Origin of the sequence: Desulfobotulus mexicanus, from assembly GCF_006175995.1 — a bacterium.
In the GTDB taxonomy this organism is placed as follows: Bacteria; Desulfobacterota; Desulfobacteria; order Desulfobacterales; family ASO4-4; genus Desulfobotulus; species Desulfobotulus mexicanus.
Window position 1 is genome coordinate 1 of sequence record NZ_VDMB01000004.1, and the last position, 57671, is coordinate 57671.

The following is a 57671-nucleotide window of genomic DNA, read 5'->3' on the forward strand; positions in this document are numbered from 1 at the left end:
TGTTCTTACAATTCCTTGCGCTGATCTATGTCAGTTCTATACGTTCCACAATAAAAAAAGACGAAAAAATTAAATATTTTACAGTCGAAAAGGTGATGGAAGAGATGGAAACTCTGGTCAAAATCAAATATTCCAATCGATATGGGCAGGTTTTCACTGAAACAACACCGACTCATCGACGGTTAATGGAGCTCTTCAATATAAAGTTGTCACCATAGTTACAATTTTCGGGAATTCAGGTTGTATAGCCCTTGCCTACGCCCACTTTTTTTCCTTCCAGCTCATGGGTGTAGGCGATGAATTCCCTGTCAGGCCGTGTAACAATAACCAGCGGAAAGGATATGTAGGGATCTGTGAAAAGCACTTCGGTTTTTACATCATCATCCAGAGCCAAAGCGGGTATGAGATCAATTTCCTTTTTTTCAAATTTGTCCAGCACCTCCTGCCATGTTTCACTGAGAATAAATTCCATCCCGATGCCGGTGCTGCTGATGATGATGTCAAGGTAATCGGCAATGAGACCTTTATAGACAGGATAGTCGGAGGTGTAAGAAAGGGGTTGCCAGTCCACCTCGCTGAAACGCAGGGGGGGAATTTCCTGTAGCCAGATTTTTTCTTCAGGGGATAGATCCAGAGCAATGCTGTTTTCTGAAAAAAAGGAGAGGGCGGTAAGGCATAGGACAAAAATCAGTACAATCATAAACCTTTTCATACACCCTCATTTGATACCAAAATTTATGTTTTTTATCCCGTGTAGAAAATAAGTAAAGTTAGCCCAACTCTCTATATTGAATGAAAGTTAAAAAATAATGCATCATATAACTTTAACCATAGTAGCCAGTTTTTTAGCTAAAGAATTAAGCTTTTCTGCATTTGAGGATAACTCAGAACTGCTTTTTGATATTTTATTTGCTGACTCATTTACTACTGAAATATCTTTTGCAATTTCTGAAGAAACTGAAGAACTCTGAATTATATTATCATTTATGTCTGCTACCCGAGAAGAGGCTTCCATTATATTTTTTGACATTTCATGACTTGTAACTGACTGCTCTTCAACGGCAGATGCAATAGAAGTAACAACATCATTAATTTGAATTATAACAGCTGATATTTTTTCTATTTCTGAGACTGTCCCATCGGTTGATGTCTGAATTCCTTCGACGGTTTGTTTTATTTCCTTGGTTGCATTAGAGGTTTGTTTGGCAAGTTCTTTTATCTCTGCTGCAACAACAGAAAATCCTTTCCCCGCCTCTCCTGCTCTAGCCGATTCAATTGTAGCATTTAAAGCTAACAGGTTTGTTTGCTCAGATATTTCTGATATGACCTCTGTAACCATAGCAATTTTCTTAGCTGACTCTCCAAGGGATTTTACTTGAATGGATGCATTTTGACCTTGTTCTACAGCACGACTTGTAATTGTGCGGGCATTTTCAGAATTTTTTGCTATTTCATTAATAGTTACATTCATTTCCTCCACCGCCGAAGCTATATGGTTCATATTCATCGTTGTTTCTTCCATAGCGCTGGACATAGATTGCATACTGGAGCTCATTTCTTCAGAAGCAACAGCTACGGAATCGGATCTTTGTGAAGTTGCAACAGAATTTTGTTCGAGTTGTTTTGCTACATCAAGAAGAGATTCTGAAGATGGAGTTAATATCTTAGCTGTTTCTGACAATTGTTTTAATGAGTCTACGTTAGTTACCAGCTCTACGTGTCCAATTTTCTTTCCGCTATCATCTTTTATATAGTGTGTATCAACTTGCATGTAGGTACTGGGGGCATCAGCATATTCTTGAATGTAATTAGTTGTTTGTTTTCCTTTTCGAAGGCAGTGCACCCCACAGTTTTCTGTTTCACAAATATCTGCTTTCCAATTTGAGCAATGTTTACCAATAACACTTTTTTTATCTAAATTTTGACGGACCAGTAAAGTTTCGGTTGTCTTGTTAATAAATACCCATTTCATTTTCATATCAGTTGTTGTTACTGGAAATGGTAACGCATCCAGGGAGCCTTCTAAGTAAAAAATCAAGCGTTGCTTACTATGGTTATACTTCAAAAGTATAATATTCATTCCAAACAATACAAGTATAACATAAGTTAAACTTTTAATCTTTTCAGGGCCTTGTATGTCTCCTGTGACTGTTTTATAAGCAAAGAAACCTATAACAATTAAAATACAGGTCCATAGGACAAATTTAATTTTATACTGAATATTTATCATGGTCATAATCTCCTTGTCATAATCTCATATTTCCTTGAATTCAATCTGTATTCTAGCACTTTGTCCGTTATGATGCAGGCTTTATCATTCCCCTTTCCTGAAGATAATCAGCAACAATTAATACTTTACTCCATGCGAGTGTACCTCCCATGCTGACACTGATTGCACAAACTTCAAAAATTTCTGCTATGGTTGCACCGGAATCCAATGCCTTGGATGTTTGTGAAATCATACAGTCCTTACAACCATCCTGAATGCCAATAGCCAAAGAAATTAGTCTCTTGTTCTTTATGCCCAATGCACCTTCACCATATACGGCATTTTTTACAGAGCCATAGTAGGCTTCGGTAAGGTCGGGCATTTGTGTCTTTGTTAATTCAAATAATTCCAGCATTTTTTCTTCATATTTAAGAATCTGTTCACTCATAATCAGTTTTTCTCCGGTAATATGCTTAGGGTGTATTTAGAGCATCAATTTTAATGAACTCGAACGAATATTTTGAAATAGAAAAAAGACAGGTCTTTGATACGTATTCGGAATTTTCATTTTGTGCCATACCTGTCGGGTTCATTGAAAAAGCTTATGTCTGCGTAACCGGCGTATATTTTGCCGGAATGCCTGACGCCTTCCGGAATATGATAGCGGTCTTCTTTCGTGAAAGTCTGCTGGATGCCATCCATCACAAGTTCTATTTTTCCTTCCAGAACAATGCCCACCTGAGCTCCGTGGCTATGCTCGGGCAGATCCGTATCCTTATCAAACTGCATGAAAAGAATCTGATGGGTGTCGGACTGAGACAGATATGCGGTGATGCCGTTCAGCGGGATATCCGCTTTGGGAAGCTTTCTGATGGGTTCGGGGAAAATTTCCGCTGTCATATTTTTTCCTGTTGCTGAATATAAAGCCATGGGGGCTGTGTACGATGGCTTGAAGTTTCAATTGAAATGATTGACTGTTTTTAAGGAATTTCAGAAAATATATCCTTTTTTTCCAAAGATTCCAATATAAAATTTTTTCCCGCTTTTCAGTTCCCTGATTTTTCCCGTCATTTCCTTTAATCCGTTTTCTTCCGCCATTATTCTGAATTTTTCTTCGGAAATCAGATGCATGTGGGGAGCGAGTTGTTTCAGGCTGTCATAGGGCGTTTCTGAGACTTTTTTGATGTATTCGTCATGCAGTTGAAGTACGGCAACCATCTGACCTTCGTCTTCAAGCCATTTGCTGATTTTTTTCAGCAGGGGGTCAGGGGACAGGTATTCAAAGATCAGCCCTGCAAAAATGAGTGAATATTTCTGCCCATGATTTTCAAAGGTATTGAGGTCCGCTTCTATGGTCCGCAGACATGGAAGCGTATCGGTGTAGCGTTGCTGGAGAATTTTTAAATATTCCGGGTTGATGTCAATGGCATCCAGGACCTCTGTACTTTCCCTTCGGATATGGCGGAAGCCGTTTCCCGTGGAGCAGCCAAGACATGCCACAGAACGGCTGTTGCAGGCACCAAGGGATTGCTTGAAAACTTCTTCCAGAAAGGATAGCTGATTGACTTCCGGAAGAGCCATGTGGCCCTCATAATCCGACGCCGGAATATGCAGCCATGGATTCTCCATGCTGCTTTGTGATGGTATGGGTGGGGGAAATCTGTACTCCATAAATACAACATCGGGATAAGGATTAAAACAGTAGGGTTCAATTTCTTTAAACCCGCAGTCTTTGTAAAGCCGCAGCGCAGACCCAAGTCTGGCAACACTGTCCAGACGTACGGCCTGATAAGCAAGGCTTGCTGCTCTGGTAAGGAAGGCCTCCGTCAGGGCTTTACCAATTCCTTTGCCCTGATAGGGTTTAAGGACATACATGCGCTTCATTTCTCCCATACCCGGAGCGATTGGCCTTAGTGCAACGCATCCCACATAAGTTTCTTCCATCTTCGCCAGCAGCAGAAAGCCATTGGGCGGTCCATACATGGATGGAAGATTCTCCAGTTCATCGGTAAAACCTTGAAACTCCAGGTCAAAGCCGAGAAATACCGCATATTCTTTAAAAAGTCCTGCGCCAGCATCATACTGTTCCGGTCGTTCTGCTTCTTCAATTACAAGGGGCATGATTCCATTCCATTGCCGAATCATCTAATAAAATCCTGAAATCTGAGTTTCAAAAGTTTCCATCTGTGATAAATAACCTTTTTAAAGGAAGCTAAGATCCTCCATTGCCTCCATGGCATTACGGATGATCAGTTTTTGTTCGATACCGCATACAAGCTGACACAAAACCTCTGCGCCCACATTGAAGGAAGCCGCCTTGATCCTTTGTGCCTCTTTTCTGGCAGTGGGCAGATTTTTTTGCACCATGATTTTCAGTATGCTATGTACTCAGGAACTTGAATACCTTGTAGTTGAAATTTGTTTTTGTCGGCTTATCATAAGGTTCTGGTAAGCATCCAAACGTAGAAAGTCTTGTCCAATTGAAAAAATATCCTGCATTTTTAAAATTATTTTTTCAGCATTAAAATTTTCCATAGTGTCTGTCTCTGCATGGATATCAAGCATCATGTGGTGAGCATCAGGTGAAAAATCAAAATCTGCGGTTTTCAATGTTCGTTGTTTGTCGTTCTGGCTTGTCTTGAAGGTCATGCATCCAGACTGGGGGTGAAAAACTACGCTAAGTAGGGTGTCGTCAATGACAGAGTCTAAAAGAGACATTGCTGAATCGGGAATGTTGATAGGGATAGCGGTAGTTTTATTATATATGGCACATGCCAGACGAGCAAAGCGGTCGAGGGATTCCGTTGATGTCCGAGACGGCGTGGATTCTCCCCCAAAACCTGCAAAAGAAGACATATATCGGAGAGATTCATCATACCAGCTATTGGTTACAACTGATGTCTGAAAAAAAGAACCCGTATAAAAAAGTGGTTTCCCATTGCGGAACTCAAGTAATGCGTAATTTCCTGAGCTATCGGCCAACAAAAAATGCATTTCCACACGATCCGATGGAATTGTCAATTGTTCGGCCTGAATACGGACATCCTCCACGCTGGTACAGGTGTCTAGCATGAATTGTATCCATTCAAATTCCAACAGAGCTTTGCATCCGCGGTGGTCGGGATATTCGGTACCGGGCATCCAGAGATGTTCGATGACGAGTCCACATTCATTGATGCCTCCCATTGGAAAATCAGCACCAAGAAGGTTTATAGTCAGGCTACCCCAACGACTTATCCAGTGTGCCGGGAATAGATGGTTCTGAATAATGCTCTGTTTCGATATTCCACGCAAGTTGGTAAGGATGTGGCCGTTCGTAAAAGGGACATCAAGGTTACGGGCAATCCATGTATCAGAGCCATTCCGAAGGCAAAAAGCTGAACAACCAAGTTTCAATGAAACTCCATTCATATACCCCTCCCAAAATAAGAAAAATTAGTTTCGGATTTATATTTCATTATGAATTTTTCAAACATTGTGCGTACCATCTTCAAATATTCTTTATCTTTGTTGTGTAAAGCTGGAACAGGCTTTAAAAGCTTAATAAAATCCTGAAATCTGAGTCTCAAAAATTTTCATCAGTGATGAATAACCATTTTCAAGGAAGCTGAGATCTTCCATGGCCTCATTGGCATCATTGGTGAGCAGTTTTTTTTCTATACCGCAGACGGTCTGCCAAAGGGCCTCTGCACCCACATTGAAGGAAGCGGCTTTGATCCTTTGTGCCTCTTTTTGGGCAGATGCCAGATCCCTTTTTTCCATTGCCGTTTTCAGCGTATGGATGCGTTCTGGAATCTGTTTCAGAAAACTCTGCAGAATACGCTGCGCCATTTCCGTATCTCCCATGCTTCCAAGAATGTTGGGGTTCCAGATCAGTGGCTTAATTTCATAAGATGGCAGGCTTCTGGTATGGAGGCCGAATCTGTTATGCAAAGGCATTTCAAGGGGAGTAATAACTGTCAGAATATGGGGGAGAGCCTGAATGGTAAACTGCTCTGCTGAAAGTGCAGCCTTAATGAGTTTGCCATTTTTATGATTAAGCAGCACTTCTATATCATATATACAGCTTTGTTTTACAACTGTCTCATAGATTGTATGGTGCAGATCCCTGTTCTGAAATAGCCCAAGGACACTGGCGCTTCTTCCCAGAACTTCATCTCTTTCATAACCGAGAACCTTCAGGAAGGCTTCATTTACATCCGTATATTTTCTTTCCCAAAGTCCGGATAAGGTCATCATGGAAGGATTGTTGCGGAAAAAAACTTCAAACTCTTTCTGGGAGGACATGAATTCTTATTCTTTCGTAGACAGGAAATCCTGATGAATCAGTTCATTAAAACAATTTACTATGTCCAGTAGTTCGTAGGCACACATCGTTATGAATTCTACACATTCAAGCTGGTCTTCATCAAGATCCGTACTTAAAAGCAGTGCAGACATACCTATAATGCCATTCATGGGATTGCGGATTTCATATCCTGCCCTTGCAATGAAACGGCTTTGGGCCAGGCTTATCATTTCGCTTTTCATAAGGCCGGATGCCAGCCTTTCTTTCAGTGCCTGTCTCGACATATAATCTTCCCTTTGAACAGTTTTCCCCCTCCGGTCAGAGACAAAAGCTGGGGTCCGGAGGGGGATAATTTTTAAAATTTAAACTGGGCTACCAGCTTCTGAAGGGTTACTGAAAGCTTTGAAAGTTCTCCGGCACTCTCACTGACCTGAAGTCCTTTGTTTTTCATTTCTCCCATGGCGTGGGTGATGCCAGCGATGTCCTTTGCCGTTTCCTGAATCACAGTTGCGTTCTGGCTGGCCCCTTCATGGGCCGATTCAATTCCTCGTGAAACCTGGGCCACGTTAGCTGCCACCTCGCTGGCAGCAGTGGACTGCTGCTCCACGGCTGCGGCTATGTTGCCCACCACATCACTGACCTCATTGATGACCTTTGTAATATCACCAACTTCCTTAACCGTGGTGACGGTGGTGTTCTGTATATCCTCAATTTTTTCCCTGATATCCTGAGTGGCACTGGCCGTCTGCCGGGCAAGTTCTTTTATTTCATTGGCGACTACTGCAAAACCCTTGCCAGCATCTCCTGCTCTTGCAGCTTCTATTGTTGCGTTGAGGGCCAGCAGATTCACCTGTTCAGAAATATCCGTAATTGTTTCAATTACCTTGCCTATCGCATTGGCTGCGGTTTTAAGACTTCCCATATGATCGGACATGTTGGCGGCACGGTCTGCGGCATCACTGGAAATACTCCTTGCTTTGCCCGCATTCTGGGCAATCTCTGATATGGTGGCGGACATTTCTTCGGATGCCGTTGCCAGAAGGTTGGTGTTGCTGGATGATTCTTCCAAAGAAGCTGCTGCCATATCAATGGTGCTGCTGATCTCTTCGGAAGCTGCAGCTACATTAGTGCTTCTTTCCGACACATCCTGAACCCCCTTGCTGGTTTCTTCGGCAATGGCAGAAAGCTGGGTGGCTGAAGAAGACAGGGTATGTACACCACTGCCTATGTCCCGGATAATTCCCTGCAGTTTTTCCACAAAGGTATTAAACCAGCGTGCCAGCTCCCCGACTTCATCTCTGGTATTGATTTTAAGACGCATGGTGAGGTCTCCCTCGCCCTCGGCAATATCCTTCAGACCAGCCACAGCCGCATTGATGGGAGAAACAATGGAGCGGACCACAAAGGTGACAACAAGGCCCACAAGGGCAAGGGAGACAAGAATAACTATAATAAGAATGTTACGTACACCCACGGCACTTGAAAGGAATTCCACATGATCCTGGGTTGCGGAAACCACCCAGCCTGTATTTTTTACAGGAGCAAAACCCGCCATTTTGCGAACACCCTGAAAAACATAACTGTTGGCTCCTGGCTGTCCCTTGAACATTTCTCTGGCGATGTGCTGCATTTCAGGAATATTGTTGATATCCGTTTCAAGGACAAGTTTCTGGTTGGGATGGGCCAGAACAACGCCTTTTTCATTGAGCATGTAGCCGTATCCCGTTCTTCCCAGTGTGCGGCTGGCTACAATCTCCGTGAGGTAGCCAGCCTTGATCACCGTTGCAAATACACCCAGAAAATCACCATTTCTTGAATAGATCGGGGTGTTGATGGGCATTACCAGATTGCCTGTGGCCGCAGAGATAAATACATGGCCTATGGTGGTTTCACGGGAGGACATCGCTCTTTTGAATTCGTTATTATTGGCAATATTGAAGCCAATGTATTCTTTGCCGTTTTCAAGGATACCCGTCAGCAGTTCACCCTTGGCATCGGCCACAAAAACGCCCTGATGGTTGGCTGACATCCGGCTTTCCTTCAGGTTTTCAAAAAGTGCCAGTGCCTCTGGCCTAGAAGCTTCCACACCCTTTTCCCTTGCTGCGTAAAGCAGTTCCTGAACAAGACTCTGGTCTGACATGGATTCACAAAGACGCATTTCTGCAAAAAGAAGGTTGTCCATGAGATTGGCAAGGTCCTGGGCAACACCCATGGTATTTTCGGCGGCGTTTTCTGTAAGTGCTGCGGTGGATCTTGTGATGGCAAGGGTACCCACCACCAGAAGGGGCAGAAGAACGGAGAGGATGGCCATTGCAAAAATACGGAAACCAATGGATCGGATATTTACGGACTTCATGATCATAAGCTCCTTTTTCCAGATGTTTTCTGTCCGATTAAAAAAACAGGGTTTATGGGGCAGGCCTGTTTTTTATAAAAACTGATCAAAGAAAATATTCATGTTTCCAGTATGGTTTTCAGATCCAGCAGACCAATGAGCTTTTTATCCGTTTTAAATACACCTTTAAAAAAACGGCCCTGTACCCCACTCAGATTGGAGGGTGGAGGCTCAATTTTCAAGGAGTCCGCAATGACCACATCTTCAATTTTTCCCACCAGCAGGCCCAGATGTTCATCCTCATACCCCACCACAAGGGTTCGGCTGTCTTTTACGGGCAGAAGACCCAGCCTGAGGCCCATGTCCATCACAGTAAGAATGCGGCCCCGGAGATTCATGACTCCTACGAGCCAGTCCTCAGAACCGGGTACTGGTGTAATCTCCGTATGGTTGTTCATCTCCTTAATGTTTAAAATATCAATGCCGCAGAGGGTTTCTCCCACATAGAATGTGGCAAGTTCCAGAATGGATGGGGCTGCCATGGGTTTTTCCTTTCCTGAAGAAATTTTTTATAAATCAACAGTACTGCCCAGAAGGGTCCGGACCAGAGTGAAAATATCCACCATAAGGGTGGTGCGTCCGCCCACAATAATGGAACCCATGATGCCCGGCTGTTTCAGGGTACGCTGATCCATCTCAATGGTAACTTCCACCGCATCCACAGGTCCATTGACCATCAGGCCCATTTCCCTGCCATCTATCCGGAAAACAATGACTTCCACTTGTTCATTTACACAGATGGGATCAAGGCTGGTGCATTCTGTGAGCTCATGCAGGGGCAGCGAGCCTCCCCTGTACTGCAGCACCCTTCTGCCTCCCGCATACTCGATATCTGCTGCCCTGATGCGTTCAATGCGTTCCACAAGATCCAGAGGTACGGCGCATTGCCCATGTTCTCCATTACGGAAAAGAAGCAGGGCTGTTTTGTCTTCCTTCATGCTTTTAATTTTATCGGTATGCATCTGATGATTATGGCTGGCAGAGCTGTCAGCTGAAGAAAGGGCTGCCATCACCGCAAGAGAGGCCACATCCAGAATCAAGGCAACACGCCCGTCTCCCATGATGGTGGCACCAGAATATCCTTTGCAGTCTTTAAGGTGTCGGCCTAAGGGTTTTACCACAATTTCTTCAGAATCCATTAATCCATCCACAAGAAGTCCGTAACTGAAAGCACCTGTGGAGACCACGGCTATATGTATGGCGCTTTCTGCTCTGTACCGACGGTCTTTATTTTTTCTTGGTTGCAGTTCTTCAGACAGGTCAGACTTATGGTTTTCCGGAACCCGGCTGCTCAAGTCCGGAGACCTGCGGTCTGCAATATTGGTTCTGCGGTCGGGTTTTTCTTCTCCGGTAACGGGGTCTTTGTAGGTGCGGGGGATGCCCAGTACTTCAGCCAGATTCAGTATGGGAAGCAGTACACCCCTGAGCCGGAGAACCGGGGCATTGCCTACCTTTTCAATGCGTTCTTTCACCTGTGCCGCAGGAATACGGATCAATTCATTGAGATTGACCTGGGGGATGGCATAGCGTTCTCTGCCCACAGAAATAATCTGGCTGGGGATGATGGCAAGGGTCAGGGGAAGTTTGATACGGATGCGGGTACCTTTATCCATAGCAGATTCGATGTCAACAATGCCACCCAGCCGGTCAAGGTTGGTTTTCACCACATCCATGCCGACTCCACGGCCTGACACATCTGTAAGCTGTTGGGCTGTGGAAAATCCGGGGAGAAAAATAAGATTGATTTTTTCCCTTGTCCCCATAGTTAGAAGTTCTGTTTCAGTAACCATCCCCTTGTTCAGAGCAGATGAGGCAATGGCTTCAGGGTCCATCCCCTTGCCATCATCTTCTATTTCAATATTTACTTGACCTGCTTCATGAAAAGCCCTCAGCTTAATGATACCTGCTTCCGGTTTGTTTTTTTGCAGGCGGATTTCTGGCTTTTCAATGCCGTGATCCACGGCATTTCTCAGAAGATGGGTGAGGGGGTCCTGAATGGCCTCTATGATGGTTTTATCCAGCTCCACTTCATTGCCATGGATTGAAAGGTCAATTTTTTTATCAAGGGAAAGGGAGAGATCCCGGACAATACGGCTGAACTTATCAAAAATATTGGCAATGGGCTGCATGCGTGTGCGCATGATGGCTTCCTGCAACTCGGATGTGATCATGTCAATGCGCTGTCCTGCCACTTCAACGGCTCTGGAATTGCTGGTGGAGATACTCTGAGAGAGCTGGTTGCGGCTTAAAACCAGCTCTCCGGCCAGTGTCATGAGACTGTCCAGAAGGTGTACATTTACCCTGAGGGAGCCTGTTTGTCGGGTCTGATCTTCGGACATGGCAGTTCCTTTTTTATGGTAATAGATTTGTCGCTCTATTTTTAAACCCTGAAACGTCCCACCAGCTCAGTAAGATCCCGGCCCAGCATGGCCAGATTGCCGGAATTGTCCGATACGGCAAGGGCATCCTTTGTGAGATTATCCCCACGGGTATTGATGCCTGAGATGTCAGAGGCCATTTCTCTGGCTGCTGTGGAAATCTGGCTGATATTGGCATTGACCTCCTGCACACCGGAAGAAGCCTGTGAAATATTATCTGCAATTTCCCGTACAGCGCTGCTTTGCTCCTCCACTGCCGTGGCAATGGTGGTATTGATTTCAGAGATTTCTGCAATCACCCGAACCACTTCATCAATGGAATGCAGGGTTTTTCCGGTAAGCTGTTGTATGCCTTCGATGCGGGTTTTTATTTCCTGTGTGGCTTTGCCTGTCTGCCGGGCAAGTTCCTTGATTTCTCCGGCCACTACGGCAAATCCCTTGCCCGCATCCCCGGCCCTTGCCGCTTCAATGGTAGCATTCAGTGCCAGCAGGTTGGTCTGATCAGCAATATCCGTAATGGTTTCAGTTACACTGCTGATCTGTCGGGCTGCCTGCTCAAGGGATCGCATGTACTGGGATGCGGACTGGCTTGTGGTCACGGCGTTTTCGGAAATGTTTCTAGCCCTTTCGGAATGGGCTGCAATTTCGGTAATGGTGGCCGTCATTTCTTCGGTGGCTGTGGCGACCATGTAGGTGCTGGTACTGGCCTGTTCCATGGCAGCGGCTACAGCCTGTATATTGCTGCTCATTGCATGGGATGCCGCAGCAACCCGGCCTGCATTTTCAGCACTGCCACGGGTTTCACCGGCCATACGGGTAGCAATGGTATCAAGACCCTGTGATGCGGAACCAAGCGTACCTGCATTGGTCTGAATCTGACCCATCATGTTTTGCAGTTTTTCCATAAACTGGTTGAAGCTTACGCCAAGAAGACCGATTTCATCCCGACTTTGCACGGGCAGACGTTGGGTGAGATCTCCCTCTCCCTCAGATATTTCCTTAAGATTTTCTGCCACCCTGCGGATGGGTCGAACCACCATACGGTCTGCAATAAAAAAAACGAGAATAAACAGGATGAGGATGGACAGAATACCGAGACCTGCGCTGATATTTCGGATATGTCGTGAACCCTCCAGCACCTTATCAAGGGACACGGCCAGTCCTATGCTCCATGGGGCATCGCTGTTGCCGAGCTGTATGGGGGCATAAACAGTGAAGCTTCGTCCACCCAGAAGGGCGGAACGGCCATATTCAGTAATGATTTTTCCACGGGCAACGGCCTGAATGATGTTTTCACCGATGCCAAAGTCCCTCATGTGCGCACCGATGGCCTTGTCCATGGGATGGGCAGCTCCGATGCCATCATTGGACAGCAGAAAACCGTAACTGTACTCTTTGCCAAAGGGATGAACCCCGGCAATGATGGCGGCCATCTGTTCCATGGAGATATCAATGCCTGCAACGCCCACAATCCGGCCCTTTGAGCGGATGGGTACGCTGAGGGAAACCAGAATGATTTCTTTACCGCCAATCTCATAGGCTGTGGGCGGCGTGATGAATTCTTTTCCGCTTCGGAAAGGTTTCCAGTACCAGCTGCCGTTACTGCTGTTTTCCTCATAGGCACTGGCATCTGAAATATCCAGTTCGGGTTTTCCGCTGAGCCTGTGCCAGTAGGGCATAAATCGGCCTTTGTCATCGCTTCCCGGCGTATTGATGAAATCTGCATCCCTTCCCTCAAAGGCATCAGGGTGCCAGACCGCCCATATCCCCCAGTAGCTCTCGTTGGCAGCAAGGAGACCGTGCATAAGTGCATTGACCATGGAACGTTCCGGAGCATTTTTTGTACCCTGAACGGCTCCCATCATCTGTGCCAGCGCCCTTGCCGCATCCAGAGGTTCCTCCATTTTGGCCTTGATTGCACCGCCATGGTGATGGGCTGCTTCAATGGCCAGGCGCTGGCCGTTTTCAAACAGCTCTTCCGAGGCCATGGAGCTGATGAGCCAGATGGTAAGGATAAAAGCAAGGGAGGCTGCGCCACAGACGCTGCCGATCATTTTTTTTTTGAGATTCATTGTCCGTAAGCCTTTTGGTATGCAGAATGTTTTTTCTTGTTGATTATGAGATTAGAGTTTATTAAGCATTTTTTGTCGTTTATGTCTGACAGGTATTTTATGTGGTTCTTCATGTCAAGTTTTTTTTAAAAAAGGAATTTCTGCGTGGGGTGAAAAAATCCCTGTGAATGGGAAAGGACAGGATTATTTGAAAAAAAGCTTCCCAAAAAATAAAAAAATGTATGACAATATAAACTCTGTTTTTATTGATGATGAAATGAAAAAGGGGTCGTAAAGCCCCCACGGTGCAAGTGAATTTTATATGCAGTACCTGCATGGAGATGGAATATGCCTTTTTCGGTCATGGATTATAATGGGATACAGCTGGTTTTTCATGCTGTTCCGGTTCTTTTGATCTGTATTCTTTGCTTTGTTCTTGTCTGGTCCAGAAAACAAAACAGGCTGCTTTTGCAAAGAAACAGAGCCTATGAAGATACTTTTCAGCGTTTTTTTAACAGTAACAGAATTCCCATGGTTTTAACGGATCTGGAAACGGGGGTGCTTGAGGATGTAAACCCTTCTTTCCTTGAGGTCACAGGGTACGATAGGGGAGAAATGCTTGGCCGGTCTTCTCTGGATATTGGCATCATAAAGGGTGGGGAACGGGACAGGATGAAGGCTCTGCTTTTGGAAAAAGGAGCTTTGGAAAATATCCGGGTACATATTCCCGTAAAATCCCATGAGAAAAAATTTTATACCTGTTTTGGTGAGGCTATTCTGATGCCTTACGGCAGTAAGGTTCTCTGCATAGCAAGGGACATTCATTTATTGTTAAGTTCCCGGCAGCTCCTTGCGGATCAGGAAAACCTGCTGGATACCATTTTCCGCAATACACCGGACTTTCTGATTTTGAAGGACAGAAATTTTGTCTATAAAAAAGTAACGCCGTCTTTTTTTAATTATTTCAAGGATTTTAACAGAAATTCTTCAATTGAGGGGAAAACGGATTTCGATTTCTTCCCGGAGGGAAAAGCCAGAGAACACAGGAAAGAGGATGAGGAGATCCTTGCTACCGGCAGAGTCATGACCATCAGCAAATCCTATAAAGGAGACATCGGGCGGCGCTGGTATCATATTATAAAAGCCCCCATCAAGGATGTGGCAGGGGAGGCCTCGGGGATTCTTTGTACCATCCGTGATGTGACAGCGGAAAAACGCATGGAAATGCTGCTGGAGGCCCGGCTTCGCATCAGTGAGTTCAGGTCTTCCACCACAAGCCATGGTCTTATAAAAAAAATTATAGAAACGGCTGGAGAAATTACTGAAAGCCGTTTTGCTTTTTTCTGTTCCAGAAACAGTTCGCTTCTGAAGGGGATTATGCTCCATGGTCCTGATGTTTTTTCCCATAATGATAATCTTCATCAGAGTGCCCGCCTGTGCGCATCCCGGCTTTTTTCTTTATGCAGACAAAAAGGTGATGTGGTGGTCTGTAATAGGAACAGCCTCCTTGAGTTGCCTGCATTTCCGGGTGTTGAGAAGGTTCATTCCATGATTTTGATCCCTGTATATGAAAAAAAACAGCTTGTGGGATTTTTCGGTGGAGGAAACAAGGATAAGGATTACGATGCCCAGGACAGGGATATGCTTAAGGAACTCTGTCATATGGGGATTGATATTGTCAGGCTTAAACGGACAGAGGAAAAATGGGTGGAGGTCCGGCGCATTCTCCAGAACATTGCCGACTATTTTCCGGGTATGCTTTTCAGATGCTCCGCATCACCGGGCTGGATTATGGAGCATGTTACAGGTACCTGTGAACAGCTCACAGGATATGCGCCTGAGGTCTTTTTGGAAGAACCTAAACTTCCTTTTTCCACACTTATTCATCCTGATGATAAAAAGAAGCTTGAAGCAACCCTTGCCAGGTCTTTTCTGAATAATCAGCCCTATGAGAAGGAATACCGGATTTTCCATAAAAACGGTACATGGCGCTGGGTACTTGAAAGAGGGGTTGGGTTGTATGCAGAGGACGGGCGTGTTGTATCCATCGAAGGTGTAATTACGGACATCCATGAGTATGTGGATATCCGGAAAAACCTCAGAAAACAGGAAATGATGATGAAGACCATGTTGGATGGTGTATCCGACATGATTATGCTTTTGAAAAAAGATTTCAGTATTCTGGCCATAAACAGGGCAGGGGCGGAGATTGTGGGTAAAAGTCCCGAAGAAGTCACGGGTATGAAATGCTATGAACTGTTGCACTATTCTTCGCCATGCGAAGGCTGTGCTGTAAAACAGGCCTTTGAAACGGGCAGCAATGCCAAAAAATTGCATTTTAACAGCTTTTTCAATGCATGGTTTGATTATAATGCCATGCTTGTAATGGGGAGTGAGCATGATTTTCCGATGGTCATTGCTCAGGTGCGGGATGTCAGTGAGAAAATAAAAAAAGATCAGGAGCTTCGTCTGCTGGAATCCGCCATGCAGCAGACCGCTGAAATGATTCTGATTACTGATAAAAATGGAATGATTCAATACGTGAACCCTGCTATTGAAAGGGTTACTGGATATAAAGCGGCAGAAATGCTGGGCAGGCATCCCAGAATGCTTGCAGGCAATCGACCCACAATGCAGCCATCCCATTACAGAAAAATGTGGCAGGTGCTGCGGTCCGGTAAGACCTGGCAGGGCCGTTTCATTAACCGTAAAAAATCCGGCGAAATTTTTACGGAGCAGTCTTCCATTGCGCCGATACTGGATGAAGCTGGCAGTATCGTCTCCTTTGTGGGCGTCTCCACGGACATTACAGAAGAGTTACAAAGGGAGTCACAGGTTTATCAGGCCCACAGGATGGAAGCCATCGGTTCCCTTGCCGGAGGTATAGCCCATGATCTCAACAATATTCTTTTTCCGCTCATGGGCTATGCGGGTCTGTTACGGGAAGCCGTAGCAGATAATGTACAGCTTGCCGAATATATTAATGAAATTTTTATTGCATCGGGCAGGGCAAAGGATCTTGTCAACCAGATACTCACCTTCAGCCGTAATCTTCCCGAAGAAAAAACCTCCATGGAAATACAGGCCATTTTAAAGGAGGTTCTGCATTTTTCAAGGGCCAGTATACCCAGTACCATCCGCATCCGTAATAAGATTGATGATTCATGCCGACCGGTCTGGGCCGATCCCACACAGATGCACAGGGTTTTTATCAATCTGGTTGCCAATGCCTTCCATGCCATGGAAAAAGAGGGTGGCATTCTGACCCTTTCCCTGAAGGAGATTTATCTGTCTGAAGATGAGCATCCCATGTTGCCGGAGGGTTTTTATGCCTGTGCCGGGGTTATGGATACGGGTACAGGGATTGATACTGCCATTCTCGATAGGATTTTTGATCCTTATTTTACCACAAAGGAGAAAGATAAGGGTACGGGTCTTGGGCTTTCTCTGGTGCATGCCATTGTTAAATCCCATGACGGGCATATAGAGGTAAAAAGTACGACGGGGGAAGGTACTCATTTTATGGTGTACATACCCTGTACCATTGAAAATAATGAGATGAAAAAAACTGAGTATGGAGATGAATTTTCCTTATCCGATCCCCATCTGAAGGGGTGTGAGCATATCCTTGTGCTGGATGATGAGGAAGCCATTGCCAGAATGCTTGCCCACCTTCTGGAGCTGCTGGGCTACACTGTGACCATGTGTACCCAAAGTTCAGATGCTCTGCATTTGATTTCCGGGGATAATTTTGTCTGTGATCTTGTGATTACTGATATGACCATGCCGGATATGCAGGGCGGTGAGGTCTGTTCCCGAATCAAAGAGATTCGGCCGAATCTGCCCCTTCTTCTGTTTACTGGAAGGGCAGATGTGATACATCAGGAGAAACTGGCATTCATGGGATTTGCCGGGATGGTCACAAAGCCAGCGAAGCATACGGAAGTTGCCGTGAAGATAAGGGAAATTCTGGATATAAAAAAGAATCACTGAAATTTATCAAGCATTAGAATTGCCAATGCTGGATTTTAGTGGGAAGTATTATATGACAGGCTTGTTTAGTATGTCTTTTTTTTTAGGAAAGGTTTAAAATAATCATGAAATCATCCAAACCCTTTTACAGTGTTCCCGAAGCAGCCGCTCTCTGTGGAGTCAGCCGGTCTACCATGTGGACCTGGGTGAAATCCGGCAGTGTTAAAGCCATGACCACTCCAGGCGGTCATCATCGAATTTCTCCTGAAGAAGTGGAACGTCTTCTTGGTGGAGAGGGAACACTTCCCCAGAATAATGATGGTGTTCACCGGGTACTGATAGTGGATGATGATCCCCAGATGGTAAAGATCCTTCAGGCCAAGCTTTCCCGCATGGGCATAGAAACTGAAACTGCAAAAAACGGCTTTGAAGCCGGTGTAAAAGTTACGGAAATGATGCCAGATCTTGTTATTCTGGATCTTTTTATGCCGGGCATGGATGGATTTGAGGTCTGTCAGATGATTAAAGAAAAAAAGGAGCTGAGTGGTATCAAGGTGCTTGCCATGACTGCCTTTGATAAGAAAGATACGGAAGAGACCCTTTTGAAGATGGGTGCTGAGGCCTGCATATCCAAAGCCCTTGATGTGGAATCTTTTATTGAAAAGGTGATGATGGTTCTGTTGGCTCCGCCCCGGTCAGGTGTCAGAAAAAATCATGGATAGGTTATGGAAGTTTTTTTGATTTGAAGTGTTTTCCACTGGAAGACTCATATGCCCAAGGGAGAAATCCACGGCTGTTTGAGATTAAAACGGAAAAAGAACTCATGTTAAAACCCTCTCCCAAGGAGGTGTGGTCACAGAAGGCATTGCAATTTTTGATATACCTATATCCGTACTATTTTAAGGAAATGTCTCAGATGGATAGAAAAAGTATCCGGTATACTCTTTTGGCAAGCATGATGTTCATAATGGTTTCTTCAATTATTATTCTTTCTGTTCTCTGGCTCTCCCTTGAATACAAGGCGTTTTTAAAGAATGCCGAAGACAGCAGAAATGATTTTATCGTTTCTCAGAAATCCATGTTGCAAAGAGATGTGCTGGCCATTTCCACCTTTATCAATTACCGGATTCAGCAGACGGACAGAATACTGAAAAACAATATTGAAAGCAGGGTGCATGAAGCACATGCCCTTGCAAGTCATCTTTTCAATATATTAAGGGGACATCTTGAGGAAGATCAGATTGCTGAAATAATAAGTGAAGCTTTAAGGGTTATTCGTTTTGATAACGGTATTGGATATTATTTTATTTTTTCCATGGAAGGCACCGATATTCTCTTTCCAGACAGGCCCGAAATGAAAGGGAATAATATGCTTTCCGTTCAGGGCGGTAGCGGAGAATATGTTGTGCGGGACATGCTGGAAATAGTAGGTGAAAAAGATGAAGGCTTTTATACCTATAGATGGACAAAGCCCCGGAAAGAAGGCAACGATTACCTTAAAACAGCTTATGTAAAATATTTTGAGCCCCTGGGTTGGGTTATCGGTACCGGATCTTACCTTGATGATGTAACGGACAAGCTGCAGAATGAAGTCCTGGAGTATATTGTTCCCCTGCAGCTTGACGAAGAAGGTTATTTTTTTGGAAGTATAAAAGGTGGTTACCCTCTCTTTACCAATGGAGAGCTGACCCGTGGAGGGGGAAATATAATTGGTCTTACAGATCCTTACGGTATCCCCATTATTCAAAAATACAATGATATTATTGCAGAAAATGGTTCGGGATTCGTTAACTATTCATGGCCAAAGCCAGAGAATTCTCTGCCTTCACCTAAAGTCTCCTTTGTGACTGAAATTCCTGAATGGAGCTGGATTATCGGTGCAGGCGTATACCTTGATTCCATAGAAGAAAAGTTGGTAACAAGACATCAGATGCTACAGAAGGAGCTATTTCAGAAGGCTGGCCTGTCTGTTGGTTTTCTGATTTTTGTATTTTTCCTTGTTTTTATCTGGATACGTAATTTTCTGAGTCGTATCAATGACGATTTTCAAGGTTTTAAGTCTCTTCTCAAAAGATCTGCTGCTGAACGCACTCCCATGGTTGAGGATCGTTTTGATTATTCTGAGTTTAATGAGATGGCCATCAGTATGAATGACGTTTTTTATGAAATGCAGGAAACAAAAAATATTCTGAAAGAAACCGAGGGGCGCTATCAACTGATATTTGATAATTCTCCCATGGGGCTGCTCTATTTTGATGAGAAGGGCAAGATTGTGGAATGTAATGATTCCACTTTGCAGTTGCTGGGGTCTTCATACCATCATCTGGTGGGACTGAATATGCTGGACCTGCCGGATTCTGGACTGGTTTCTGCCGTAAAAAAAGCCCTTTCAGGTGAAAAGGGAATCTATGAGGGAGTTTATACTTCAGTTACAGGTAATAAAACGATTCCCGTACATGGTTTTTTTGCTCCAGCTTTTAAAAATGGTAATCTTCATGGGGGCGTTGGAATTTTTGAGGATATTTCTGAGCGCTTGTATGCAGAGAAAGAAAATAAAAGACTTGAAGCACAGGTGCGGCAGATACAAAAAATGGAATCTGTGGGCCGCCTTGCAGGTGGTGTTGCCCATGATTTTAATAATATGCTTAGCATTATAATGGGTTATGCTGAAATTGCCATGGCTAAAGATAAAGATAAGAAGCCAGTTTCATTGGAGCTGAAAGAAATATATGCAGCAGCAACACGTTCTGCCAATCTCACCCGGCAGCTGCTTGCCTTTGCCAGAAAAGAGGTGATCTCTCCTGAAGTTCTGAATTTGAATAAGGCCCTTGAAGGTATGTTGCAGATGATGAGACGCCTCATCGGAGAGGATATTCAGCTGGTATGGCGGCCCGGGAAAAATCTTTGGCCCGTTCAGATGGATCCTTCTCAGCTGGATCAGATTCTTGCCAATCTCTGCATCAATGCAAGGGATGCCATTTCCGGTGTGGGCACTCTGACCATTGAGACGGAAAATGTAAATCTGGATGAAAGGTATTGCGCTATAATTCCGGAATCAGTTCCCGGAAGATTTGTCAAGTTATCCGTCAGTGACAATGGCTGTGGTATGGATAAGGAAATTCTTGAGAAGATTTTTGAGCCTTTTTTTACTACAAAGCCCACTGGAGAAGGCACAGGTCTGGGGCTGGCGACAATTTATGGAATTGTCAGGCAGAATGGAGGTTTTATAAGTGTGTACAGCGAACCTGGATCAGGGAGCACTTTTACCGTTTTTTTCCCTGAATCCGTAAAAGAAGGGCAAGAACCTGAGGATGTAAGTGTTTCCGAATCCATTAAGGGGGGCGATGAAAAGATTCTCCTTGTGGAGGATGAAGAGGCCATTCTGAAGCTGGTCAAAAGCATGCTGGAAAAGCTGGGCTACGGGGTGCTGGCATTTTCAAATCCCATGGAAGCCTTAGAGAAAATGCAATACTATGACGGTGAAGTCCACCTGCTCATTAGTGATGTTATTATGCCGGGTATGAATGGTCGGGATATGGCGGAAGAGTTGAAAAAAAATAAATTTCCGGAGCTGCGTACTATTTTTACTTCAGGATATACGGCCAATATCATTGCCCGTTATGGAGTGCTGGATAAGGATATGATATTTCTTCAAAAGCCTTATGTGCTGGCAGCCTTAAGTGATGCCGTCAGAAAAGCTCTGGATATGCGTTGACTTATGGAGCGTGGGAAGGCTGAACATCTGCCGTAAAGGAGATAGCGGATATCTGACCATGTTGCCATGCTTAAGATTTTTGTTGGGAAGGGTATGCGTATGTCCCCCTTGTTTTATCCGCTGAGAAAAGCGGAAGCGGAAACGGAAGTCAGAAAATCCCGTTTTCTTTCCTTTCTTTTTCCCTGCAAGAAAGAAGATGAGGTAAGGGAGCAGATCAGAGCCATGAAGGCTGCACATAAAAACGCCGCCCATGTGGTGCATGCCTTTGTGCTTGGCCAAAGGGAGCCTCTGATGCGGGGAATGTCCGATGACGGGGAGCCGTCCGGAACGGCGGGAAGACCTGTAATGGCCCTTGTGGAGGGCAGGGGACTTGTGAATATTCTGCTGGTGGTTGTGCGTTATTTCGGAGGCATAAAGCTTGGAACGGGTGGTTTGGTCAAAGCCTATGCGGATGCGGCCATGGCTGTGCTGGAAAAGGCGGAATTGGCTGCCTTCATCGAAGAAAAAGAAGTTGAAATTGTTTTTCCCTATACCCTGCAGGGTGCCGTTTCTGGCTGCCTTGCATCTGAAAAAATTATCATCAGCGATGAAGCCTATGGTGAAGAGGTCCGGATGACCCTGCGTATCCCGGAAGAAAAAGAGGATATCCTGCGTCAAAAGCTCAGGGATTGCAGCAGTGGTCGTGTTTTTTTCTGATATACTGCCATGGCCGAATATAATGCAGTAGATGAAGGAAGCTGGCATGGATGCAAATTGTGGCGGTTCGCCGTTCGGGCGGCCTGCCTGCCTTTAATCAGCTCAATAATTTTCATTGTGGTTCTATTTCCTGAGGCAGGAAGCCTCAGGGCATAGAACCTGGCTTCATCAGGTGTATTTTTCCACAACCTGCTTCCATTTATCCTGAATACTGTGGATCAGGGAATATAGAACAGGCACCACAACCAGAGTGAGGAAGGTGGATACCAACAGGCCAAATATAACCACTATGGCCATGGACCTCCACCACTGGGAGGATTCGCTGACAAGGGAGAGGCTTAAGTTTCTGAAGTCGTAGGATATGCCCGTTACCATGGGAATCAATCCTAAAGAGGTGGTGATGGCCGTCAGCAGCACGGGTCGCAGACGGGTGGCACCACCGGCAATGACCGCTTCCCGGATGGCATAGCCCTTTTCCTTGAGCCGGTTGATGTAGTCTATGAGGACAATGGCGTTATTCACCACCACCCCTGCCAGAGATATAACCCCCACACCACTCATAATAATCCCGAAGGGAAGATTTAAAACCGTAAGCCCCAGAAAAACACCGCCTAAGGAAAGAATAACCGAGGTCATTATTATTAGCGGCTGGGTGACGGAATTGAAAAGGCTGACAAGGATCAGGAAAATAAAGAGCAGGGCTGCCAGAAAGGCCTTGGAAAGAAATTCCTGGGATTCCTGCTGCTCTTCCTCCTCGCCTGTGAATCTGTAGCTGTAGCCATGGGGCATGGGAACTTCTTTCATCAGTTTTTCCGCATAGAGTCGTGCAGTGGCACCGGGCATTCTGCTTTCGTCCACCTCTGCCTTCACCGTCACCACACGCTCGTGGTTGATGCGTACAATATTGCCCATAGTGCCGGAATAGCTGAATTCTGCCAGTGTGCTCAGTGGAACCAGCTGACCGGACGGGGCTGATATCATAAGTTTCTTTAAAACCTCGCTGCCCTTTCTGTCCTGTTCGGGCAGACGTACGGTGATGTCGAAATCTTCATCCCCTTCGCGATAGGTGGATACTTCCATACCGTTGTAGGCGGTTTTAAGGGCGGACCCGATGGATGCTGTGGAAAGACCGAAAAGGGCGGCCTTCTGCCTGTCTATACGGACTTCTATGGATGGAATGGATTCGATGTAGTCGTTTTCCACATCCCGCACATGGGGTACTTTTCTGATGAGATCTTCCACCTGACGGGCAAGGGAACCCAGCATCCTGAAATCATCTCCGGTTATTTCAATATTGATGGGTGGACCCGTGGGCGGGCCTTCATCCTGTTCCTGTACGGTGATGTAAGCACCGGGAATGTGCTGCAGGCGCTGTCGTATGGCTTCCATGGTTTCAGGTGTTGGGGTTTTCCGCTCCTCCAGATCAATGAACTGAATGCCTATGTGATTAGGGCTGGTGCCGCCGAACATGGACAGGGAGGGACCGGATACGGCCTTGGCGTAGATGTGCTCAATGTTGTCAAAATCGCTGGGACCGGAAAAGGTTTTTCCCGTGCGGGTGGTATGGGTGACAGGGCTCAGGGTGCTGGCATAGCTTTCAGCTGTAATAGGTTCAAGATTTTTCTCACTGCTGAATTTTTTGCGGGCAATGGCCATTTCCGCCCTTTTTATCACATGGTCTATGTATTCCAGATCCGCACCTTCGGGCATACGGAAATTGACGTAGATGTTTCCGGGATCCACCGAAGGGAAAAATTCCACGGGTCTTTCAAGGCCTACCCGGAGCAGCCAGAAAAAGAAGAGTAAGACCAGCACCATGAAGGCGGTAATGATCATGATAATGCGGTTATCCAGCGCCGTTTCCATGAGTCCCCGATAGGTATTGAGAATGGTACCCTCGATGCGGACGGGTTCTTCGCCTCCTTCGGGGATTGATACACCATTGAGTTTGCCGTTTTCAGGGCTTTCTTTTTTTCCCTTTACCCGCATGAAAAAGGATGCCAGTGCCGGATTGATCACCAGAGCCACAAAAAGACTGGAAGAAAGGGTGATGATCAGGGTCTGGGGGAGGTATTTCATGAATTCGCCCATGACGCCGGGCCAGAAAAGAAGGGGCATGAAGGCGGCAAGGGTGGTGAGGGTGGCACCGATGATGGGCCAGGCCACTTCCGCACTGGCACGGATGGCGGCCTGAAAACGGGGAACGCCCTGTTCCATGAAGCGGTAGATGTTTTCTATTATGACAATGGTGTTGTCCACCATCATTCCCAGAGCAAGGGTTAAGCTGAAAAGTACCACCATGTTCAGGGTAATGCCCAGAGCATACAGCACGCTAAATGTTATGAGCATGGAAAAGGGTACGGCCATGGCCACGAGAAGTGCATTTCGTCCGCCAAGGGCAAAGAAAAGGATCACCACCACCAGCACCAGACCTGAAAGGATGTTATTTTCAAGATCCGCCACCATGGAGCGGATATCCTTGGCTGCATCCATGGTCTTGATGATTTCAGTACCTTCAGGCCATGAGCGCTTTTCTATTTCAATGAGCCGGTCGATCTCTTCGGTAATCCCGATAATGTTTTCACCGGAACGTTTTTTTACGGATATGTTCACCGAAGGTCTGCCGTCAATGCGGGAACGGCTGGTCTCTTCTTTGAAATCATCCAGCACCCTTGCGACATCCTTCAGGTAGATGGGACGATTTTCCTGGGTGGCTACCACCAGCATGAGAATTTCTTCGGGCGTGCTGAACTCTCCGGGAACCTGGATCTGATACCGTCCATGCCCAAGGGTAATGGCACCGCCGGATGTGTTGATGTTTTCTCTGGCAACGGCATCTTGAAATGCGGTGATGGGTATGCGGTAATAGGCCAGCTTGTCCGGGTCCATTTCAATGACAATTTCCCGTTCCAGTCCGCCTGTGATCTCCACTTCAAGAATGCCGGGTATGGTTTCTATGGCATCTTTGAGGTCATCGGCAATTTCCTTTAAGCGGGCAATCCCCGATGTTCCGGAAAGGGAAAAAACCACTATGGGGAATTCCGAAAAATTCACCTCAAAAACAGCCGGATCATCCTCAAGGTCTGTTGGCAGTTCGCCCTTGGCTTCATCCACCTTGTTGCGTACATCCTGCAGGGCAATATTGATATCCGTATTGGGAAGGAATTCAATGTTGACCTGGGAGAGGCCCTCGGAGCTTATGGATGTAACCTTTTTGACTCCTTTCATGCCCCGGAGCTTTTTTTCAATGGGTATGGTGATGCTGGTTTCAATGTCTGAGGCTGCAACTCCCTTGTACGATGTGGAAACAAAGACATAGGGTATGGAAATATCCGGCGTACTTTCTCGTGGCAGGGTGTTGTAGCTGTAGCTGCCTACGATCAGCAGCAGAAAAATCAGAACCATCACTGTGGTGCGTTTTTTGACGGCAGTTCTTGGTACGATCATGGATCAGAGTTCCCCGGTATCATGGATTTCTTTAATGATGCTGAGCGACTGGCCGTCTCTGAGATCCCTCTGGCCCACCACCACCACCCTTTCCCCTTTGGTGAGGCCGGAAAGAATCTCCACCTGCCATCCTTCCTGTACACCTAAGGTGACCTCACGCTTTTCGGCCCGGCCCTTGTCATCCACAAATACGGAATGGGTATTTCCCGATGAAATTACAGCATAGATGGGCAGCGTCAGGGCCATGGGACTGCTTTTTTTGACTATGTCCACCCTTGCAAACATGTCAGGAAGAATAACTTCGTCCGGATTTTCAATGCGGATTTCCATATCATAGAGTCTTGCCATACCCTCTGCGGATCGGGAAAAACGGTGCAGGGTGCCAGTGAAGGTCTGGCCTCCCAGGGCATCGATGCGGACGCTGAAAGTATCCACTCCGCGCACGGCATGGATATCGGATTCGGGAATGCCGACGGTAACTTTGACGGGATTGAGCTTGAGGATTTCAGCCACAGGATCGCCCACAGACACAAATTGCCCCGGTTCAGCGAGCATACGGTTTAGAACGCCGTCCATGTCCGCTTCAATGAGGCAGCGATCCAGCTGAAGTCTGGCCGTTTCCATGGCAGACCGGGTCCGTTCCAGTTCCGCCACAGCCGTATCCAGAAGGGATCGGCTGGCCAGTTTTTCATCGTGCAGCTCCCTGAGACGACCGTGGGATGCTCTGGCCGTTTCAAAGGCGGCTTTGGCCGCATTGTAGCTGTTGCGATAATCCCGCTCATCCAGACGGTACAAAGCTGTTCCTGCTTTGATGTGACTGCCTTCCTCCGCCAGCCGGTCGGCAACTTTTCCTGCAACTTCTGCACTGACGGTGAGGCGCACCCAGGGGCTTATTATGCCGGGAAGGTTGATGCGGTCGCTGATTTCAGAGGGGTGAAGAACGAGAACAACCACATTGGTTCCAGTTTCTTCCTGAGCCGATGCCGTACTGCGCTCTTCGGCCAGTCGTTCCCCCTTGCGGGACACGGCCATGGCCATGGTAATTACAAGGATTAACATCAGCAAAAGAACCAGAAGGGGTATTTTGCTGAACCATGGGCTTTTGAACGTTGTTTTTTCTTCGGGCATATTCATGGGCTCATCACAGTTTCAGGGTTATGGGTTTTCTTGTTCTCTCTGGTGTTTTTCAGTCTGCCAGTGGCATGATCCAGTGCCAGACGGGCCAGATGGGTGTCTAGGCGGGTTGTGGCAAGGCTGCTTTGGGCTGTTAACATAAGGCTGTTTGCATCCATAAGATCCAGAATATTGGCAAGGCCTACCTCAAATTGGCGGCTCACCGCCTGATAGTTTTCCGTGGCAAAGAGCAGCTGATCTTCCAGGGCCTGCAGGCTGCCCAAGGCTTTTTCAAGGCCGTGCCAGGCCCGCCGGACTTCCAGGGTGATATCCCGCACTATCTGATTGTACTGAAAAGCCGCCATGCGTTTTTCTGCCTGGGCTTCCCGGATGCGGGCAGGTACAAGACCGCCGGTGTACAGGGGGACCGCCAGCTCAAGACCCACGGAAAGGGATGTTGTATCACTGTGCTCGGAAGGGGAGGGTCGGGTATCCTGATAACGGGCGGACCAGGAAAGGGTGGGCCAGATTCCGCCTTTTTCAATCTGGATTTTATCTTCGGCCATTTCCAGCCTGAGCTTCAGGGACTGTATTTCCGGTCTTGCATCCAAAGCTTCCTGAATAAGGCTGGCAAGGCTTTCTTCGGGACGGGAGGCCTGAGCTGCAGAAGGTGGCATTAGGGTAAAATCCGGTGGAAGATTGACCAGAGCTATTAGCATGGACCGCTGGTCCTCAAGAATTTCCCGGGCAGCACTATGGCGGCTTTTCGCCCCGGAAAGGGCTGCCTGGGTGCGCAGCAGATCCGGTCTTGTGGCATCGCTGAGGCGAAGCCTTGTGCGGACTTCCTCCAGATGGCGCTCAAGCCGGAGGATTTCAGCTTTCTCAATGCGGATTTCCTCTTCAGCACGGATCATCTGATAAAAGCGGCTGCCCACTTCCAGAAGATAGGCTGTGGTAATGCTCTGAAGATCCCGACCGGATTGTTCTATGGCTTTTTTACTCATCTGGAGAGCAGTCCATTCTTTCCCGTTCAGGGTAATGCTTTGCCCGAGGCGCAGCCCAAAGGTATTCAGGCGGTCAGGATCCATATGGCTTCGGTCCGGATAAAAGCTGTGGCCGGCAAAGGCTTCCACATGGGGGCGAATGGCGGATCTGGCCTGATCCTGTACGGATCTTGCCATGTTTAGGGATTCTTTTGCCATGTGGATACGGTCGGCTTCCCGCACAGCCATGGTATATAGTTCATCGAGGTGGAAAGAATGATTCTGATCCGGCTCTGTCCCGGCTTGCAGCACAGGGGGGAGAAAGAGGAGGATCAGGGCAAAAATCATGAGAAAAGTTGTAGCAAAAGGAATCTTTTGCTTTATGTAAAGGGAATTACGCATAAGAGATATGATTCTCGCTTTTTAGAATGGAAGGTCTCTACAGCATCTCCGCTGGTCTGCAGGATATATAAGGTCTTGTTCTTTGGATGTCTGTCTGGAATCTGTGAATATTTGTAACAGAATGTGCAGAAGATGAGATGTCTTCTTTGGAATGCGTTATCTTAATAATGGGGTGGTTTTTCATTGAGTATACCCTCATTGGTATTGTCTGCCAGAGATTGTAAACGACGGTCCAGCATTTTGTAAAGATACTGAAGACGGTCAATTTCTTTTTGCTGCCCAAAGACCACGTCGCTGAGCTCCTGAAGCAGTTTTTCCTGATAAGCCAGGCGGGTTTCCAGTGCGATGATATCTTCTGTTTTCATTGACCATTGCTCCTGTTTAAGCGAATAATATTCTGACCGGATTTTATGGTATTATTTTTTCGTGTGACTGTTCATAAGTCCGTAGTCTCTACTCTTTTACCTCTTATTAAAGTGGAGGCAGGAAAAAAGCCCCTGCCTGTGCTTGCAAAGAGACAGAGGATTGTGTAACCAAGTGATGCAGAAGTCAAGCCTGCAGAGGTTTCCTTTCCCCACTGGCCCCATAGTATACTAACGATTGAACTACAAAGGTTGTTTCTTATGATACTGGAAGATAAACCCTGGCTGGCACGCCTGCTCCATCCCAACGCACTGACCCTTTACAGGGTAGCATCTGTTCCTCTTCTTGTGGTTCTCATGCTTAGTCCCAGCCGCTGGGCTGCTTTTTTTGCAGCACTGGTTTTTTCCCTTGCAGCCATTACTGATTTTCTCGATGGTTTTATGGCCCGCCGTATGGGACTGATTTCCCAGTTTGGTAAGATAATGGACCCCCTTGCCGATAAACTTCTTATATCCAGCGCTTTTATCATGCTGGTGAGCCTGGGGCGTGTGGAAGGCTGGATTGTCTGCCTGATTATAGGCAGGGAGCTTGCCATTACAGGGCTTCGGAGTATTCTTGCCTCCAGTGGTGCGGATGTGGCTGCCACAACGGTGGCCAAATGGAAAACTGGTTTTCAGATAGGTGCAGTGATCCCGCTTCTTCTCCATTACCCTTATTTCGGGTTGAATTTCCATGTGGCAGGAACCTGGGTTCTGTGGGTGGCTTTGGTGCTGACCGTATGGTCCGGCGTTGATTATGTGGTCCGTGCCCGGAGGCTTATTTTTTGAAAAAGATTTTCTTTTTTGGAAGGAAAGCGTTTTTTCAATTGACATACAGACCGGGATTTCCTAAATACAGTCCCGTTCTCACTGAGCGGGAATAACTCAGTGGTAGAGTGCAACCTTGCCAAGGTTGAAGTCGCGGGTTCAAATCCCGTTTCCCGCTCCAAATTTTATGGCGGCATAGCCAAGTGGTAAGGCAGAGGCCTGCAAAGCCTTTATTCCCCGGTTCAAATCCGGGTGCCGCCTCCATAAAAAATACTGATAAAGATCAGCTTCGGCTGGTCTTTTTTTGTTTTATGGCTTTGATGGATATTCGGGGGTGAGAAGTGAAGAATCAAAGGCTGCCAAAGGGCAAGGGCATGGTCTGTGCTGTGGGAGTACTGGTTTTCCGTATTCATGGATGCCGTTCCCTCAAGGAAAAGCGGGGAGCTATCCGCCCTGTTATGTCAAAACTTAAAAATCATTTTAATGCGGCCATTGCCGAAGTTGCCTCCCAGGATATCTACCAGCGTGCAGAGATCGGTTTTTCTCTGGTGGGTAACGAGACAGGCCATGTGAATGCCATGGCGGATAATCTTATGCGCATGGCGGATTCATTTGCTGGTGTGGAACTTGTGGATTCGGATTTTGAAATTTTCCACTACAGTGAATTCTGATTCTTGTTTTAAAAGAAAAATATCTGTTTTCTTTTAGGAAAGATTGACTTTCATCTCCGTGTATGTTCCTTATCAATGGTTTTATGCCGGGGTTTAATGCTGGTCCTTGTTAAAAAATTCTGTATTTTTTCTAAAATTCGGGACCTGACATGGATTTGACCTTTGTGAAGGATGATAAGATTTGATGGCATGGCTGAGAAAGAATGTAAAAGTCTGGGGCGTTCCGGCTGCGGCTTTTTTATTGATGGTTCTGGTCGCAGTGGTTTTGGTTTTACGTCTGGGTGAACATATGAAAGAGGCATTCAGGGAAGATATCTTGCTTATGGCGGGGATATCCCTTGGCCTCTTTTTTATTATGATTGCTTATTTTGTCTGGCAGTCCATATGGATGAGGGGTGAACTGAAAGCCCGCAGAAATGCCGAGATTGCTCTGTCAAGAAAATCCCGCATCGATGAAATTTTTGCACGCTATTCAAGGTCTCTGATTTTATCGGAAAATATGATGGAAGCCACGTTGTATGTACTGGAAGCTGCCCATGAACTTACGGGCAGCCGTGTAGGCTATGCTGGCTATATTGATCCCCTTACGGGTCATCTGGTTTGTCCGGTGGGTTCCGGTCAGCTGAATAACCACAGGGTATTGCATGCGGAACCCCTGGAGCTGGAGAATTTTTCAGGTGTCTGGGGGGAGGTTCTGCGTCATGGGCATCCTGTTTATGCCAGTGTGGATGGTGGCAGAAACCTTTCCATTCCTACCCGTGACGGGCAGATGTCCGTCAGCTATCTTCTTTCAGTACCTGCCATGGCAGGGGATCAGCTGGTGGGACAAATCACCCTGGGAGACGGCTCTCATCCCTACACGGATACGGATCTGCGGGTTATGGAAAAACTGGCGGATCTTTTTTCCCTGGCCATCCGCAAGATGCTGGCCATGGATGCTTTAAAAGAAAGTGAAAGTCGTTTCCGTGTCGCCTTTAAAACCATACCCGATGCCCTTGTAATGACACGTTTTTCGGATCATATGCTGGTGGACGTGAATGATGGTTTTGTCAAGATGAGCGGGTTTAAAGCCGAGGAAGTGCGGGGAAGAACCACGGAGGATTTGCGTTTGTGGGTTGATCCTGAGGAACGGGATAGCTTTTTTGAGCGCATGCGCAGCGAAGGAATGGTGGAGGATTTCGAAGCCCGTTTCCGGATAAAGGACGGCAGAACAATTCATGCACTGATGTCGGCTTCCAGAACTCTGCTCCATGGATGCCCCCATATTCTTTCCGTTATCAGAGGCGTGGATCATATCCGTGAAGCGGAAAATCAGTTGCGCAAGGAACGTTCTTTTCTGTCCAAGGTGGTGGAAACCAGTCCTTCCGGCATTATTGCAGCCAATGCTGATGGTCGCATTGTTTTTGCAAACCAGAAGGTTGCAGAGATTCTTGGAATGGAAGTTTCTTCCATTATGAAGCGGACGCTTTTTGACGAGGTCTGGGAAGTAACTGATCATGACTTAAAGCCCTTGTCCGTTGAAAAAACCATCTTTTATCTGGCCAGAGAAAGCCGGAAGCCCCTTTCCAATATCTGTCATGCAGTAAAGGGTGGCCATGGCAGGCGTGTATATCTGTCGGTTAATGCTGCATCCCTCTGGCTGGAGGATGGCTCTCTGGACATGGTTGTTGTGGGTCTTGACAATATTTCAGAACAGGTGAAAGGAGAGCGTTCTCTTCTGGAAACAAGGGGACGCCTGCACAGCCTTCTTGCCAGTCTTCCCGTGATATTATGGGCCATAGATGGTGAAGGACGAATAACCTTTTTTGAAGGCAAGGGAACTCAGTCTGTTGTTATGCCCGAGGGAGGGCTGGTGGGCGTACAGGCAAGGGAGCGATATGCCGGAGTTCCCCTGATGCTCAGGAGTATTGAAAAAGTGCTGGGCGGTGAAAGTGTTTCCATCACTGTACAGATCCGGGGAAGGTATTTTGAGCTGTCAGGCGTTCCTCTCTGGGATGCTTCAGGCAATGTTACGGGCGCTTCGGGTGTGGCTTCGGATGTGACAGAACGTATCCGGGCCGAGGTGGACCGTATCCGTCTTTCAGCAGCCATAGAGCAGGTGGCGGAAAGTATTGTTGTAACGGACAGGCAGGCCAGCATCCTCTATGTTAATCCGGCCTTTGAAAGAATTACAGGCTGGCACAAAGATGAGGTACTGGGAAAAACTCCTGCCATTCTGAGCAGTGGGTATCATGGGAAAAGTTTTTATGAGGAAATGTGGCAGACCCTTCTTTCGGGAAAGGTCTGGCAGGGTTATATAACCAATCGCAAAAAGGACGGGTCCTGTTACGATGAAGAGGTGAGTATTTCACCCATTCTGGACAATACGGGCAGTGTTATTAATTTTGTAGCCGTAAAGCGGGATGTGAGTCTGGAGAGAAGCCTTGAAAGGCAGCTCCGGCAGGCCCAGAAAATGGAAGCCATTGGTACTCTTGCCGGTGGTATTGCCCACGATTTTAACAATATTCTCTTTCCCATTATCGGATTTACTGAACTGGCTCTGGAGAGTCTTCCCCAGAACCGTATAGAAAAAAAATATTTGAGAAGTATTCTGACAGCCGCCCACAGGGCAAGGGAACTTGTCTGGCAGATTCTTACCTTCAGCCGCAGAAACGATGAAAAGGAACACAGCAATGTTTATGTTCAATCTGTTGTGAAAGAAGCCTTGAAGCTTCTGCGGGCTTCCATTCCATCCACCATTGAAATCCGCCATGACATTGAAAGTGGTGATGCCAGAGTTTTTGCGGACCCTACCCAGATTCATCAGGTTGTCATGAATCTTTGTACCAACGCCTATCATGCCATGGAAGCCGGAGGCATTCTGACGGTGGAACTGCATACCCTGAATCTTACAGAAGACAGGCCGGCCGACCTGCATCCGGGTATCAGGGCGGGCGCCTGGCAGCTGCTTTCCGTTCAGGATACGGGATCTGGTATTGATTCAGCCACTATGGAGAGAATTTTTGATCCCTATTTCACCACTAAAGAACAGGGTAAGGGAACAGGGCTGGGGCTGGCAACGGTTCATGGTATTGTAACTGGATGTGGTGGCTATATTCAGGTCCGTAGTACACCGGGAAAGGGTACTGTTTTTCTTGTGTATCTGCCTGTTGGCACAAGGGATGAAGGTGTACGTTTCACAGATGATCATGAAGCTGTGATTGGTGGCAAGGGGCATGTGCTGCTGGTGGATGATGAGACTCTGATTGTGGAGATGCTTCAGGATACCCTGACAGGTCTGGGTTATGAGGTCACAGGATGCTGGTCCAGCATAGAAGCTCTGGATATATTCAGGCGTATGCCTGAAAATTACGACCTTCTGATTACGGATCAGACCATGCCGGGAATGACTGGTACGGTTCTGGCTGCTGAAATACAGAAAATAAGAAAAGGTCTTCCCGTGATTCTCTGCTCGGGTTTCAGTGAAGCCCTTGATAGGGAAGTTCTCCGTAAAAGCGGCATTGTGGATTGCGTAATGAAGCCCGTTATACGCAAAGACATTGCAAAGGCCGTTCACATGGCTTTGTCTGGAATCTGAAGGAGCTTTATAAAAAGATACCGATGCACCGGGGAAGATGCATCGGCAGACGACTTCCGGCGGGGGCGTTGTCGGAAGCCATGATATGAAAGCCGGGTAAAGTCCCGGCTTTTTTTTTGTATTAGCCGCCGAATCCTGCATCTTCCATGTCAACGGCAGCGCCGTCCATGACCTGAATGGCGGTGAGCCTGCCGGCGGTGATGGGCAGTTGTGTGTTAATGAAGAAACGGGCCGTAGTTACCTGTCCGTTGTAGAAGGCATCATCTTTTTTCTTCTGTCCGATTTTAGGGGCAGCGATGGCAGCTCTCCACAGGAGCATCCATGCCATGCAGAGATCTCCAGTAGACTCCAGGAAGGGGTGACTGAAGGCAAATGCATCCAGTACCTTGTCACTGCCTGCGGCTTTGCCCAGAATGGCAGCGGTTTCTGTATAGGTATTGAAAAGTTTTTCAAGGTTTTCAGCCAGTGCTTTTGTGGCCTCAACACCCTTTGCAAGTTCTATGGTTTTACGGATCTCTTCAAGGAAGGCCATAAATGCAGCGCCCTTTTTCATGCCCATTTTACGACCAATGAGGTCTATGGACTGGATGCCGTTGGTTCCTTCGTAAATCTGGAATATGCGGCAGTCCCGGAGAAGCTGGGCTACAGGGTACTCTTCGATATAACCATAGCCGCCATATACCTGTACGCCGTGGGAGCAGACCTCAAAGGCCTTGTCCGTGATATAACCTTTTATAATGGGGGTGAGAACTTCCTCAAGGTTGCGGAGACGCTCCTTTTCCTCGGGGCTGTCGGTGAGCTTATGCCTGTCCTGTACCATGCCGTTGAAATAGATCAGGCTGCGCATACCATCTACCATGCTTTTCATGATCATAAGCTGACGGCGTACATCCGGGTGGCGGATAATGGCGGCGGGGCCTGCTTCCGGAGGATCTGTCATGTGCTTGGTCTGTATGCGCTGACGGGCATAATCCAGGGCATACATATAGGAGGCCGTGGCATTGGCAAAGCCCTGAAGGCCTACCATCTGACGGGCTTCGTTCATCATCTGGAACATGTGGGCCATACCCTTGTTCTCTTCACCGATGAGGGTGCCGATGCACTCGCCTTTGCCGCCCAGGGTGAGGGAGCAGGTGGCGTTGCCGTGCAGACCCATTTTATGTTCAATACCGGTGCATACCACGTCGTTGAATTCGCCCGGACTGCCATCAGGGTTTATACGGTATTTGGGTACAAGGAAAAGGGAGATACCGCGGGTGCCTGCGGGAGCGCCTTCTATGCGGGCCAGAGTAGGATGAATGATATTTTCCACCATGTCCTGCTCTCCACCGGAGATGAAGATTTTGGAGCCGGTGATGGAATAAGTGCCATCGGGATTGCGTTTGGCTACTGAGGTAAGAGCGCCTACGTCGGAACCGGCTTCGGGTTCCGTAAGAAGCATTGTGCCTGCCCATTTGCCCGAATACATGTTTTTAAGAACCTGATCCTTCTGCTCCTTTGTGCCGTAGCTTTCGATCATGCGGGCTGCACCGTGGGTAAGCATGTTGAAAAGCATAAAGGAGTTGCAGGCACCATAAAAATACTCATTGGCTGCAAGGCCCACGGAGGTGGGCATTCCCTGTCCCCCCCATTCCTGGGAATCACTCATGGCCAGCCACTGACCATCGCAATAGGTTTTGTAGACTTTATGGTAGGCTTCGGGAACTTTCACCTCGCCTGCATCGAATACACAGCCGGGGCTGTCGCTGATTTTTTGCAGGGGAAGGATTTCTTTGATGGCAAGGTTTCTGGCTTCCGTGACAATGAGGTCAACGGTTTTGCGGTTAAAGTCAGAAAAAAGTTCGTTTTTTGCAAGCTCTGCTACTTCAAACTGCTCATGAAGAACAAAATCTACATCGCGGCGGTCGGCAATCAGTTGGGCCATCTGGAGTCTCCTTTTAGGGATTTTGGTGAAAGATTTATATTCCTTACGACAGGTATCATTATTATTAAAGTCTTATGATGATGCAATCGGGTGTTTTACTTTTCTGCCCGGATAAGAAAAATTTGTGGTTCTGTTTCGGGTGCTGATAATTCTCTCCCTTCCTTAATACGAAAGACTTTTTCCGGGGGGAGGTAAGAATTTTCTGATCAAACGATGACTGAATTCTAAAACCATGTTTTGTTGTTTTTTGCAATGCCTGTGTACATATCCGGTAAAATCTGGTTTTAAATTAAAATAAGATCCGCTTATTTTTTAGGCAGTTTTGAGCAAAAGCCCCTGACTTTGAATTTTATGTTTTCGGTCTCCAGCACGCCATATTCCCATTTTTTGGGCTTCTTCTACCAGTTCGTCACGAAAATCCGGATGTGCTATGGAAATAAGTGCTTCTGCCCTCTCCCATGTGGATTTACCTTTCAGGTTGACCTTGCCGTATTCCGTGACCACCCAATGGGTTACAGTACGGGGAACCGTGATAATGGAACCTGGTGTGAAGGTGGGGCGGATGCGGGAAATCAGCTCTCCGTCCTTTCCTTTTGTGGTGGAGGAAAGGCAGATAAAACTTTTACCGCCAGGGGCATGGTAGGCACCGAAGGTATAGTCAAACTGACCACCGGTACCGGATATATGACGGGGGCCTGAAGACTCACTGGAAATCTGCCCGAATAGATCCACCTCCACGGCATTGTTGATGGCAACCATGTTTTCATTCATGGAAATATTTGAGGGTTTGTTGACAAAATCCACGGAATAGCTGGCACAGAATGGGTTTTTGTCAAGAAAATCATAGAGTTTCTGGGAGCCAAGGGCAAAGGTATAGGCCATTTTGCCGGGGCAGTATCTGGTGTATTTGCAGGTGATGCGACCGGCCTCAAACATATCCACAAAGGAGTCTGCCAGCATTTCCGTATGAACTCCAAGATCCTTGAGATCAGACTCTGCTATCATTTTACCCACAGCATTGGGCATACCCCCTATACCCAGCTGAATACAGGAGCCATCCTGAATTTCTTCCATGATGAGTCTTGCAATGCGGGTATCAATTTCCGAAGGCGTGGAGGAGGGGAGCTGGAAAAGGGGTTTGTGGTCGGATTCCACAATCAGATCTACGTCATCAATGTGGATACCCTCATTGAATCCGCCATAGCATTGGGGAATATTGCGGTTTACTTCCACAATCACTTTTTTTGCTTTTCTGGCAACGGCCATCTGTATGGAATTGGATGTGCCGAAATTGAAATATCCCCTTTCATCCATGGGTGCTACGGCTACAAGAAAGGCATCTGAATCAATGACATCATAGTGTCCCGGTCCTTCATGGAAAAGGAAGGGTATATAAAAACAATTGCCCGCATCGTGGAGCTTTCTGTCTCCTCCGGAAAAATGCCAGTTATTATAAATAATACGGGTAGCTGACGGGTCTGCTTTGGCAACGGCTGCAAGGCCCGGGAAAGTCATGGCTCTGACTTTAACATCTTCCAGTTCATGGACCCGGGCTGCAAGGGCAGCATCCAGTGTCAGGGGAGCGCAGGCAAAATTACCGTAATCCACCCAGTCTCCGGAACGGATTTCAGCTACTGCCTGCTCGGGGCTGCGCATTTTTTTATTATAAGATACCAGATAAGAGCTCATTTATTCCTCCTTGGTGGTCCCTGTGGGGAAAAATATCGTCAGCTGAATTTTCTGACAGGTCTGATTGAGTCTGCATCTTGTCTGATAGTCATTATTGCCATAAGCGTGCCATGGCACCATTTTTCCTGGGAAGGTATGTGTAGCTTAGGTTTATTATATAAACTCAACAAAGGCGGCTTTCTTTTGTCTATCTTGTAATTGATTGATATTCAATCGGTATTAAATGGTCGTATGATTAAGAAAAGATTTCTTAATCTTATTTCTCACATTCATGGATTTTATCTTTTTCGATGGAAATAAGCTATGGGGGAGATCTTGGGATGTTTGGGTATTGGGGTACAGGCAGGGCGAATTCACCACATATGTTTATTCTGTCTGTAAAAATAATGTTTAAAAACAAGGCTTTTTTAATTGTGTGGCGGTTTCGCTCCATTATGGGAGGGTTTATTGCCTTTTTTTAGGAAATACCATGTTGGTACAGTTTGAAAAAAATGGTTTTTCTCTGTATCTCCAGAACTTTTGCCGCATATCCTTTATCTCATTGGCGTTCTTTGAGGGTGCGGATAAGGATTTGCCTTTCAAAATGATTCATGGAATGACGGAGATTCATTTCACTGAGGAAATCGTCCGGACTTTTGGTGCTGAGCTGATGGATATTTCCCCTGAAGCTTTCCGAAAAAAATTATCCAGAGGACGGCATAGGGTGAGTCATTATATGAAGGGAATCTGCGGCCATGTGGATGCCTCCAATCCCTGTCGCTGCACCCACAAGGTGAGGCCTTTTTCAGATATGGGTATGCTGGATGCGGATCATCTGCGCTTTCACAGGCCGGAGGGTGTACGGGTGAGGGAAGTGATGGGGGAACGCATCATGCGCTTTGAGAAAAGCTACTATGACCCGTTTCTTGCCCGGTTCAGGGATCAGCCCTTTTATGACTCACCGGACATGGCGGATTGGCTGAATGGTATTTTGAAAAATGATGACTTTAAAAATCTGTTCCATCTAAATCAATGAGGGATGCTTCAAAGGAAAAAGTGCTGACTTGAATACCTGCCCCTGGGAATGGTTTTTACGTCTCCTGTTTTACAGGGGCACCCTTTACGGGTACCCGCTGGCAGACTCTGGGACAGACCTTGTTTTTATTAGACTTTGAAACGGATATTAAGAATATCTCCGTCTTCTACCCTGTAATCTTTGCCGTTGACAGAGAGTTTCCCCGCTTTTTTAATTTCCGCCTCACTGCCCAGAGCCATGAGTTCATCGTATTTGATAACTTCCGCACGGATAAAACCACGCTCCAGGTCAGAATGGATGACTCCGGCGGCTTTGGGTGCAGGTGCATCCCTGCGTACCAGCCATTGGCGCACCTCATCTTTGCCCACGGTGAAAAAGCTGATACGCCCGAGGGCTTCAAGGGCAGTGCGGGTTAAAAGACCAAGGGCTGGCTCTGCTATGCCCAGATCCTCAAGAAAAGCTGCTTTTTCTCCTGCATCTTCCAGAAGGGCGATTTCTGACTCCATGCCTGCGCATATCTGAAGGACAGCCATATGATCCCTCTGGCTTCGCTCCTCTATGGTGGCGGGGATTTTGCCGTCTGCTATGGCATCTTCACCGGTATTGAGAACCACCAGCATCTGCTTGCGGGTAATCAGGGGATAGCTGCGGATCAGGGCTTCTTCCTCATCACTGATGTCAAAAAGGCGTAAGGGTTTTTCTTCTTCAAGGTGGGCCTGCATGCGCTGGAGCAGGGCAAATTCCTTTTTCTGATCCTCATCCTTAATTTTTTTGAGACTGAGCTCCAGACGTTCCAGTCGCTTTTCCACAAAAATCTGATCGTGAATGAGAAGTTCCGAACAGACCATTTCCGTATCCCGAACAGCATCCACATGGCCATCCACATGGAAAATGGATTCATCCTCAAAGGCACGTATCACAAGGCAGATGGCATCCATATCCGCAATATCCTGAAAAATACTGCCTTTGGAAATGGTTTCCTTTTCCATTTTTGGCAAAAGAACAAAGTCTATGCGTGCAGGCTGCTCTTTTTTGGGTTCATACATGGCCACCAGTTTATCAAAGCGGGGATCCAGAATATCCGCTGTTCCGGGTATGGGCTTGCTAAGCTGGGTGCCTTCAGGAATCTGTGTTCCAGTGAGTATGGTAAACAGGGTTTTTTTGCCGCTCTGGGGCAGACCGATAATGCCGACCTTCATGTGATTATATCCTCTTTATTTTTATATTTACTGCCGGAAATCCCTTTCATTGGGCATGGTGCAGGAATGGGTGCTTCTGAAAGGATTGATGTCAATACCGCCCCTGCGGGTAAATCTGGCTGAAACCATGAGGTTTTCCGGTCTGCATCTTTCAAGGATGCAGCAGAAGATGGTTTCTGCACAGGATTCATGGAAACCAGTATGCTCCCTTAAGCTGACAACATACCGCAGAAGACTTTCATGGCAGATGGACTGGCCCGTATAGGTAATGTGTACCGTTGCCCAGTCCGGCTGACCCGTGACAGGGCAGTGGCTTCGCAGAAGCCTGGAAAATAGTTTTTCTGAGACAATAACCTTACTGTTTTTTGTTTCCGGAAGTACCGGTTTTTCCGCATCAAAAGACAGAGAGTCTATGCACAGCCCTTCCGGTTCTTTCGGCCTGAGATATGAGAAATCTTCCGGCATGTAGAGCCTAAGGCCAATTTTTGCCTGCACGATGCCACTGATATCACGGATTAAGCTTGCTTTCAGCTCTTCGATACCGGATATGTGGGTCATATTGAAGCTGTTGAGGTAGAGCTTTAAAGATTTGGATTCCACAAGAAAAGGGCTGTCTGCAGGAATACGGATTTCCGCCACAGCCAGCAGGGGCTTTCCGTTTTCATCCAGCCATGAAAGCTCCCAGCAGTTCCAGATGTCTTCCCCATAAAAGGGCAGGCCCTTTTCAGTAGAAATACCCAGTGTCTGACGTGCAAGACTTCGTGGTACGGGGCAAAGCTGGGAGGGGTCATACTGGCGGCTGAACTCCACGGTCCGGCCCAGGGGCAGGGCAGAGATATATTTATCTTCCATTTTATTTGTCCGGATTTTCGTAGCTGGTGGGGTCCATTCCTTCTTCATGCCTCAGGGCATGGCTGCGTTCGATGCAGGCACTGCAACGGCCACAGTGAAGGGCTCCTCCCTTGTAACAGGTCCAGGTTCTGGTAAAATCCACATCCAGTGAACGGCCAAGATCCGCAATCTGTTTTTTGTCCAGATCCGCATAGGGAAAAGAGAGCCGCACCTTGTTATCGGTGCCCAGACGGACGGCCTCATCAAAGGCCGTATTGAATTCCTTGCGGCAGTCAGGGTACAGGGCGTGGTCTCCGCTGTGGGATGCCAGCAGTACTTCCGAAGCACCAATGGATTCAGCATATCCAACGGCAATGCTCATCATGATGGGATTGCGGAAGGGAACAATGGTCTGGGACATGTTTTCGCTTTTATAGGGGCCTTCAGGAACAGGCGGGCCTGTGTGGAAGAGGGCAGAGGAAAAAAGTTCAGCCATGAAACCAAGAGATACAATTTTGTGAGAGATTCCCAGTTTTCTACAGGTGGATGCTGCCAAAGGCAGTTCTTTATGGTTATGACGGGAACCGTAATCAAAGCTTAAAGCAGCGGTTTTTTTTCCCCTTGAAATCAAATCGTAAAGAAGGACGGTGGAATCCATACCACCGGAAAGAACAAGAACACAGTCTGTGCAGCCGGACATGAAAACTCCTTTATTTAATCAGACACCTTTTTTCCTGTCATGGACAAGAATATGCAGCCGGGGGCAGAAGTGATACCCATGCTTCCTGCAGGTTTCCCAAAGCAGGGGCATACGCTGAAGCTGCTCTTCCCGGCTGGCTCCCAAGGCCATCAGCCATATTTTTTCCGGAGGAAAGCCGGTTTCCTGAATGGCAGTAAGCACCGGTTCCGGGTCTTCTTCCATGAGAGGTTTCAGGGCAAAGGCCCTTTTGGAAATTTCAGGTGATGGCCATTGTCCGGGTTTAGGTGAAAGCACTACCTTTCCCTGAACATTTTCAGGAATACCGGCCCTGCCACTGCTTTCATACTGGACTTCAAGTCCTTGATCCATAAGGCTGGATTCAAGGTCCTGCAGGCCTGTCTGCCACTGTAGAAAGGGTTCTCCACCGGTGATGACCACAAGGGAGGTTTTGTATGAAAGAATTTCATCCAGAACTTTTTCTTCGGAAAATTCTTTTCCCTTTTCCAGAGCTTCGCTGGTATCGCAGAAGCTGCAGTAGGGCTTAACACATCCGGAAAGTCTAAGAAAAACAGCAGGTCTTCCGGAAAAGGGGCCTTCTCCCTGTATGGAATGAAAAAGCTCATGAACACAGAGCATGGCTTTCCTCCCAGCTGGCCCAGGCGTTTTCGGTTTCATGGACACAGATACGCAGCAGGCGGTAATTGGGGCCCTGCAGGTGGGGCTGTAAACGGTTGAAAATGGTTTTTGCCATATTTTCCGCCGTTGGAATTTCGTTTCTGTAGTCATCCAGCTCGTTCAGGCAGGCATGGTCGTATTCCGAAAGGACATACTGATAAACGATTTTTTTCAGTTCAGAAAAATTTAAAATCCAGCCGCAGGCATTTGTTGTACCAGAAAGCGTCACCCGCAACCGGTAACTGTGACCATGGATGCGGGCGCAGGGGCCAAAAATATCTGTATTTTCTTCATCCGTCAGGTGGGCAAGGGCCAGACGGTGAGCCGCTTCAAAGCGGAACTCTCGGGTAATTGAAAGCATGGGCCACCTCTTTATTCAACAGTCAGGGGAGGGAGAATTTTTATAGCGGGCTGCCACTCGTCCGCAAAACCGAAAAAATATATACCAGAATCCATTTTATGACAAGCCTGGTTTCATGATGAAAATATACTCAGCCCGGATGTCTTCCCGAATAACGCAGACAGAGCATGGTGATGTCATCGGAGGGTTCTGCCGTACCCACATGGGCTGCCACATCATTTTCAACAATCTCAAGGATATATTTCGGGCTTTGTCCCTGAAGGCCCGTAAGGGTTCTGATGAGGCGGGGATCGGAGTAGAGAACCTGCTCCGTATCCATGGCCTCGGTGACTCCGTCTGTATAAACAAAAAGAGTGTCATCGGGTTCAAGCTGAATTTCAAGGGTATGGTAGGGCATATCCTCCATAGCACCCACCAGGGGACCACTGCGGCCTGTCATGAACTCAGGAGGTTTGCCTGAAGATATTTTTACCGGCGGGTTATGTCCGCCATTGGCATAAACAAGAAGCCCCGTATCCAGATCCAGAACGCCGATAAAGAGGGTGACGAACATGGAGTTGGGATTACTGGAAGCAAGATCATTGTTCATGGTGGTCATTATTCTGGCAGGGTCCTTTTCCCTTGCTGCCGCTGACCTGAGAAGGGTTCTGCTGATGGCCATGAACAGGGATGCGGGAACACCCTTGCCGGAAACATCCCCCACTGCAAAGCAGAAATGTTTTTCATCCATGAAAAAGAAATCATAGAGATCTCCACCCACTTCTCTTGCCGGTTCCAGGCTGGCAAAAAGATCAAATTCAGAATGATTCGGAAAAGGTGGAAAAGTTTTGGGCAGAAGACCCAGCTGAATTTCTCTGGCAACACTGAGCTCACCTTCCATCCGTTCATTGGCAGCCGTAGTTTCCATAAGGCAGCGGATGTTGTCACGCAGGGAGGCTTCCATGAAAATAAGGGCCTTTGCAAGGCGGCCCACCTCATCCTGATGGCGTCCAGGAAGATGTTCAATGGCTCCGCACAGGGCCTGATCTGAGGTGAAATCCGAATCCGGCAGGGCTTTGGCAAAGGCTGCAAGGGTATCGAGGGGACGGGTCATGCGATTAGATATCCAGAAACCCAGTGCCATGCTTACCAGAAAAAGACCTGCAATGATAAAACTTAAACGCTGCACAAGAGCCTGGGCGGGTGCACGGATTTCATCGCTATAGGCAATGGCTGCCACATACCACCCAAGGGTTCTGAAGTAGGTGCAGAAAATGACACGCTCCCTCATTTCTCCTTTAAGATCCGGGAGAACCATGCGGATGGATTCCCGGCTTCCGGAAGCAGCCAGATTCTGAAGTTCTTTAAAAACGGGTCTCATGGTTTCCGGGTGAAGGATGGTGAGCAGATCCGGATCTTCATTTTTTGAAGGGATAAGTATTTCGCCACTCCTGTCAAAAAGAATCAGGGAACCGGATCTTGCAATGCGGATTGTTTCAAAGTTGGACTTAAGATTGTCCAGCATTTCTTTTTTTTTACGTTCTCCCTCATGTTCCAGTGCTTCTATGTCTGCCACGGCTCCCAGCACCCAGTCCATGTCAGGATAATGAACAAACCAGCCGAATTTTTTTCTGCCCTTTCCATCGTTTCCAAAGGTCCAGAAAAAAGTGGTGCTGGCTGTTCCCAATCGTCTGGCTTCATCATTTACGGCATCGGCCAGTGGAAATCCTTTGATATCCTCCATCTGATTCAGATTGCTGTTACGGATATCCGCATCCGGATGGGCAATGAGAACACCTTCCTTGTTCAGAACAAGAAATTCTGTACCATCCAGGGAAGCAAGGCCGCTGATCCAGTCAAGGGCAAGGTCTTGTTTCTTTTTAAGATCATCAGGAGATATGTCTTTAGGAGAAAAAATCAGATCAAAACTACTTCGGGCCACAGTAACCATGGATTCCAGGGCCTGCCTGTGTGCCTTGACAGCATCAACCCTGCTGTAGAGAAGACTGCGGTATCCGCTGCGTATGTTAAGCTCAGCCAGATCCAGAACGTTCTGCACACTGCGCTGCTCTGCTTCGGACATGGCCTGTACACCGTCTTTATGGGTAAAATACAGAACAGGTACAGCCACAAGGGTAAGCACCAGAGCAATAAGGATGCATATTCTGGTTTTCAGGGAATGAAGCATGAACGTACCCCTTTTACTGGATGATTGGATACAGGGATTGGTGAATGGATGATGGTGCAGCATAAAAGCTGTCCGTGGATACTGAGTCAGTGGATACCAAAATGCATGCTTAAGATATTTCTGTTTTCTTCCCTTCGGTATGTCACTTTGTCTGTGAACTTACGGATAAAGTGGATACCAAGGCCACCGATCTCCCTTTCATCAATGCCAAGGGAAGTATCGGGGTCAGGCAGGGAAAGAATATTGAAAGCCTCTCCTTCATCATGGATTTCAACCATAAAAAAAGACTCATCAGTATAACAGAAAATTTCTGTAATACCTGAGCCTTCAGGATATGCGTAGGAACAGATGTTAACAAAGGCTTCTTCCAGAACGAGGGCAAGTTTTATGCATTTTCCGGGGTCAAGACCTGCAGCTTCGGCCTCTTCTCCAGTGAAAACCAGAACGGTTTCAAGCTTATCGAGTACAGCCTCAACCCGGATTTTTTTCATGGTAACCGCCTATTCCATACCCGCAAGGGCAGCCTCAATGGAATCATACATGGTGAAAATTGCGCCGAATCCTGAAATATCAAAAACTTCTCTGACCGTTCCCGTGACATTGGCCATGACCATTTTACCGGACTTGGCCTTCAGGCTTTTAGCCGTTGCAAGAATAACCCGCAGACCTGCGCTGCTTATGTATTCCAGTTTTTCAAAATCAAGAATAAAAAGACTTTCTTTTTCAAGGAACTCTTTCATGCCATTTTCATAGGCAGGGGCGGTTACTGCATCGATTCTTCCCTGAACAGATACAATCATGGTATTGTTTTCTTTTTTACTGGTAATTTCCATATTTTTTTCCTTTTAAATTGTCAGAAAAATGATAGGGCTTGATTTCTTTACAGACTATGCCATGGCATCCTAAGGCTTGCCAGTTTTTTTTATATGAAAGCCAGCTGTTTTTAATGCGGGCAAGGGTATTTTTGAAGAATATTAAAGAGGACAGAATGAAAATACTTTATCTGCTGAGCCAGAAACCGGGTTTTACAGGTAGCGGGTTTTATGTCCGATCGCTTATCAGAGAAGCTTTCAGCGCAAATCATGATGTTTTTCTTTTATCTGTCATGGAAAAGGGGGAGTCTGTCCCCATACCTCATATATCGCCTGAAAACAGTCGGGAGATCCGCTTTTCTACAGAAGAATTGCCTTTTTTAATACCTGGTATGAGTGATGTAATGCCATATCCCAGTACATGTTTTAAAAATATGACTTCGTATCACTTGGATTTATATGAAACTGTTTTAAAAAATCATATCAGAAATGCGGTGGAAAAATTTCGCCCTGATATCATCCACAGCAATCATCTCTGGCTGATGTCCGCCTTTGCAGCAGAGCTGTACCCGGATATTCCCATTATCATCAGCTGCCATGGTACGGATATCAGACAGATGAATCTCTGTTCCCATCTGAGACAAAGGGTAGCTGAAGGCTGCATAAGGGCAGATGGTATCATTGCCCTGAGCCTTGCCCAAAAAGAAGAAATTTCTCTTCTTTACGGTATTTCTCCTTCAAAAATCATGGTTGCAGGAATAGGATTCAATGAAAAACTTTTTTCACCTGCCTTTAAACCTCCCGTGCCTCCCGTAAACATTCTCTATGCAGGTAAAATATCCTTTTCCAAGGGAGTATTCTGGCTTCTCAAGGCCATAGAACATATTAAAGCCCCACAGGCTTCTTTTCATCTTTTTCTTGCGGGTTCCGGCTCCGGTACGGAATATGAAACCTGTCTTCGTATGGCAAAATCCATGGAAGACCGGGTAAGTCTTATGGGGATGCTGAGCCAGAAAGAGCTGGCGGCAAGGATGAAAAAGGCCCATATTTTCATCCTTCCGTCGTTTTTCGAAGGCCTTCCCCTTGTGCTCTTTGAAGCCCTTGCCTCTGGCTGCCGGGTGATAGCCACGGATCTTCCCGGAACATCCGAAATTGCAGCCCATGCAGACCAGGATCTTATCCGTCTGATACAGCTGCCTCCCCTTGAAACCATAGACAGACCCTTTGAAAAAGACATGCCGGATATGATTGTAAAACTTTCGCATATTCTGACAGAGGAGGTAGGACGGGTATCTGAGAATCCCTTTGTGGATAATGAAAAAATGAGCAACCTCATTCAGCCCTTCACATGGAAAGAAGTGTTCAGAAGGATTGAGACTTTCTATGCAAAATTGTCATCTTTCTGATTTTCATGGAATACCCGTTTCATATCCTCATTTTGCATATCCGGATTCATCCTGCAGAAAAGCAGACACTGGACAAAAATACCATGTCCGGCCTCAGGAAGGTGTCCATGGTCTGACAACAGCTAATTCTTTAGCCGGCTCTGTAAGATTCCGCATCCATTCTGTAACGACGGATGATTTTCTGCAGAGACTGGCGCTGGATACCGGAGAGTCTCGCTGCCTGGGAGATGTTTCCCGATGTTTTTTTGAGAAGATGATCCAGATATTTTCTGGTAAAACGGGACAAAACCTCTTCTTTGATCTGCTGATAGGGAAGATCCATATCCGGGCAGTTGAAGTCTGAAAAAAAATCCGGACATTTTTGCAATAGGCTGGTATTTCCGGCAGCTTTTTTAATTTCTTTTTCGGCTGTCATGACACAGAGACCTTGCAGGGTGTTTTCCAGTTCCCTTGCGTTGCCAGGCCATTGGGCAGCCATGAATTCTTCAAGAAGAAGAGGAGAGATACGTTTTTTTTCCATCTTCAGCAGACATGCGGTTTTTTCCAGAAAATGCTCCGTCAGAAGGGGGATATCCTCCCGGATTTCCCGCAGGGCAGGCATGGTGATGGTGGCGACATTGAGACGATAAAAGAGGTCTGCCCTGAAGGTGTTATCCTCGATCTTTTTTTCAAGATTCTGATGGGTTGCTGCAATAATTCTCACATCAAGTTTTTTGCTCCGGTCACTTCCTAAGGGCTGGATTTCCTTTTCCTGAAGAACCCGCAGCAGTTTAGCCTGAAGGCTTAAGGGCAGATCTCCTATTTCATCGAGAAAAAGACTTCCTCCTTCTGCCGCCACAAAATACCCGGCCCTGTCCTTTACAGCTCCAGTAAATGCCCCCCGTGTATAACCGAAAAGCTCGCTTTCCAGCATGGATTCCGGTATGGCAGGGCAGTTCACCGTAATCAACGGGCCTCCCCGCCTTGGGCTGTTTTCGTGTATTGCCCTGGCAGCCAGCTCCTTTCCCGTTCCCGTTTCTCCTGAGATAAGAACCGAAACATCGGTGCGGGCCAGCATGCGGATTTTTTCATAGATACTGCGCATGGGAGCCGACTGGCCGATTAGTCCCGGAACCGAGGTGCAGACCATCCTGGAAAGACGAATGTTTTCCCGTATGAGCCTGTTGTGTTCAAAACCCTTTCTTATGACATGGATCAGGGTTTCTGTTTTAAAGGGCTTGGGAATAAAATCATAGGCTCCCTCACGGATGGCGGAAACCGCAGCTGCAATGGTTCCGTAGCCGGTCATGAAAATAATGGAAAGTTTGGGATCTTTTTTATGGATTTCCCGGAGCAGGGAAAGGCCGTCCATACCGGGCATACGAATATCCGTGAGCACAAGATCCACGGGTTCCTTTGAAAGAAGTCTCAGCGCTTCTTCTGCACTGGAGGCAGTATGAATATCACATAAAATTTCTGCGAGCAGGGTCCGACGCAGTCCGGAAAGCAGATCCGTCTCATCATCCACAATCAGCAGAACATCTTTTGGGATATCCATCATTCTTTCTCCAGGGGCAGAGACAGGGTAAAGGTGCTTCCCACGCCGGGAATGCTATCCACAGAAATTTCTCCACCATGGCGTACAACAATGCCATAGGCTATTGCAAGACCAAGACCTGTGCCTTTCTGGTCTGCACGGGTGGTGAAGAAGGGCTCAAAAATCCGGCTGACATTGCTTTTGGATATGCCTTTGCCTGTATCTTTTATATCAAAAACGACTTTCTCCCCCATTTGCCGGGATACAATTTCTATCTGTCCACCGGCATCAGTGGCCTGGATGGCGTTGAGAATAAGATTCATCCATAGCTGCTGCATCTGTTGGGGGTCCGCCGTTACTGAAGGAAAATCCGGAAGGGGCGCGAACAGAACCCGGATACCTCTGCTCTGGATTTCCCTTGAAAGCACCTGAAGTATGTCCCCTATGATTTCATGCATATCAAGAGATTTGTACTGTACAGGGCCTGTTCTTGAAAAATCCAGCAGAGCTTCCACCACTTTTTTACATATATGACTGTGCTTAAGGATGACTTTAACATCTTGCTTTATCTGTTCATTTTCTTCAGAGGCCTTTTCAATGAGACTGGCATAGAGTTCGATTACACCAAGGGGATTGTTGATTTCATGGGCAACACCTGCAGCCAGCTCTCCTATGGAAGTCAGCCTGTCCGTCTGGGCAAGGTGGGCATCCATACGTTTTTTTTCCGTTATATCCCGCAAGGTGGCTTCAAAATCCGGAATTTCAGCACAGGTTCCGGGTCTTGCCAGGCTGGACAGGAGGATATCCCTTTTTTCTCCCCTGCGGTTGACTATGCGTATTTCCATATCATGGATACAACCTTCATTCTGCAGAATTCCCCAGATTTTACGGACATGCTTGCCATCCCAGAAAAGCTGATACACAGACTCGATGTCAAGGGCTTCTTCCATACTGGTAAAACCAAAAAGTGACAGTCCTGCCGTATTGATGTCCGTAAGGCGTCCGCCCCTGCTTACCAGAATGGCCTCGGGAGCTGTTTCAAAAAGACTTCTGTATTTGGTTTCACTGGTTTTCAGCTCCTGATGGAGCTGCTTGAGTTTATCTGCCAGAAGATAAAGGTTCTGCTGAAGCTGGTTTGCTTCATCCTCTTGGGGTAGAGCAGGAAATAGGTCTTGGACCGAAGATGTTGGACCATATATTTTTTTAAAATTATTTAAAATTTCCCTTAAATTCAAGACCACTGTTTTATGGAACAAAAGGTAGAAAAGAAGAAGCAGTGAAAAAAGGGAAAGGGCAGTAACAAAAAAAATGACCCATGCCTTTTCCTGAATACGGGTAAGGGTAGGATCTATGGGAAGATACAGGGTTTCTGCAGCTACCACATCACCAACCTGATAGTAAAAGCTGGCCTGATCTCCGTAGATAAAAAGCATTTCTTCGGGGGCATCCGCAGGTGAGCCATGGCAGGAAAGACAGTCTTTTTCAACATAAACAGGTGTCATATGCACAAAATATGCGTGGCCGTTTTTCTTAAGGTTGCCGCTCCAGTCCGTCTGTGAAGGATTTTCATGGAACCACCGAATCCGTTCAGCCTCAAAGGCATCCGCAAGGTTTGCAGGATTTCTTGGATCAAGAGCCGCTCTTTTGTAGGTAAACTCAGGGAAGTGATCATGGAGACGGTTCATTATTTCTCTGGAAACATAGGAAGTACTCATGGCCTCCAGAATAAAAAAATCCGAATCGGAATTTTTTTGCATGCGGGGCCGCAGAACTTCCTTCACATAATCACGACTGGACTGAGCCATGGCCATGAAAAGCGTGGTTTTCTGATGCAGAATACCGAAATATTCACTGCGCAGATAATAATATTCCATTAGTGCAGCAGCCACGCAAAAAAGGAAAACAATGGCAGCGGCTCCCAGGCGGAATCTTTTTTTTATACTGAAATCTGGCATAGTCTGGATATGAAATTCCGGAGTGAAAATAAATGGCAGTTTTTGTACTTGCCAGCTTTGTATCATTGCAAGACACCCTGACTATTGGGAAGTAACCTTACAATCGTTTAGGATTGCGTCACGAACAAATAGTCAGGGTGTCTGTACATCCACCAGACAGCTGCCTTTTTTAGACAGCGAAGATGGTTCTGAACAGTTTCAAATTTTAGCCTTTAAGCACGTCTATCATGGAAAAGACCTGTCCCTTGCATCCCATGATCATTTTCTGCCTGAGAAAACTGACGGCGTCCAGTGTTCCCCGGGCGTACACATCCCGACCATTTATATTATGGGTAAACTGAAAACAAACGCTGCCGTCTTCGGATCTAAGGGTATAGGTATGCCAGGCATGGCCTGAAATATGTTCAGCAGGAATCCCCCATACATTTTCCTGACGTTCGGGGTTTCTTTCCATTTCAATGGCATCCACATTAAAGGGAATGCCAAGGCTGTTGAAATAACGAACCATGGCTTTGGCAGTTCCAGAAGTATCTGCCTTACCCGACTGATGGCTTTCCTCAATGCGCAGGGTATAGCCTTTAAAAAGATCCGGAAAGTTTTCTGCGGCATGGGCCATCATGGCTTGAAAACCGACAATCTGCTTGGCCATATTGGGGGCGATTACAGCGCAGGTGGAAGATTGCAGAATACTTTCTGAAAGAGCTTCCCGGTCTCCTCCTGTAGTGCCCATGACAAAGGGAATCTGATGTTTGGCATAGAAGATGGCGTTGGCATTGACGGCACTGGGATGGGTATAATCTATGGCCACAAGACCACTGTTTTTGAGAAGGACATCTGAAATCCATGCATCTCTGTCTGCAGGTTTGATGAGACTGAAATTCACGCCGCAGCATGATACCTGCTCTTCAAGGGTGTCAGGACCGGTAAGGGAAGCAGGAATCAAAGAAAAATTTTCATCCGCAAGGATATGGGGGATCAGGGTGGAGGCCACATTACCGGGCAGCCCGTTGACCATGACGGATATTTTTGACATTAAAACTCCTTTAAGTAAGACACTGCTGGCTTTGCAGTACCTTCATCCAAGGGGAAAGGGAAAAAATTGTGAATAGTTACCTTTGTTTTTAAATACGCCAGCCTTTTCTGGCTTACCTTGACAGCTCCTTTCTGTCCAGCGCTTTGTTAAAGGCCTGCCCCTTCACCTGAGACAGGCTTGCACGAATAAGCCCCTGAGGATCAAGTATCAGCCCAACTTCCCCGTCGGGCATAATGGCTGCTCCTGCAATACCCTGAATTTCCTTAAAACTCTCTCCAAGGGGTTTAACCACTATCTGTTGTTTACCAAGAATTTCATCCACAAGAATACCTGTACGTTGGTTTTCAAATTCAAGAACCATCATCAGGCAGGTGTTTTGACCTAGGGTATCAGACCTTTGTAACAGAGCTTCCAATGGTGATGCAGGAATCAGATTATCCTGAAAAGTAGCCATGGTCATTCCAGTTGGCAGATTGCAGATGTCTTTGGGCCTGACTTCAAGGCTTCCCAGCACACTGAGGGTGGGAATCACATAGCGGCGTTTTCCGCAACGACAGACAATACCGTCAATAATTGCTACGGTCATGGGAATACGCAAGTGAAAACGGGTTCCTGCATCCCTTGTGCTGTCAACGTGGATGTTTCCCGAAAGGGAAAGTATCTGATCCCTAACCACATCAAGGCCCACACCACGGCCGGATATTTCCGTAAGGCTTGCAGCCGTTGTAAATCCGGGGTGAAAAATAATTTTTTCAAGAATTTCAGGTGTAAGGGGAGTATCTGCATTAAGCAGCCCCTTTTCCCTTGCCTTTTTTGCTATGGCATCGGCATTGAGCCCCTGACCATCATCTTCGATAATAATATGGATATCACCCCCGCCATGTCGTGCTTCAATGCGCAGCAGACCCTGTTCCGGCTTGTTTTTGGCTTTCCGGGTCTCCGGTTCTTCAATACCATGCCCCATGGCGTTACGGACAAGATGGAGCAGGGGATCCCTTAGATGTTCCACCAGAGACCTGTCCAGCTCTGTTTCATCCCCGGCAGACTGGAAGAGAACGGGTTTCCCAAGGGTTTTGCCCAGCTCCTGAACCATGCGCTGCATCTTCATGAAAAGAGGACGGATTGGCACCATACGCAGATTCAGACCCAGAGTCTGCAACTCCCTTGTGAGTTTGGTCAACTGGGCAAGGTGGTTGTTCAGGGAACCTCCGCCGATATGGACCAGTTCCGGAGCCTGCCTTACCATGGTTTCCACAATGACCAGCTCGCCAATGGTATCCATGAGACGATCCAGGCGTTCCGCCTCCACCAGTACATTTTCCCGTACCTGCCTGTGGGTTCCGGTGGAAACAGGCTCCTCTTTTTTTCCCTTGAGTTCGGGAAGGGATTTTTCCATGCCAAGCCTTGCATGGAGATGCTTAGGATCTTCAGGAGCCGCTGTTTTTTTCCCGGAATACCAGTCAAAGGCATTTTTAAGCCAGCTTTGAATATCCAGAAAAACCGAAGTCATATCTTCAGAAAAGATATCGGCATCCAGAGTGTCTTCTGCCAGATGGCAAAGATTCTCAACGGCTTCAAGCCTGAAAAATCCAGCCTCTCCCTTCAGGGTATGAAAGGTGCGACGCAGCTCTGTTAATGCTGCGGTCTCATGACCAGCACGGAGAATGTATTCTTCCATGGAAGCAAGAACCGGGGGCTGCATGGAAAGGAAATCTGCATAAAGATCCATATCCAGATGGTAGGGCAGTTTATCCGGATGGCGGGTGATCCCGTTTTCATTCATGTCCACTCCCAGAGTACGGGGAAAAGGGGAAAGTTTTTAAAAAGACCAGAACCTGAAAGATCCTTGAACATTAGAGCTGGATTATCTCTTCAGGCTTTATGGGCTGCGTACCTGATGTTTATATCAGGTTATATTTTTTTAAGGGTATTGTAAATACAGGCTGAGGCATACATACAAACAGATATATCTTTTAAAGTGGGGGGAGAGGTAAAAAGCAGGAAAAAAAGTACCCGCATCGTTTTCCACCCATTATTTTTTCGAACGGGGGAGTCATCAAAAACAATGGGAACGATGCGGGTCAGCTGTAAAACCCCTGATATTAGATTTCAGGGGATCTTTATCTTTAAAAAGGGATGAGCCTGGATTCCACCTTGTTCAGAAACACTCTGCTGCTGTCTCGTGCATCCTCACGGCTTCTGTTAAAAATTTCCAGCCATCTTCTGACATGAAATTCCGAACGTTTTCCAGTCTGTAGGCCTGAAAGAGCAAACCAGGTCAGTATCAGATTTTCGCTCTGTTGCTGAAGTGATTCCTGAACAGACCACATATAATCAATCCCTGTACATTGCATTTCCAGTATCATGGTTCGGGGATCCATAGGCCCTCCCTTCTTTTTTTAGTTTTGGGGAGTCTCCTGAATAAAGCGTTCCATCCGGTTAATGCTGTCATCCTGAAATTTTTTTACCTTTTCCTGTCCCTGCCGCACGGTTGTTATCCAGTTATGCACAAGATCTTTTGTCTGCTGGGGAACCTGGGGCAGTGGATCGAGAATCTGCTTTGTTATTTTTTCTCCCTGATCCTGCACCGCAGTATTGGTTGCGTAAAAATTGTTCAAAATGGTTTTCTGAAAATCAAGGATTTGTTTTGCAATGATTTTGGGTTCCATGGTATATTCTCCTTTGATTATTCTATTTGGTGTATTTTAATGTTGCACTGCAACTTCATGGTTAGATAATAAGATTTTTGTGCGTTGTGTCAAGAAAAAAATAACAGGGAGCCATTATATTTATAAATAATGATATTTTTTGAATCAAAGGCCTGTTTCTTCCAGTTGTATCGTGGGATATTATCTGGTGTAAGTCTTATAAAATTGTTTTTTTGTGCAGTGCAATAGTATGGAGGAAAAGATGGAAAACCAAGTTCTGATTAAAAAATATGCCAACCGACGCCTGTATGATACTGAAAAAAGCAAATATGTCACCTTGGCGGAAGTTAGGCTTCTGATAAGGGAGGGTAGGGGTATCCATGTCATAGATGTGAATACAGAAGAGGATGTAACGGCTTTCATTCTTACACAGATTGTTCTGGAAGAGGCCCGCCAGAAAAATGCCCTTCTGCCGGTTCCCCTTCTTCATCTGATTATTCGCTATGGGGATAATATTCTCAGTGAATTTTTTGAAAAATACCTACAGCAGATCCTTGGAAACTACCTTCATCAGAAATCCGCCTTTGATGAGCAGTTCAGGCGTATGCTGGATCTGGGGATTGATCTTTCCGGCATGGCACAAAAAACCATAACGGGTATTTCTCCCTTTGCACCATTCATGGACTTTTTTACTCAGGAAAAAAACAAAGAAAAAAAAGATTGAGGCCAGTGGGTCTGGGGGACAGCCTGAAGGCTTGAACATAAATTTTAAAAAAATTTCCAGCAGGAATAAAAACAGGCTGAAAGCAACTCTGCGCCCGTGCCATTACAGGTTCCGGGCGTTACTTTTTGTCTGATGGCAAGGAAGCAGAAATGTTAAATATCATATTTGAAAATGAGGGGCTTCTGGCCCTGGAAAAACCAGAGGGAATAGCGGTTATTCCTGAACGGCATAATGAGCGTGCCTGTCTTCTTCATATAATTGAAGAAGAGCTGGGAAAGCGGCTTTTTGTAGTCCACCGTCTGGATAAGGAAGTGAGCGGTATCCTTCTTTTTGCAAAGACTGCCCAAATGCATCGTTACCTGAACCTTCAATTTGAGCAGCGCAGAGTTCAAAAAACATATATGGCCCTTGTCCATGGCTGTCCGGAAGAAAAAGCGGGAAGTATACATGCTTCCATCCGGGCCTTTGGATCAGGACGGATGGGAATTGACCCTGAAAAAGGTAAAGTCAGCCTTACCCGCTGGGAAGTGATCAGGGAGGCCAGGGATAAAAGTCTTATTGCTGCCTTTCCCGTAACCGGAAGACGGCATCAGATCCGTGTGCATCTTTACCACATAGGCCATCCCATTGTGGGAGATCTTCGTTATGGTGATAAAAATCTGCAGAAAAATTATCCCCGGCTCATGCTCCATGCCCATGGACTTGAATGCCCCATGCCTGACGGAGGCATACTGCGCCTTGACTCCCCGGTACCGGATACTTTCAGCTTTTGATAAAACAGTTTTTCCTTGTCACTTTGCATCATTCCAATCCAAATCATCTCTGGACTTTTTATGCAGAGTGAACATTATATATATCTGTAATAGGATGGGATAAAAAAAACATACTGCAATACAGCATTGTATTTTTTTAAACCTTCTGTTTTTCAACGAAATCAAAAAAGGAGCGTACCATGGAGAAAATTCAGGTTCTGGGTATCTGTGGCAGTCTGCGGAAGAGTTCTGCCAATATGGGGCTTCTGCGTTATGCACAGGAGGCGGCTCCCGAAGGTCTTGATATTCAGATTGCAGATATTTCAGGACTTCCTTTTTACAATACGGATATGGAAGAAAAACCCAAAAGTGTGCAGGATTTCTTTAAGGCCCTTGAAAAAGCAGATGCACTTCTTCTGGCCTGCCCGGAGTACAATTATTCCATGGCACCGGCCCTTAAAAATGCCCTGGACTGGGCTTCCCGTGAACCGGATAATGCCCTTCTTTCCGGAAAAACAGCGGCGATTATGGGAGCCGGTGGCGGAATGGGAACGGCACGGGCACAGTATCACCTCCGTCAGGTCTGTGTGTTTTTGAATCTGCACGTATTGAATACACCGGAAATTTTCTGCAATGCCTTTGCAGGCGGATTTGAGGACAATGGTAATCTTAAGGACGAAAAAATCCAAAAACAGATAGGAAAACTCCTTACCGCTCTGAAGGACTGGACCCTGAAACTGCGATGAATATTTCTTAAAACCCTGCCTTCTGAGCAGGCTGACAGGCAGCTCAGAAGGCAGGGCATGGGTTTATGGCTTGAGTGCCGGAATCCGAAACGATTGCAATGTCACTCACAAACAGCCCGATTGTCTTTTGTTGGAACCAAGATTCTGAAATTAATTTTCCGGGATACGATATGCTGAATAATTACCGGGAAAGAATACCGGCTTTAAGATTTTTCATGGAAAGCATACGCAAAGGTCTGTTTTTTTCCTTCTGCATACGATCATACATATCCTGAGGATCTGCTGCCACATCCGGCTGAAAAGCCTCCTCACGCTGCACAAGGCTGATGGCACCGGATGTACAACTGCTCTTGCACAGGCCGCAACCCATGCATTTTCCTTTACTAACCTTTGTTTTTTTGTCTTCACCAGCAAAGAGGGCACCAAAGGCACAGCGTTCCATGCAGGCACCACAACCTGTGCAAAACTCCTGATTGATATTGCATTGCCATGAAGCCCGCACAATCTGACTGTGGAGATTGAATCTAGCCACTGTGGAAAAAATACCACAGGAGCAGACGCAGCAGTTGCAGATATAACAAACCTCTTCCTTTGCATTCTGGGTGTGGGCAATCAGCCCCTCCCTTTCACAGTCTTCCATGAGTTTCAGGGCGTCTTCTTTGCTTATAATTTCCGTTGGCATACCCGATTCCAGATAAAACCTGGCAAACTCGTTCAGACTGAGACATACCCTCAAGGAATGATTACAGCCCCTGTTTTCAGCATGGGCTTTTTTTCTGCAAAGGCAATCGCTTACGGCAATAAGCTCCGCTTCTTCAATGTAGCGGCGTATTTTTTCATGGGGCATGATGGTCTGGGTGTCTTCAATGGCGGTTTCCACTGGAAGTATTCGAAACTGTGAAGTTTTGCTTCCGAAAACCTCCATGCCCATGGCATCCATCATATAATGGTTGTGGGCCTTGTTATAATCCGGAGAAAGGCGGTTAAGCTGGAACTCGAAGGTACCGACAATATAGGGCATCAGCACATAATGACTTTTTCCTTCCACCCGAAGCCTGAAAAGAAGCCCCCTTTCCGCCATGGCATCCAGCATGGCAGCAGTACCTTGTTCATCGCTCTTATTTTTTAAAGCAATCTCACGGGCCGTCTGGGCTTCCGGTGTCAGAAGGAGACAGAGTGAAGCCTCTTCAGGTGTGTACATTGTTTTTAGAAGGGTTATATCCGTACCCGAAGGGCCTTCGGGGAATCCGCATGGAAGCTGATGCAGGTGCTGCTGAAGTTTTCGGTAAAGGTCTTCCATACATTATTCTCCTTTGCCTGCAGGTCCTGGAATTCGTTTGAAAAGTATAATGCCGCCTCTGGCAAGAATCTGGCAGATCAGAATACCGGCAAGGCCAGCTGCAATAACTGAGAGGCTTTCAGGAAGCATAGGAAAGCTGTAGTCGGGCATGGGTGCGTTAAAAAGCAGTATACCTTCTGGAAGTTCGAATTTTTCTGCCACAAACTCAAGGCCGTCGGGATATCCTGAAGCAAAGGGCGTAATAAATAGGGCTCCAGACATGGGAAGAATCAGGCGGGGGAAATACCTTGCTGAGCTCATCAAAACAAGGGTGAGAACAACCTCGCCAAAGGCAATGATGGCATGGACGGAGAGCATGGGGCCGATGATACCCGAAAGACTGGCATCACTTCCTGCTGCAATAAAAATGGAACAGAGCAGGGCTGCAGCCATCACGGATATCCATGCAGCAAAGGCCGTAGACAGATGGATCGCAAGGGAACTCCTTCTGCTTCCCATGAGGACATGGCGCAAAAGGCCGCCGAAACCTGCTCCCATTCCCCCCATTAAAAGGATGTTCATACCTAAAACGGTCAAACCACCGTCACCAAAAAACACTGCCTGTATTAAAAGAACCAGGGATATGGAAAGTATGCCAGCCGGAACTCCCAGAAGCCCAGCGGCCAGAACACCACCCATGAGATGTCCGGATGTAGCCCCACTTATCGGGAAATTAAGCATCTGAAAAACAAAAATCAGGGCAGTGACTGCTGCAAAATCCACAGGACCAGTTTTTGCTTCTGTTCGTATGGCTTTATAAGCGGCAACTCCGATAAGCCCTGCGGCAAGAATGGATGTTACCGAACACACAGGCCCCGAAATCATGGCGTCTGGAATATGCATGGGGATATCCTTTATTTGATGGAATTGTTTTTATGTGTTCAGCAAATCTCAGTTTTGTTATTTCTGGAAGCCATTTATTTTATTATCCAGAGCAGCAATCCAGTCCTGAAAACCTTCTCCGGTTGTGCAGGACACAGGGATGATGGCAGCACGGGAATTAACCCGACGGACATGATCTGTAAAACGCTCCAGATTGAAATCACACAAAGTCTGCATATCCGTTTTATTTACAATGATAATATCACAGACGGAAAACATCAGCGGATACTT

Annotated in this window: 48 protein-coding genes and 2 tRNA genes (1 of these 50 running past the window's edge); 15 read left to right on the forward strand and 35 right to left on the reverse strand. The window is 46.7% G+C overall.

The annotated features are described in order from the left end of the window. A partial coding sequence (locus FIM25_RS17275) for a hypothetical protein (protein ID WP_218961268.1) occupies positions 1 to 218 on the forward strand: 218 nt, incomplete at its 5' end. Positions 219 to 235: 17 nt separating this feature from the next. Here the strand turns inward: FIM25_RS17275 and FIM25_RS04390 are convergent. From FIM25_RS04390 to FIM25_RS04445, 13 genes are all read right to left on the reverse strand, one after another. Next, a complete protein-coding gene (locus FIM25_RS04390) occupies positions 236 to 712 on the reverse strand; it encodes a transporter substrate-binding domain-containing protein (protein ID WP_139446721.1) in 477 nt (158 codons plus the stop codon). A gap of 102 nt (positions 713 to 814) precedes the next feature. Then, positions 815 to 2230, reverse strand: a complete 1416-nt coding sequence (locus FIM25_RS04395) for a methyl-accepting chemotaxis protein (RefSeq protein WP_179953154.1) — start codon at positions 2228 to 2230, stop codon at positions 815 to 817. A 67-nt stretch (positions 2231 to 2297) separates the two neighbouring features. Beyond that, positions 2298 to 2657: a carboxymuconolactone decarboxylase family protein gene (locus tag FIM25_RS04400; protein ID WP_139446725.1), complete on the reverse strand. Its 360-nt coding sequence runs from the start codon at positions 2655 to 2657 to the stop codon at positions 2298 to 2300. Between the two features lie 116 nt (positions 2658 to 2773). Continuing rightward, a complete protein-coding gene (locus tag FIM25_RS04405) occupies positions 2774 to 3109 on the reverse strand; it encodes a cupin domain-containing protein (RefSeq protein ID WP_139446727.1) in 336 nt (111 codons plus the stop codon). A gap of 90 nt (positions 3110 to 3199) precedes the next feature. Beyond that, complete coding sequence (locus tag FIM25_RS04410; protein ID WP_139446729.1) at positions 3200 to 4354, reverse strand: bifunctional GNAT family N-acetyltransferase/class I SAM-dependent methyltransferase; 1155 nt, start codon at positions 4352 to 4354, stop codon at positions 3200 to 3202. Between the two features lie 57 nt (positions 4355 to 4411). After that, positions 4412 to 4576 (reverse strand): hypothetical protein, encoded by a 165-nt coding sequence (locus tag FIM25_RS17010; RefSeq protein ID WP_179953155.1) that lies wholly within the window; start codon positions 4574 to 4576, stop codon positions 4412 to 4414. A gap of 21 nt (positions 4577 to 4597) precedes the next feature. Beyond that, the gene (locus tag FIM25_RS04415) at positions 4598 to 5620 is read right to left on the reverse strand and encodes a carcinine hydrolase/isopenicillin-N N-acyltransferase family protein (protein WP_139446731.1); all 1023 of its coding nucleotides are present in this window, start codon (positions 5618 to 5620) and stop codon (positions 4598 to 4600) included. A 129-nt stretch (positions 5621 to 5749) separates the two neighbouring features. Next, on the reverse strand, positions 5750 to 6496 hold the full coding sequence (locus tag FIM25_RS04420) for a PAS domain S-box protein (protein WP_139446733.1): 747 nt from the start codon (positions 6494 to 6496) through the stop codon (positions 5750 to 5752). A gap of 6 nt (positions 6497 to 6502) precedes the next feature. Then, positions 6503 to 6781, reverse strand: a complete 279-nt coding sequence (locus FIM25_RS04425; protein WP_139446735.1) for a histidine kinase dimerization/phospho-acceptor domain-containing protein — start codon at positions 6779 to 6781, stop codon at positions 6503 to 6505. A gap of 71 nt (positions 6782 to 6852) precedes the next feature. Continuing rightward, entirely contained in the window at positions 6853 to 8853 is a 2001-nt protein-coding gene (locus tag FIM25_RS04430; RefSeq protein ID WP_179953156.1) for a methyl-accepting chemotaxis protein, read from the reverse strand. Between the two features lie 98 nt (positions 8854 to 8951). Then, positions 8952 to 9374, reverse strand: a complete 423-nt coding sequence (locus FIM25_RS04435; RefSeq protein ID WP_139446739.1) for a chemotaxis protein CheW — start codon at positions 9372 to 9374, stop codon at positions 8952 to 8954. A 27-nt stretch (positions 9375 to 9401) separates the two neighbouring features. Further along, positions 9402 to 11231 carry a chemotaxis protein CheW gene (locus FIM25_RS04440; RefSeq protein WP_139446741.1) on the reverse strand — a complete coding sequence of 610 codons (1830 nt, stop codon included), beginning with the start codon at positions 11229 to 11231 and terminating at the stop codon, positions 9402 to 9404. A gap of 41 nt (positions 11232 to 11272) precedes the next feature. Further along, positions 11273 to 13342 carry a methyl-accepting chemotaxis protein gene (locus FIM25_RS04445; protein ID WP_139446743.1) on the reverse strand — a complete coding sequence of 690 codons (2070 nt, stop codon included), beginning with the start codon at positions 13340 to 13342 and terminating at the stop codon, positions 11273 to 11275. A 327-nt stretch (positions 13343 to 13669) separates the two neighbouring features. On the opposite strand from FIM25_RS04445, the gene FIM25_RS04450 reads away from it, so the two are divergent. From FIM25_RS04450 to FIM25_RS04465, 4 genes are all read left to right on the forward strand, one after another. After that, complete coding sequence (locus FIM25_RS04450; protein WP_139446744.1) at positions 13670 to 17314, forward strand: PAS domain S-box protein; 3645 nt, start codon at positions 13670 to 13672, stop codon at positions 17312 to 17314. A gap of 104 nt (positions 17315 to 17418) precedes the next feature. After that, positions 17419 to 18015, forward strand: coding sequence for a response regulator (locus FIM25_RS04455; protein WP_139446747.1), 597 nt, complete (start codon positions 17419 to 17421; stop codon positions 18013 to 18015). Positions 18016 to 18209: 194 nt separating this feature from the next. Further along, positions 18210 to 21008: a cache domain-containing protein gene (locus FIM25_RS04460; RefSeq protein WP_179953157.1), complete on the forward strand. Its 2799-nt coding sequence runs from the start codon at positions 18210 to 18212 to the stop codon at positions 21006 to 21008. 99 nt (positions 21009 to 21107) lie between these two features. Then, complete coding sequence (locus FIM25_RS04465) at positions 21108 to 21704, forward strand: YigZ family protein (protein ID WP_179953158.1); 597 nt, start codon at positions 21108 to 21110, stop codon at positions 21702 to 21704. 168 nt (positions 21705 to 21872) lie between these two features. Here the strand turns inward: FIM25_RS04465 and FIM25_RS04470 are convergent, their stop codons facing one another. From FIM25_RS04470 to FIM25_RS04485, 4 genes are all read right to left on the reverse strand, one after another. Then, positions 21873 to 25151, reverse strand: coding sequence for an efflux RND transporter permease subunit (locus FIM25_RS04470; protein WP_139446753.1), 3279 nt, complete (start codon positions 25149 to 25151; stop codon positions 21873 to 21875). A gap of 3 nt (positions 25152 to 25154) precedes the next feature. Further along, on the reverse strand, positions 25155 to 26279 hold the full coding sequence (locus FIM25_RS04475; RefSeq protein WP_179953159.1) for an efflux RND transporter periplasmic adaptor subunit: 1125 nt from the start codon (positions 26277 to 26279) through the stop codon (positions 25155 to 25157). Between the two features lie 2 nt (positions 26280 to 26281). Further along, complete coding sequence (locus FIM25_RS04480; RefSeq protein WP_139446758.1) at positions 26282 to 27649, reverse strand: TolC family protein; 1368 nt, start codon at positions 27647 to 27649, stop codon at positions 26282 to 26284. Positions 27650 to 27810: 161 nt separating this feature from the next. Beyond that, positions 27811 to 28014 (reverse strand): SlyX family protein, encoded by a 204-nt coding sequence (locus FIM25_RS04485; RefSeq protein WP_139446759.1) that lies wholly within the window; start codon positions 28012 to 28014, stop codon positions 27811 to 27813. A 258-nt stretch (positions 28015 to 28272) separates the two neighbouring features. Between FIM25_RS04485 and pgsA the strand changes: the two genes are divergently transcribed. The 5 genes from pgsA (at position 28273) to FIM25_RS04510 (ending at position 33066) form a co-directional block, all read left to right on the forward strand. Beyond that, positions 28273 to 28839, forward strand: coding sequence for a CDP-diacylglycerol--glycerol-3-phosphate 3-phosphatidyltransferase (gene pgsA, locus FIM25_RS04490; RefSeq protein WP_139446761.1), 567 nt, complete (start codon positions 28273 to 28275; stop codon positions 28837 to 28839). Positions 28840 to 28924: 85 nt separating this feature from the next. Beyond that, positions 28925 to 28999, forward strand: a tRNA-Gly gene (locus tag FIM25_RS04495). 8 nt (positions 29000 to 29007) lie between these two features. Beyond that, positions 29008 to 29082, forward strand: a tRNA-Cys gene (locus FIM25_RS04500). 77 nt (positions 29083 to 29159) lie between these two features. After that, the gene (locus tag FIM25_RS04505; RefSeq protein WP_139446763.1) at positions 29160 to 29489 is read left to right on the forward strand and encodes a DUF503 domain-containing protein; all 330 of its coding nucleotides are present in this window, start codon (positions 29160 to 29162) and stop codon (positions 29487 to 29489) included. Between the two features lie 184 nt (positions 29490 to 29673). Further along, positions 29674 to 33066 carry a PAS domain S-box protein gene (locus FIM25_RS04510; protein WP_139446765.1) on the forward strand — a complete coding sequence of 1131 codons (3393 nt, stop codon included), beginning with the start codon at positions 29674 to 29676 and terminating at the stop codon, positions 33064 to 33066. Between the two features lie 121 nt (positions 33067 to 33187). Here FIM25_RS04510 and FIM25_RS04515 read toward each other — a convergent pair whose 3' ends face one another. Continuing rightward, a complete protein-coding gene (locus tag FIM25_RS04515; RefSeq protein WP_139446767.1) occupies positions 33188 to 34990 on the reverse strand; it encodes an acyl-CoA dehydrogenase in 1803 nt (600 codons plus the stop codon). A 312-nt stretch (positions 34991 to 35302) separates the two neighbouring features. Beyond that, complete coding sequence (locus FIM25_RS04520; protein ID WP_139446768.1) at positions 35303 to 36679, reverse strand: acetyl-CoA hydrolase/transferase family protein; 1377 nt, start codon at positions 36677 to 36679, stop codon at positions 35303 to 35305. Positions 36680 to 37262: 583 nt separating this feature from the next. Here FIM25_RS04520 and FIM25_RS04525 point away from each other — a divergent pair. Beyond that, positions 37263 to 37694 carry a hypothetical protein gene (locus FIM25_RS04525; RefSeq protein WP_179953160.1) on the forward strand — a complete coding sequence of 144 codons (432 nt, stop codon included), beginning with the start codon at positions 37263 to 37265 and terminating at the stop codon, positions 37692 to 37694. Positions 37695 to 37822: 128 nt separating this feature from the next. On the opposite strand, the gene FIM25_RS04530 is transcribed toward FIM25_RS04525, so the two are convergent. From FIM25_RS04530 to FIM25_RS04565, 8 genes are all read right to left on the reverse strand, one after another. Continuing rightward, complete coding sequence (locus tag FIM25_RS04530; RefSeq protein WP_139446771.1) at positions 37823 to 38893, reverse strand: DUF933 domain-containing protein; 1071 nt, start codon at positions 38891 to 38893, stop codon at positions 37823 to 37825. Positions 38894 to 38920: 27 nt separating this feature from the next. Next, the gene (gene queF / locus FIM25_RS04535; protein WP_139446772.1) at positions 38921 to 39745 is read right to left on the reverse strand and encodes an NADPH-dependent 7-cyano-7-deazaguanine reductase QueF; all 825 of its coding nucleotides are present in this window, start codon (positions 39743 to 39745) and stop codon (positions 38921 to 38923) included. A gap of 1 nt (position 39746) precedes the next feature. Then, entirely contained in the window at positions 39747 to 40424 is a 678-nt protein-coding gene (gene queC, locus FIM25_RS04540; RefSeq protein WP_139446774.1) for a 7-cyano-7-deazaguanine synthase QueC, read from the reverse strand. Positions 40425 to 40442: 18 nt separating this feature from the next. Beyond that, positions 40443 to 41060: a 7-carboxy-7-deazaguanine synthase QueE gene (locus FIM25_RS04545; protein WP_179953161.1), complete on the reverse strand. Its 618-nt coding sequence runs from the start codon at positions 41058 to 41060 to the stop codon at positions 40443 to 40445. Then, a complete protein-coding gene (locus FIM25_RS04550; protein ID WP_139446777.1) occupies positions 41044 to 41460 on the reverse strand; it encodes a 6-pyruvoyl trahydropterin synthase family protein in 417 nt (138 codons plus the stop codon). Before FIM25_RS04550 ends, FIM25_RS04545 begins: the two co-directional genes overlap by 17 nt. Before the next feature lie 130 nt (positions 41461 to 41590). Then, a complete protein-coding gene (locus FIM25_RS04555; protein WP_179953162.1) occupies positions 41591 to 43627 on the reverse strand; it encodes a SpoIIE family protein phosphatase in 2037 nt (678 codons plus the stop codon). Positions 43628 to 43713: 86 nt separating this feature from the next. Next, positions 43714 to 44118, reverse strand: coding sequence for an ATP-binding protein (locus FIM25_RS04560; RefSeq protein WP_139446780.1), 405 nt, complete (start codon positions 44116 to 44118; stop codon positions 43714 to 43716). A 9-nt stretch (positions 44119 to 44127) separates the two neighbouring features. Beyond that, positions 44128 to 44460 (reverse strand): STAS domain-containing protein, encoded by a 333-nt coding sequence (locus FIM25_RS04565; RefSeq protein WP_139446781.1) that lies wholly within the window; start codon positions 44458 to 44460, stop codon positions 44128 to 44130. 155 nt (positions 44461 to 44615) lie between these two features. Here FIM25_RS04565 and FIM25_RS04570 point away from each other — a divergent pair, with 155 nt between their 5' ends. Further along, positions 44616 to 45845, forward strand: a complete 1230-nt coding sequence (locus FIM25_RS04570) for a glycosyltransferase family 4 protein (protein ID WP_179953163.1) — start codon at positions 44616 to 44618, stop codon at positions 45843 to 45845. Between the two features lie 130 nt (positions 45846 to 45975). On the opposite strand, the gene FIM25_RS04575 is transcribed toward FIM25_RS04570, so the two are convergent. The 5 genes from FIM25_RS04575 to FIM25_RS04595 all read right to left on the reverse strand — a co-directional run bounded on the left by FIM25_RS04575 (position 45976) and on the right by FIM25_RS04595 (position 53018). Continuing rightward, the gene (locus FIM25_RS04575) at positions 45976 to 47385 is read right to left on the reverse strand and encodes a sigma-54-dependent transcriptional regulator (protein WP_246052019.1); all 1410 of its coding nucleotides are present in this window, start codon (positions 47383 to 47385) and stop codon (positions 45976 to 45978) included. After that, positions 47382 to 49382 (reverse strand): c-type heme family protein, encoded by a 2001-nt coding sequence (locus FIM25_RS04580; RefSeq protein WP_139446784.1) that lies wholly within the window; start codon positions 49380 to 49382, stop codon positions 47382 to 47384. The genes FIM25_RS04575 and FIM25_RS04580 overlap by 4 nt, the downstream gene beginning before the upstream one ends. A 139-nt stretch (positions 49383 to 49521) precedes the next feature. Further along, complete coding sequence (gene dapB / locus FIM25_RS04585) at positions 49522 to 50349, reverse strand: dihydrodipicolinate reductase (protein ID WP_139446786.1); 828 nt, start codon at positions 50347 to 50349, stop codon at positions 49522 to 49524. Between the two features lie 112 nt (positions 50350 to 50461). Next, positions 50462 to 52132, reverse strand: coding sequence for a chemotaxis protein CheA (locus tag FIM25_RS04590; protein WP_139446788.1), 1671 nt, complete (start codon positions 52130 to 52132; stop codon positions 50462 to 50464). Between the two features lie 616 nt (positions 52133 to 52748). Further along, positions 52749 to 53018, reverse strand: a complete 270-nt coding sequence (locus tag FIM25_RS04595; protein ID WP_139446790.1) for a hypothetical protein — start codon at positions 53016 to 53018, stop codon at positions 52749 to 52751. Positions 53019 to 53259: 241 nt separating this feature from the next. Between FIM25_RS04595 and FIM25_RS04600 the strand changes: the two genes are divergently transcribed. The 3 genes from FIM25_RS04600 to FIM25_RS04610 all read left to right on the forward strand — a co-directional run bounded on the left by FIM25_RS04600 (position 53260) and on the right by FIM25_RS04610 (position 55219). Further along, a complete protein-coding gene (locus FIM25_RS04600) occupies positions 53260 to 53721 on the forward strand; it encodes a polyhydroxyalkanoate synthesis regulator DNA-binding domain-containing protein (RefSeq protein ID WP_139446792.1) in 462 nt (153 codons plus the stop codon). Between the two features lie 149 nt (positions 53722 to 53870). Then, positions 53871 to 54494 carry an RluA family pseudouridine synthase gene (locus FIM25_RS04605; RefSeq protein ID WP_139446794.1) on the forward strand — a complete coding sequence of 208 codons (624 nt, stop codon included), beginning with the start codon at positions 53871 to 53873 and terminating at the stop codon, positions 54492 to 54494. Between the two features lie 179 nt (positions 54495 to 54673). Beyond that, positions 54674 to 55219 (forward strand): NADPH-dependent FMN reductase, encoded by a 546-nt coding sequence (locus FIM25_RS04610; RefSeq protein ID WP_139446796.1) that lies wholly within the window; start codon positions 54674 to 54676, stop codon positions 55217 to 55219. 181 nt (positions 55220 to 55400) lie between these two features. On the opposite strand, the gene FIM25_RS04615 is transcribed toward FIM25_RS04610, so the two are convergent. The 3 genes in view from FIM25_RS04615 to hypB are tightly spaced (at most 57 nt apart) and all read right to left on the reverse strand, a layout consistent with a single transcriptional unit that may run on beyond the window. Next, positions 55401 to 56519 carry a 4Fe-4S binding protein gene (locus FIM25_RS04615; protein ID WP_139446798.1) on the reverse strand — a complete coding sequence of 373 codons (1119 nt, stop codon included), beginning with the start codon at positions 56517 to 56519 and terminating at the stop codon, positions 55401 to 55403. Positions 56520 to 56522: 3 nt separating this feature from the next. Further along, positions 56523 to 57401: an energy-coupling factor ABC transporter permease gene (locus FIM25_RS04620; RefSeq protein WP_139446799.1), complete on the reverse strand. Its 879-nt coding sequence runs from the start codon at positions 57399 to 57401 to the stop codon at positions 56523 to 56525. 57 nt (positions 57402 to 57458) lie between these two features. Further along, positions 57459 to 57671 carry the 3' end of a hydrogenase nickel incorporation protein HypB gene (hypB, locus tag FIM25_RS04625; RefSeq protein WP_139446802.1) on the reverse strand. 456 nt of this gene lie beyond the right edge of the window, so only the last 213 of its 669 coding nucleotides appear in the window; its start codon lies off the right edge, out of view; the stop codon is at positions 57459 to 57461.

Coding starts and splice junctions, on each gene's coding strand:
- FIM25_RS04390 (WP_139446721.1), bottom strand. CDS start 712: ATGAAAAGGTTTATGATTGTACTGATTTTTGTCCTATGCCTTACCGCC.
- FIM25_RS04395 (WP_179953154.1), bottom strand. CDS start 2,230: ATGATAAATATTCAGTATAAAATTAAATTTGTCCTATGGACCTGTATT.
- FIM25_RS04400 (WP_139446725.1), bottom strand. CDS start 2,657: ATGAGTGAACAGATTCTTAAATATGAAGAAAAAATGCTGGAATTATTT.
- FIM25_RS04405 (WP_139446727.1), bottom strand. CDS start 3,109: ATGACAGCGGAAATTTTCCCCGAACCCATCAGAAAGCTTCCCAAAGCG.
- FIM25_RS04410 (WP_139446729.1), bottom strand. CDS start 4,354: ATGATTCGGCAATGGAATGGAATCATGCCCCTTGTAATTGAAGAAGCA.
- FIM25_RS17010 (WP_179953155.1), bottom strand. CDS start 4,576: ATGGTGCAAAAAAATCTGCCCACTGCCAGAAAAGAGGCACAAAGGATC.
- FIM25_RS04415 (WP_139446731.1), bottom strand. CDS start 5,620: ATGAATGGAGTTTCATTGAAACTTGGTTGTTCAGCTTTTTGCCTTCGG.
- FIM25_RS04420 (WP_139446733.1), bottom strand. CDS start 6,496: ATGTCCTCCCAGAAAGAGTTTGAAGTTTTTTTCCGCAACAATCCTTCC.
- FIM25_RS04425 (WP_139446735.1), bottom strand. CDS start 6,781: ATGTCGAGACAGGCACTGAAAGAAAGGCTGGCATCCGGCCTTATGAAA.
- FIM25_RS04430 (WP_179953156.1), bottom strand. CDS start 8,853: ATGAAGTCCGTAAATATCCGATCCATTGGTTTCCGTATTTTTGCAATG.
- FIM25_RS04435 (WP_139446739.1), bottom strand. CDS start 9,374: ATGGCAGCCCCATCCATTCTGGAACTTGCCACATTCTATGTGGGAGAA.
- FIM25_RS04440 (WP_139446741.1), bottom strand. CDS start 11,231: ATGTCCGAAGATCAGACCCGACAAACAGGCTCCCTCAGGGTAAATGTA.
- FIM25_RS04445 (WP_139446743.1), bottom strand. CDS start 13,342: ATGAATCTCAAAAAAAAAATGATCGGCAGCGTCTGTGGCGCAGCCTCC.
- FIM25_RS04450 (WP_139446744.1), top strand. CDS start 13,670: ATGCCTTTTTCGGTCATGGATTATAATGGGATACAGCTGGTTTTTCAT.
- FIM25_RS04455 (WP_139446747.1), top strand. CDS start 17,419: ATGAAATCATCCAAACCCTTTTACAGTGTTCCCGAAGCAGCCGCTCTC.
- FIM25_RS04460 (WP_179953157.1), top strand. CDS start 18,210: ATGGATAGAAAAAGTATCCGGTATACTCTTTTGGCAAGCATGATGTTC.
- FIM25_RS04465 (WP_179953158.1), top strand. CDS start 21,108: ATGTCCCCCTTGTTTTATCCGCTGAGAAAAGCGGAAGCGGAAACGGAA.
- FIM25_RS04470 (WP_139446753.1), bottom strand. CDS start 25,151: ATGATCGTACCAAGAACTGCCGTCAAAAAACGCACCACAGTGATGGTT.
- FIM25_RS04475 (WP_179953159.1), bottom strand. CDS start 26,279: ATGCCCGAAGAAAAAACAACGTTCAAAAGCCCATGGTTCAGCAAAATA.
- FIM25_RS04480 (WP_139446758.1), bottom strand. CDS start 27,649: ATGCGTAATTCCCTTTACATAAAGCAAAAGATTCCTTTTGCTACAACT.
- FIM25_RS04485 (WP_139446759.1), bottom strand. CDS start 28,014: ATGAAAACAGAAGATATCATCGCACTGGAAACCCGCCTGGCTTATCAG.
- pgsA (WP_139446761.1), top strand. CDS start 28,273: ATGATACTGGAAGATAAACCCTGGCTGGCACGCCTGCTCCATCCCAAC.
- FIM25_RS04510 (WP_139446765.1), top strand. CDS start 29,674: ATGGCATGGCTGAGAAAGAATGTAAAAGTCTGGGGCGTTCCGGCTGCG.
- FIM25_RS04515 (WP_139446767.1), bottom strand. CDS start 34,990: ATGGCCCAACTGATTGCCGACCGCCGCGATGTAGATTTTGTTCTTCAT.
- FIM25_RS04520 (WP_139446768.1), bottom strand. CDS start 36,679: ATGAGCTCTTATCTGGTATCTTATAATAAAAAAATGCGCAGCCCCGAG.
- FIM25_RS04525 (WP_179953160.1), top strand. CDS start 37,263: ATGATTCATGGAATGACGGAGATTCATTTCACTGAGGAAATCGTCCGG.
- FIM25_RS04530 (WP_139446771.1), bottom strand. CDS start 38,893: ATGAAGGTCGGCATTATCGGTCTGCCCCAGAGCGGCAAAAAAACCCTG.
- queF (WP_139446772.1), bottom strand. CDS start 39,745: ATGGAAGATAAATATATCTCTGCCCTGCCCCTGGGCCGGACCGTGGAG.
- queC (WP_139446774.1), bottom strand. CDS start 40,424: ATGTCCGGCTGCACAGACTGTGTTCTTGTTCTTTCCGGTGGTATGGAT.
- FIM25_RS04545 (WP_179953161.1), bottom strand. CDS start 41,060: ATGCTCTGTGTTCATGAGCTTTTTCATTCCATACAGGGAGAAGGCCCC.
- FIM25_RS04550 (WP_139446777.1), bottom strand. CDS start 41,460: ATGCTTTCAATTACCCGAGAGTTCCGCTTTGAAGCGGCTCACCGTCTG.
- FIM25_RS04555 (WP_179953162.1), bottom strand. CDS start 43,627: ATGCTTCATTCCCTGAAAACCAGAATATGCATCCTTATTGCTCTGGTG.
- FIM25_RS04560 (WP_139446780.1), bottom strand. CDS start 44,118: ATGAAAAAAATCCGGGTTGAGGCTGTACTCGATAAGCTTGAAACCGTT.
- FIM25_RS04565 (WP_139446781.1), bottom strand. CDS start 44,460: ATGGAAATTACCAGTAAAAAAGAAAACAATACCATGATTGTATCTGTT.
- FIM25_RS04570 (WP_179953163.1), top strand. CDS start 44,616: ATGAAAATACTTTATCTGCTGAGCCAGAAACCGGGTTTTACAGGTAGC.
- FIM25_RS04575 (WP_246052019.1), bottom strand. CDS start 47,385: ATGATGGATATCCCAAAAGATGTTCTGCTGATTGTGGATGATGAGACG.
- FIM25_RS04580 (WP_139446784.1), bottom strand. CDS start 49,382: ATGATACAAAGCTGGCAAGTACAAAAACTGCCATTTATTTTCACTCCG.
- dapB (WP_139446786.1), bottom strand. CDS start 50,349: ATGTCAAAAATATCCGTCATGGTCAACGGGCTGCCCGGTAATGTGGCC.
- FIM25_RS04590 (WP_139446788.1), bottom strand. CDS start 52,132: ATGAATGAAAACGGGATCACCCGCCATCCGGATAAACTGCCCTACCAT.
- FIM25_RS04595 (WP_139446790.1), bottom strand. CDS start 53,018: ATGGAACCCAAAATCATTGCAAAACAAATCCTTGATTTTCAGAAAACC.
- FIM25_RS04600 (WP_139446792.1), top strand. CDS start 53,260: ATGGAAAACCAAGTTCTGATTAAAAAATATGCCAACCGACGCCTGTAT.
- FIM25_RS04605 (WP_139446794.1), top strand. CDS start 53,871: ATGTTAAATATCATATTTGAAAATGAGGGGCTTCTGGCCCTGGAAAAA.
- FIM25_RS04610 (WP_139446796.1), top strand. CDS start 54,674: ATGGAGAAAATTCAGGTTCTGGGTATCTGTGGCAGTCTGCGGAAGAGT.
- FIM25_RS04615 (WP_139446798.1), bottom strand. CDS start 56,519: ATGGAAGACCTTTACCGAAAACTTCAGCAGCACCTGCATCAGCTTCCA.
- FIM25_RS04620 (WP_139446799.1), bottom strand. CDS start 57,401: ATGCATATTCCAGACGCCATGATTTCGGGGCCTGTGTGTTCGGTAACA.